The organism is Aeromonas sp. 97A (assembly GCF_051919185.1).
Classification (GTDB): Bacteria; Pseudomonadota; Gammaproteobacteria; order Enterobacterales; family Aeromonadaceae; genus Aeromonas; species Aeromonas veronii.
In genome coordinates this window covers 1,095,760-1,152,882 of the sequence record NZ_JBQBFF010000001.1, presented here as the reverse complement: position 1 = coordinate 1,152,882, position 57,123 = coordinate 1,095,760, and the positions used below count along the sequence as shown (strand labels likewise).

At 60.9% G+C, this 57,123-nt stretch carries 50 protein-coding genes, 2 tRNA genes and 2 pseudogenes (2 of these 54 cut by a window edge); 31 read left to right on the top strand and 23 right to left on the bottom strand.

All coding sequences use genetic code 11. From position 1 onward, the window contains the following. Together nhaB and dsbB are read left to right on the top strand one after the other, a co-directional pair. A protein-coding gene (gene nhaB / locus ACTG27_RS05205; protein ID WP_120414355.1) for a Na(+)/H(+) antiporter NhaB crosses the window boundary here: on the top strand, positions 1-420 show its end. The gene continues 1,161 nt to the left of window position 1, outside the view; only the last 420 of its 1,581 coding nucleotides appear in the window; its start codon lies beyond the left edge, outside the window; it ends in the stop codon at positions 418-420. A gap of 98 nt (positions 421-518) precedes the next feature. After that, positions 519-1,040 carry a disulfide bond formation protein DsbB gene (dsbB, locus tag ACTG27_RS05200; RefSeq protein WP_005336895.1) on the top strand — a complete coding sequence of 174 codons (522 nt, stop codon included), beginning with the start codon at positions 519-521 and terminating at the stop codon, positions 1,038-1,040. Between the two features lie 78 nt (positions 1,041-1,118). Here the strand turns inward: dsbB and ACTG27_RS05195 are convergent, their stop codons facing one another. From ACTG27_RS05195 to uvrB, 3 genes are all read right to left on the bottom strand, one after another. Continuing rightward, positions 1,119-1,766 (bottom strand): DedA family protein, encoded by a 648-nt coding sequence (locus tag ACTG27_RS05195; protein WP_019445832.1) that lies wholly within the window; start codon positions 1,764-1,766, stop codon positions 1,119-1,121. Positions 1,767-1,945: 179 nt separating this feature from the next. Then, positions 1,946-2,203: a YkvA family protein gene (locus ACTG27_RS05190; RefSeq protein WP_439979228.1), complete on the bottom strand. Its 258-nt coding sequence runs from the start codon at positions 2,201-2,203 to the stop codon at positions 1,946-1,948. Next, positions 2,200-4,212, bottom strand: a complete 2,013-nt coding sequence (gene uvrB / locus ACTG27_RS05185) for an excinuclease ABC subunit UvrB (RefSeq protein WP_019445830.1) — start codon at positions 4,210-4,212, stop codon at positions 2,200-2,202. Before uvrB ends, ACTG27_RS05190 begins: the two co-directional genes overlap by 4 nt. Positions 4,213-4,345: 133 nt before the next feature. Between uvrB and ACTG27_RS05180 the strand changes: the two genes are divergently transcribed. Next, a tRNA-Asn gene (locus ACTG27_RS05180) sits at positions 4,346-4,421 on the top strand. Positions 4,422-4,892: 471 nt separating this feature from the next. Here the strand turns inward: ACTG27_RS05180 and ACTG27_RS05175 are convergent. Continuing rightward, the gene (locus tag ACTG27_RS05175) at positions 4,893-5,057 is read right to left on the bottom strand and encodes a hypothetical protein (protein WP_013723682.1); all 165 of its coding nucleotides are present in this window, start codon (positions 5,055-5,057) and stop codon (positions 4,893-4,895) included. Between the two features lie 137 nt (positions 5,058-5,194). Between ACTG27_RS05175 and ACTG27_RS05170 the strand changes: the two genes are divergently transcribed. After that, positions 5,195-6,880: an aspartate:alanine antiporter gene (locus ACTG27_RS05170; RefSeq protein WP_005336899.1), complete on the top strand. Its 1,686-nt coding sequence runs from the start codon at positions 5,195-5,197 to the stop codon at positions 6,878-6,880. A gap of 299 nt (positions 6,881-7,179) precedes the next feature. Here the strand turns inward: ACTG27_RS05170 and fabB are convergent, their stop codons facing one another. After that, a complete protein-coding gene (gene fabB, locus ACTG27_RS05165) occupies positions 7,180-8,391 on the bottom strand; it encodes a beta-ketoacyl-ACP synthase I (RefSeq protein WP_100645761.1) in 1,212 nt (403 codons plus the stop codon). Between the two features lie 90 nt (positions 8,392-8,481). Here fabB and mnmC point away from each other — a divergent pair, with 90 nt between their 5' ends. After that, positions 8,482-10,500: a bifunctional tRNA (5-methylaminomethyl-2-thiouridine)(34)-methyltransferase MnmD/FAD-dependent 5-carboxymethylaminomethyl-2-thiouridine(34) oxidoreductase MnmC gene (mnmC, locus tag ACTG27_RS05160; protein ID WP_439979227.1), complete on the top strand. Its 2,019-nt coding sequence runs from the start codon at positions 8,482-8,484 to the stop codon at positions 10,498-10,500. 95 nt (positions 10,501-10,595) lie between these two features. Here the strand turns inward: mnmC and ACTG27_RS05155 are convergent, their stop codons facing one another. Together ACTG27_RS05155 and ACTG27_RS05150 are read right to left on the bottom strand one after the other, a co-directional pair. Further along, positions 10,596-11,192: a DUF922 domain-containing protein gene (locus ACTG27_RS05155; RefSeq protein WP_075115073.1), complete on the bottom strand. Its 597-nt coding sequence runs from the start codon at positions 11,190-11,192 to the stop codon at positions 10,596-10,598. 183 nt (positions 11,193-11,375) lie between these two features. After that, a complete protein-coding gene (locus ACTG27_RS05150) occupies positions 11,376-11,840 on the bottom strand; it encodes a hypothetical protein (RefSeq protein ID WP_139743263.1) in 465 nt (154 codons plus the stop codon). Between the two features lie 195 nt (positions 11,841-12,035). Between ACTG27_RS05150 and dcuC the strand changes: the two genes are divergently transcribed. The 5 genes and pseudogenes from dcuC (at position 12,036) to ACTG27_RS05125 (ending at position 18,494) form a co-directional block, all read left to right on the top strand. Continuing rightward, positions 12,036-13,388, top strand: coding sequence for an anaerobic C4-dicarboxylate transporter DcuC (gene dcuC, locus ACTG27_RS05145; protein WP_439979225.1), 1,353 nt, complete (start codon positions 12,036-12,038; stop codon positions 13,386-13,388). Positions 13,389-13,478: 90 nt separating this feature from the next. Continuing rightward, complete coding sequence (locus ACTG27_RS05140; protein ID WP_439979224.1) at positions 13,479-15,125, top strand: bifunctional metallophosphatase/5'-nucleotidase; 1,647 nt, start codon at positions 13,479-13,481, stop codon at positions 15,123-15,125. Between the two features lie 187 nt (positions 15,126-15,312). Then, positions 15,313-16,955: pseudogene (locus ACTG27_RS05135) on the top strand (hypothetical protein). A 145-nt stretch (positions 16,956-17,100) separates the two neighbouring features. Next, positions 17,101-17,604: a M48 family metallopeptidase gene (locus ACTG27_RS05130; RefSeq protein ID WP_101531695.1), complete on the top strand. Its 504-nt coding sequence runs from the start codon at positions 17,101-17,103 to the stop codon at positions 17,602-17,604. 26 nt (positions 17,605-17,630) lie between these two features. Next, positions 17,631-18,494, top strand: a complete 864-nt coding sequence (locus tag ACTG27_RS05125; protein WP_439979223.1) for a DUF2927 domain-containing protein — start codon at positions 17,631-17,633, stop codon at positions 18,492-18,494. A gap of 175 nt (positions 18,495-18,669) precedes the next feature. On the opposite strand, the gene ACTG27_RS05120 is transcribed toward ACTG27_RS05125, so the two are convergent. Both ACTG27_RS05120 and ACTG27_RS05115 read right to left on the bottom strand, forming a co-directional pair. Next, entirely contained in the window at positions 18,670-18,921 is a 252-nt protein-coding gene (locus ACTG27_RS05120; RefSeq protein ID WP_005352362.1) for a DinI family protein, read from the bottom strand. A 74-nt stretch (positions 18,922-18,995) separates the two neighbouring features. Next, positions 18,996-21,422 carry a DNA polymerase II gene (locus ACTG27_RS05115; protein WP_439979222.1) on the bottom strand — a complete coding sequence of 809 codons (2,427 nt, stop codon included), beginning with the start codon at positions 21,420-21,422 and terminating at the stop codon, positions 18,996-18,998. 166 nt (positions 21,423-21,588) lie between these two features. Here ACTG27_RS05115 and ACTG27_RS05110 point away from each other — a divergent pair, with 166 nt between their 5' ends. The 3 genes from ACTG27_RS05110 (at position 21,589) to ACTG27_RS05100 (ending at position 24,106) form a co-directional block, all read left to right on the top strand. Beyond that, entirely contained in the window at positions 21,589-22,083 is a 495-nt protein-coding gene (locus ACTG27_RS05110; RefSeq protein ID WP_439979221.1) for a prolyl-tRNA synthetase associated domain-containing protein, read from the top strand. A gap of 263 nt (positions 22,084-22,346) precedes the next feature. Further along, a complete protein-coding gene (locus ACTG27_RS05105; protein WP_439979220.1) occupies positions 22,347-23,585 on the top strand; it encodes a GGDEF domain-containing protein in 1,239 nt (412 codons plus the stop codon). Continuing rightward, positions 23,582-24,106 carry a GNAT family N-acetyltransferase gene (locus ACTG27_RS05100; RefSeq protein ID WP_421292088.1) on the top strand — a complete coding sequence of 175 codons (525 nt, stop codon included), beginning with the start codon at positions 23,582-23,584 and terminating at the stop codon, positions 24,104-24,106. The genes ACTG27_RS05105 and ACTG27_RS05100 overlap by 4 nt, the downstream gene beginning before the upstream one ends. A 60-nt stretch (positions 24,107-24,166) precedes the next feature. Here the strand turns inward: ACTG27_RS05100 and ACTG27_RS05095 are convergent, their stop codons facing one another. The 4 genes from ACTG27_RS05095 to ACTG27_RS05080 all read right to left on the bottom strand — a co-directional run bounded on the left by ACTG27_RS05095 (position 24,167) and on the right by ACTG27_RS05080 (position 28,606). Continuing rightward, positions 24,167-25,027 carry a PA4780 family RIO1-like protein kinase gene (locus ACTG27_RS05095; RefSeq protein ID WP_005352386.1) on the bottom strand — a complete coding sequence of 287 codons (861 nt, stop codon included), beginning with the start codon at positions 25,025-25,027 and terminating at the stop codon, positions 24,167-24,169. A gap of 195 nt (positions 25,028-25,222) precedes the next feature. After that, a complete protein-coding gene (locus tag ACTG27_RS05090; RefSeq protein WP_005360998.1) occupies positions 25,223-26,218 on the bottom strand; it encodes an LpxL/LpxP family acyltransferase in 996 nt (331 codons plus the stop codon). A 150-nt stretch (positions 26,219-26,368) separates the two neighbouring features. Further along, entirely contained in the window at positions 26,369-27,358 is a 990-nt protein-coding gene (gene lpxM, locus ACTG27_RS05085) for a lauroyl-Kdo(2)-lipid IV(A) myristoyltransferase (RefSeq protein WP_103251205.1), read from the bottom strand. Positions 27,359-27,613: 255 nt separating this feature from the next. After that, positions 27,614-28,606 carry a TDT family transporter gene (locus tag ACTG27_RS05080; protein WP_199415472.1) on the bottom strand — a complete coding sequence of 331 codons (993 nt, stop codon included), beginning with the start codon at positions 28,604-28,606 and terminating at the stop codon, positions 27,614-27,616. Between the two features lie 102 nt (positions 28,607-28,708). Here ACTG27_RS05080 and ACTG27_RS05075 point away from each other — a divergent pair, with 102 nt between their 5' ends. The 17 genes and pseudogenes from ACTG27_RS05075 to hypA all read left to right on the top strand — a co-directional run bounded on the left by ACTG27_RS05075 (position 28,709) and on the right by hypA (position 46,810). Beyond that, on the top strand, positions 28,709-29,614 hold the full coding sequence (locus tag ACTG27_RS05075; protein WP_127007745.1) for a LysR substrate-binding domain-containing protein: 906 nt from the start codon (positions 28,709-28,711) through the stop codon (positions 29,612-29,614). Between the two features lie 388 nt (positions 29,615-30,002). After that, complete coding sequence (locus tag ACTG27_RS05070; protein WP_439979219.1) at positions 30,003-30,668, top strand: 4Fe-4S dicluster domain-containing protein; 666 nt, start codon at positions 30,003-30,005, stop codon at positions 30,666-30,668. Next, positions 30,668-32,539 (top strand): hydrogenase 4 subunit B, encoded by a 1,872-nt coding sequence (gene hyfB, locus ACTG27_RS05065; RefSeq protein WP_439979218.1) that lies wholly within the window; start codon positions 30,668-30,670, stop codon positions 32,537-32,539. The genes ACTG27_RS05070 and hyfB overlap by 1 nt, the downstream gene beginning before the upstream one ends. Before the next feature lies 1 nt (position 32,540). Next, positions 32,541-33,494 (top strand): respiratory chain complex I subunit 1 family protein, encoded by a 954-nt coding sequence (locus tag ACTG27_RS05060; RefSeq protein ID WP_017408180.1) that lies wholly within the window; start codon positions 32,541-32,543, stop codon positions 33,492-33,494. A gap of 80 nt (positions 33,495-33,574) precedes the next feature. Then, entirely contained in the window at positions 33,575-35,293 is a 1,719-nt protein-coding gene (locus ACTG27_RS05055; RefSeq protein WP_439979217.1) for a hydrogenase large subunit, read from the top strand. A 9-nt stretch (positions 35,294-35,302) separates the two neighbouring features. After that, complete coding sequence (locus ACTG27_RS05050) at positions 35,303-35,860, top strand: formate hydrogenlyase complex iron-sulfur subunit (protein WP_439979216.1); 558 nt, start codon at positions 35,303-35,305, stop codon at positions 35,858-35,860. Continuing rightward, a complete protein-coding gene (locus ACTG27_RS05045; protein WP_005333324.1) occupies positions 35,860-36,675 on the top strand; it encodes an NADH-quinone oxidoreductase subunit B family protein in 816 nt (271 codons plus the stop codon). The genes ACTG27_RS05050 and ACTG27_RS05045 overlap by 1 nt, the downstream gene beginning before the upstream one ends. Further along, positions 36,668-37,081 carry a formate hydrogenlyase maturation HycH family protein gene (locus ACTG27_RS05040; RefSeq protein ID WP_206817793.1) on the top strand — a complete coding sequence of 138 codons (414 nt, stop codon included), beginning with the start codon at positions 36,668-36,670 and terminating at the stop codon, positions 37,079-37,081. Before ACTG27_RS05045 ends, ACTG27_RS05040 begins: the two co-directional genes overlap by 8 nt. Then, complete coding sequence (gene hycI / locus ACTG27_RS05035) at positions 37,081-37,572, top strand: hydrogenase maturation peptidase HycI (RefSeq protein WP_149152780.1); 492 nt, start codon at positions 37,081-37,083, stop codon at positions 37,570-37,572. Before ACTG27_RS05040 ends, hycI begins: the two co-directional genes overlap by 1 nt. A gap of 213 nt (positions 37,573-37,785) precedes the next feature. Beyond that, positions 37,786-37,877 (top strand) — tRNA-Sec (locus ACTG27_RS05030). A 315-nt stretch (positions 37,878-38,192) separates the two neighbouring features. Then, positions 38,193-39,671, top strand: a complete 1,479-nt coding sequence (gene selA / locus ACTG27_RS05025; RefSeq protein WP_439979215.1) for an L-seryl-tRNA(Sec) selenium transferase — start codon at positions 38,193-38,195, stop codon at positions 39,669-39,671. A gap of 4 nt (positions 39,672-39,675) precedes the next feature. Continuing rightward, positions 39,676-41,601: a selenocysteine-specific translation elongation factor gene (gene selB / locus ACTG27_RS05020; RefSeq protein ID WP_439979214.1), complete on the top strand. Its 1,926-nt coding sequence runs from the start codon at positions 39,676-39,678 to the stop codon at positions 41,599-41,601. After that, on the top strand, positions 41,598-44,036 hold the full coding sequence (gene hypF, locus ACTG27_RS05015; RefSeq protein ID WP_439979213.1) for a carbamoyltransferase HypF: 2,439 nt from the start codon (positions 41,598-41,600) through the stop codon (positions 44,034-44,036). The genes selB and hypF overlap by 4 nt, the downstream gene beginning before the upstream one ends. 5 nt (positions 44,037-44,041) lie before the next feature. Beyond that, a complete protein-coding gene (locus ACTG27_RS05010; protein ID WP_040065728.1) occupies positions 44,042-44,293 on the top strand; it encodes a HypC/HybG/HupF family hydrogenase formation chaperone in 252 nt (83 codons plus the stop codon). Then, positions 44,287-45,399, top strand: a complete 1,113-nt coding sequence (hypD, locus tag ACTG27_RS05005) for a hydrogenase formation protein HypD (protein WP_439979212.1) — start codon at positions 44,287-44,289, stop codon at positions 45,397-45,399. Before ACTG27_RS05010 ends, hypD begins: the two co-directional genes overlap by 7 nt. Next, a pseudogene (gene hypE, locus ACTG27_RS05000) lies at positions 45,396-46,399 on the top strand (hydrogenase expression/formation protein HypE). The gene hypD and the pseudogene hypE overlap by 4 nt, the downstream one beginning before the upstream one ends. A gap of 69 nt (positions 46,400-46,468) precedes the next feature. After that, positions 46,469-46,810 carry a hydrogenase maturation nickel metallochaperone HypA gene (gene hypA, locus ACTG27_RS04995; RefSeq protein ID WP_163137046.1) on the top strand — a complete coding sequence of 114 codons (342 nt, stop codon included), beginning with the start codon at positions 46,469-46,471 and terminating at the stop codon, positions 46,808-46,810. On the opposite strand, the gene ACTG27_RS04990 is transcribed toward hypA, so the two are convergent. After that, entirely contained in the window at positions 46,788-47,165 is a 378-nt protein-coding gene (locus ACTG27_RS04990) for a hypothetical protein (protein ID WP_439980496.1), read from the bottom strand. The genes hypA and ACTG27_RS04990 overlap by 23 nt on opposite strands. On the opposite strand from ACTG27_RS04990, the gene hypB reads away from it, so the two are divergent. Continuing rightward, positions 47,046-47,912, top strand: coding sequence for a hydrogenase nickel incorporation protein HypB (hypB, locus tag ACTG27_RS04985; protein ID WP_439980495.1), 867 nt, complete (start codon positions 47,046-47,048; stop codon positions 47,910-47,912). The genes ACTG27_RS04990 and hypB overlap by 120 nt on opposite strands. Before the next feature lie 345 nt (positions 47,913-48,257). Here the strand turns inward: hypB and ACTG27_RS04980 are convergent, their stop codons facing one another. The 9 genes from ACTG27_RS04980 to hybB form a co-directional block, all read right to left on the bottom strand. Beyond that, positions 48,258-48,899, bottom strand: coding sequence for an ATP-binding cassette domain-containing protein (locus ACTG27_RS04980; RefSeq protein WP_439979211.1), 642 nt, complete (start codon positions 48,897-48,899; stop codon positions 48,258-48,260). Then, on the bottom strand, positions 48,899-49,687 hold the full coding sequence (locus ACTG27_RS04975; RefSeq protein ID WP_439979210.1) for an ATP-binding cassette domain-containing protein: 789 nt from the start codon (positions 49,685-49,687) through the stop codon (positions 48,899-48,901). The genes ACTG27_RS04980 and ACTG27_RS04975 overlap by 1 nt, the downstream gene beginning before the upstream one ends. Continuing rightward, positions 49,681-50,496: an ABC transporter permease gene (locus ACTG27_RS04970; protein ID WP_439979209.1), complete on the bottom strand. Its 816-nt coding sequence runs from the start codon at positions 50,494-50,496 to the stop codon at positions 49,681-49,683. Before ACTG27_RS04970 ends, ACTG27_RS04975 begins: the two co-directional genes overlap by 7 nt. Further along, positions 50,486-51,496 (bottom strand): ABC transporter permease, encoded by a 1,011-nt coding sequence (locus tag ACTG27_RS04965; protein WP_439979208.1) that lies wholly within the window; start codon positions 51,494-51,496, stop codon positions 50,486-50,488. Before ACTG27_RS04965 ends, ACTG27_RS04970 begins: the two co-directional genes overlap by 11 nt. Continuing rightward, positions 51,481-53,091, bottom strand: a complete 1,611-nt coding sequence (locus ACTG27_RS04960) for an ABC transporter substrate-binding protein (protein WP_439979206.1) — start codon at positions 53,089-53,091, stop codon at positions 51,481-51,483. The genes ACTG27_RS04965 and ACTG27_RS04960 overlap by 16 nt, the downstream gene beginning before the upstream one ends. Positions 53,092-53,222: 131 nt before the next feature. After that, positions 53,223-53,738 (bottom strand): hydrogenase-2 assembly chaperone, encoded by a 516-nt coding sequence (gene hybE / locus ACTG27_RS04955; protein ID WP_439979205.1) that lies wholly within the window; start codon positions 53,736-53,738, stop codon positions 53,223-53,225. Continuing rightward, the gene (locus ACTG27_RS04950) at positions 53,720-54,250 is read right to left on the bottom strand and encodes a HyaD/HybD family hydrogenase maturation endopeptidase (protein WP_439979204.1); all 531 of its coding nucleotides are present in this window, start codon (positions 54,248-54,250) and stop codon (positions 53,720-53,722) included. The genes hybE and ACTG27_RS04950 overlap by 19 nt, the downstream gene beginning before the upstream one ends. Then, a complete protein-coding gene (gene hybC, locus ACTG27_RS04945; protein WP_201959501.1) occupies positions 54,250-55,953 on the bottom strand; it encodes a hydrogenase 2 large subunit in 1,704 nt (567 codons plus the stop codon). Before hybC ends, ACTG27_RS04950 begins: the two co-directional genes overlap by 1 nt. Continuing rightward, a protein-coding gene (gene hybB / locus ACTG27_RS04940; RefSeq protein WP_439979203.1) for a Ni/Fe-hydrogenase cytochrome b subunit crosses the window boundary here: on the bottom strand, positions 55,950-57,123 show its 3' portion. The gene runs 14 nt beyond the window's last position; only the last 1,174 of its 1,188 coding nucleotides appear in the window; its start codon lies beyond the right edge, outside the window; it ends in the stop codon at positions 55,950-55,952. The genes hybC and hybB overlap by 4 nt, the downstream gene beginning before the upstream one ends.

Genomic DNA, 57,123 nt, shown 5'->3' with positions numbered 1-57,123 from the left:
GAGAACCAGCTGGCCCTCTTCTATCTGGCCAACGGGGTGCTTTCCATGGTCAGTGACAACGTCTTTGTCGGCACCGTCTACATCAATGAGGTGAAGACGGCCATGCTCAATGGTGCCATCGACCGCGCCCAGTTCGATCTGCTGGCGGTAGCCATCAACACAGGTACCAACCTGCCGTCGGTCGCCACCCCCAATGGTCAGGCCGCCTTTCTGTTTATGCTCACTTCGGCATTGGCGCCGCTGCTGCGTCTCTCCTATGGCCGCATGGTCTGGATGGCGCTGCCCTACACATTGGTGCTGGGGCTGATCGGCTTTTTCTCTGTCGAATTGCTGCTTGGCCCTGCCACCGAGTGGTTCTATCAGCACGGATGGCTGGTGATGGAGAGTACGCTGCCAGCGGTACAGCCAGCGCTGCATTAATCCATTGATATGGTTTCCGAGGGCCCTTTCAGGGCCCTTTTCTTTTCTGCCCCGCTCTGCTCTAATTCAGCCACTGTTTTTTCTGAGAGATCAATGAGATGATCGAGTTTCTCCGCCGTATCGCCGCCCATCGGCTGGCCTGGGGCTTGTTGGCAGCATCAGCCCTGTTCCTCGAGTTGTGTGCCCTCTTCTTCCAGCATGTGCTGGGCCTCTCCCCGTGCGTAATGTGTGTTTACGAACGGTTGGCGACCCTGGGTGTGCTGGCCGCCGGTCTGCTCGGCATGGTGGCGCCGGATAAGTGGTATGTTCGCTGGAGTGCCATGTTGCTGTGGGGCTACAGTGCCTTCCGCGGCTTCCAGCTGGCCCTCAAGCATGTGGACTATCAGGTTAACCCCTCCCCGTTCAACGTCTGCAGCCCGTTTGCCGACTTCCCGAGCTGGGCTCCGCTCGATCAGTGGCTCCCCTGGCTCTTTATGCCGGAAGGGGATTGTGCCCAGATCACCTGGCAGTTCTTCGGTTACTCCATGCCCCAGTGGCTGGTCGTCATCTTCGCCGCTTACCTGTTGGTCTTCACCGTAGTGGCCATCGGCAATCTGGTGAAAGGGCGCTGCTGCAACTGAGTGTCATGCCCGCGTGGAGATAAAAAGGGGGAGCCATGATGGCTCCCCCTTTCTCGTTCTGGCTGACCCTATTTCTGGTTACGCCTTGGCAGTGCTCATCTTGGCCTTGACCGCACCAATCACCATGGGCAACAGGGAGATGCCGATGATGCCGAAGATCAGCAGGGTAAAGTTATGACGCACCACCGGCAGATTGCCAAAGAAGTGGCCGGCATAGACGAAGGAGAGTACCCACAGCAGACCGCCAACCAGGTTGAACGCCAGGAAGCGCGGATAGGTCATGGCCCCCATCCCTGCCACGAACGGCGCAAAGGTACGCACGATAGGCAGGAAGCGGGTGATGATGATGGTCTTGCCACCATGCTTGGCATAGAAGGCGTGGGTCTTCTCCAGATAATCCCGGCGGAAGATTTTGGAGTCCGGGTTGCGGAACAGCTGCTCGCCGAAGAAGTGACCAATGGTGTAGTTGACCACGTTGCCCAGCACAGCTGCGATGATCAGCACGACCGCCAGGGTGTGGACGTCCAGCACACTGCCCACGGTAAGCGCACCGGCGGCAAACAGCAGGGAGTCACCCGGCAGGAACGGCGTCACTACCAACCCGGTTTCACAGAAGATGATCAGAAACAGGATGGCGTAAACCCAGACGCCATAGTTCTCGAACAGCTCTTTCAAATGCACGTCAACGTGCAGAATAAAGTCGATTGCAAAGAGGATCAGATCCATTTTTTCCATACCCATAAAGTGAACGGCGTGGAGTCTACGCCAATGCCATCCGGGCGACAATCACCGGGCATGCCTCTTTTTCATCCCGCAGCGCCCACCTTCAAATGAAACCGTTTTTCCGCTTCCGTCGAGGGTGGGAACACAAAGAGTGATGTCGAGCGTGGTGTTGAAAAGGTGAACTAGGAGGCCTGTTCCAGCTCGCTGCGCACTGCTGGGGGAAGACAACGCTCCCAGCCCCATAGCAACACCAGCAGCAGGGTCACATCATCGAACCAACCCAGCAAGGGCACCACGTCAGGGATAAGATCCACCGGACTGATGCCATAGAGCAGGATAAGGATCACCAGTCCCCTCGTCCACCAGGGGGTACCGGGATGGCGAAAGCCCTGATAGAGACGACGAAGTCGTTGCCAAATCAGCCAGCGTTTACGGCTCATGATTCGATCAACTCGCTGCGCAGCCGCTGGATCTGATCCCGCAGTGCCGCCGCCTGTTCGAACTCCAGATCCCGGGCATGCTGGAACATCTGCTCCTCCATCCGCTTGATCTCTTTGGCAATCTCGCTGGCTGAGCGGACATGGTATTCCCCTTGCGGCTCGGCTGCCTTGCGCATCCCCTTGCCTGGTTTGCCTGCCGTGCGGCTGCCCCCCATGTCCATCACATCGCCAATGGATTTGTTGAGCCCTTTGGGGGTGATCCCATGCTTGAGGTTATGGGCATGCTGCAAGGCGCGGCGCCGCTCGGTCTCCTCAATGGCTACCTTCATCGAGTTGGTGATGGTATCGCCGTAGAGAATGACCTTGCCGTTGAGGTTACGCGCCGCCCGGCCGATGGTCTGGATCAGCGAGCGGGTCGAGCGCAGGAAGCCCTCTTTATCCGCATCCAGAATCGCCACCAGCGACACCTCCGGCATGTCGAGGCCTTCCCGCAGCAGATTGATACCCACCAGCACATCGAACTTGCCAAGGCGCAGATCGCGGATGATCTCCACCCGTTCGACCGTATCAATATCGGAGTGGAGGTAGCGCACCTTGACGTCGTGCTCAGCCAGATACTCGGTCAAGTCTTCCGCCATACGCTTGGTCAGGGTCGTGACCAGCACCCGCTCTTCGACGGCGACCCGCTTGCGGATCTCGGAGAGCAGATCGTCCACCTGCGTGGTCACCGGACGCACCTCGATCTCCGGATCGAGCAGGCCGGTTGGGCGCACAACCTGCTGCACCACATCGCCGCCGGACTTCTCCAGCTCGTAGGGGCCGGGAGTCGCCGAAACAAACACCGTCTGCGGCATCAGCGCTTCAAATTCGTCGAACTTGAGCGGCCGGTTGTCCAGCGCCGAGGGGAGCCGGAAGCCGTACTCCACCAGGGTCTCCTTGCGGGAGCGGTCCCCTTTGAACATGGCGCCAATCTGCGGCACCGTGACGTGGGACTCATCGATGATGAGCAGACCGTCCCCCGGCAGGTAGTCAAACAGGGTGGGCGGCGGCTCCCCCGGCGCACGGCCGGAGAGGTAGCGGCTGTAGTTCTCGATGCCGGAGCAGTAACCCAGCTCCTGCATCATCTCCATGTCGAACTGGGTACGCTGGCTGATGCGCTGCTCTTCAACCAGCTTGTTGAGGGACAACAGCTGCTCGCGGCGGCTGCGCAGCTCCTCCTTGATATGCTCGATAGCCCCCAGAATGGTCTCGCGCGGGGTGGCGTAGTGAGTCTTGGGGTAGATGGTGTAGCGCACTACCGTCTGCTCGATGGCGCCGGTCAGAGGATCGAACTGGGAGAGGCGCTCCACCTCTTCATCAAACAGCTCTACCCGCAGGGCCAGCTTGTCCGATTCGGCAGGGTAGATGTCGATCACTTCACCGCGCACCCGGAAAGTACCGCGTTGAAACGCCATGTCGTTACGGGTGTACTGCAGCTCGGCGAGACGGCGCAGGATATCCCGCTGGTTGATCACATCCCCCACTTTGAGATGCAGCATCATACTCAGATAAGCTTGGGGATCCCCCAGACCATAGATGGCCGACACCGAGGCGACGATCACCACATCGCGCCGCTCCAGTAGTGCCTTGGTGGCCGACAATCGCATCTGCTCGATGTGATCGTTGATCGAGGCATCCTTCTCTATAAAGGTGTCGGTGGTCGGCACATAGGCTTCGGGCTGGTAGTAGTCGTAGTAGGAGACGAAATACTCCACCGCATTGTCGGGGAAGAACTCCTTCATCTCGCCATAGAGCTGGGCGGCCAGGGTCTTGTTGGGAGCTAGGATCATGGTTGGGCGGTTCAGGGTGGCGATGACGTTGGCCATGGTGAAGGTCTTGCCCGAACCGGTCACCCCGAGCAGGGTCTGATGGGCCAGCCCCGACTCGATGCCATCCAGCAGTTGGGCAATCGCCGTGGGTTGATCCCCGGCGGGTTGAAACTGGCTGGCTAACTTGAACAATTTGCTCATGAACACTCCCGACACAAAACAGCAGAGGAGCAGTGTAACCGAGGGTTTGGCAGCGGTACACCCGCGCCATCATCCCGCGAATGGCTTGACCACCTCGGACACCTTCTGTATGATGCTCCTCCTTGCCTGATGTTCCCCCGTAGTTCAGTCGGTAGAACGGCGGACTGTTAATCCGTATGTCACTGGTTCAAGTCCAGTCGGGGGAGCCAATTCCTCACCATCTCGGTGCAAGTTATCCACTTTAGTGCCCTCTCCTGCCAATTTTAATGCACAAGATCCTTCTTGCTGCTGACGCTCCCTTTTGTTACCCGTTCCGGCTCGACAGAGTTTTCTCCTGTTGCACCTAACTATTTGATTTTTATACAAACATTTTTCTTCCGGTATTTTTTGAACAGCCCTTGCACCCCAGTACTGGCGCGGCTTTCAGGGCGATGAACAAGTTTCATAAACAGGGTTATCCACAGATTCTGTGGGTAAGTGCAGCAAGCCCTGTCAGGACGCGGGATTGCCCTTGATGGCCCCCGGCGAAGAGTCATTTTGCTGGCCAACCTGATTTTATGCTGTTTTTTTGCCCCCTCAGGAACAGCGGGGTGACAGGCTCTATTGGCACTTTTCAGAGGTATCTTTTTGCCAACCCTTTTCCCGTGGGCGAACGGGCAAATATCAAGCTGATTTGACCCTCAGCCAACCATGGCGGCCATCGGTTGAATCTGCTGAAACTGATCCCCGCCAAGCGGCCGGACAGCAGAATCTAAAATATCGGCCTGCGCCAGAGCACTTCGGTCGCGGGCAGCAGATTTCACTAATTGACAACGACAGTTACAGCAAAAATTGCCAGATTTCATCCGCTTGTCTCCCTATCACGCCGCAGGTTCCACAAATAGCGTCCGATAACGTCCGATTAATCGCTCCCTTGCGCTTCTTTATTGGGGATAGATCCGGCACAATATCGACCCCACTTTTTTCCTCGGTTTTTCCGGGCATGACCATAGATTTCGTGACACTGCTACATCAAAGCGACTCCCTGCTGCTGTTCGTGGTATTGGCCTTCGGCCTGCTGCTGGGCAAGGTGCGAATTGGCAACTTTCAGATTGGCAACACCATAGGTGTGCTGTTTACCGCCCTGCTGTTCGGCCAGATGGGCTTCGAATTTGCAGCCACCACTGAAAACGTAGGCTTTATGCTGTTCATCTTCTGTGTGGGGATCGAGGCGGGCCCTCACTTCTTCAGCGTCTTCCTGCGCGACGGCATCCACTACATCACCCTGACCCTGGTGATCTTGCTAACCGCCCTGCTGCTGACGGTGGGGCTGGCCAAGTTCTTTAATCTGGGGCCGGGCATGGCGGCGGGGATCCTGGCGGGTTCCCTCACCTCGACCCCGGCGCTGGTGGGTGCCCAGGATGCCCTGCGCAGCGGTCTGCTCAACCTGCCCCATCAGACCGATATGCAGGCGGTGCTAGACAACATGGGCATCGGCTACGCCCTGACCTATCTTGTGGGTCTGGTGGGTCTGATGCTGGTGGTGCGCTACCTCCCCTCGCTGGCACGGCTCGACCTCAATACCGAGGCGCAAAAAATCGCCCGTGAGCGGGGGCTCTCCGACAGCGAGAGTCGCAAGACCTATCTGCCCATCATCCGCGCCTATCGGGTGGGCCCCGAGCTGGCAGCCTGGATCGGTGGCCGTACCCTGCGGGAGACCGGCATCTATCCCCATACCGGCTGCTATGTAGAGCGGATCCGCCGTAACGGCATTCTGGCCAGCCCCGATGGCGATGCCGTTATTCAGGAAGGGGACGAAATCGCCCTGGTGGGCTATCCCGAGAGCCACGAGAAGCTGGACGTCAACTACCGCAACGGTAAAGAGGTGTTTGATCGCAACCTGCTTGACCTGCAGATCGTCACCGAAGAGATTGTGGTGAAAAACGACTCAGTGGTCGGCCGCCATCTGGTGGAGCTCAACCTCACCGAGAAAGGGTGCTTCCTCAACCGGGTAGTGCGCTCCCAGATCGAGATGCCGTTCGATCGCAACATCATGCTGCAAAAGGGCGACGTGTTGCAGATCAGCGGCGAGAAGCAGCGGGTCAAACTGCTGGCCAACAAGATCGGCTTTATCAGCATCCACAGCCAGACCACGGATCTGGTGGCCTTCACCACCTTCTTCGTACTCGGCCTGCTGATCGGCTCCGTTTCGCTGGTGTTCGGTCAGATCGAATTCGGTCTCGGCAACGCCGTCGGCCTGCTGCTGGCAGGCATTCTGATGGGTTACCTGCGGGCCAACCACCCGACGGTCGGCTATGTGCCGCCCGGCGCGCTCAGATTGGCCAAGGATCTCGGTCTGGCGGTCTTTATGGTGAGCACGGGCCTGAAAGCCGGTGGCGGCATCCTCGACCACCTCAGCGAGGTAGGTACGGTAGTGCTCTTCTCCGGCATGCTGGTGACCACCTTGCCGGTGCTGGTAGGCTATCTGTTCGGGGTCTGGGTGCTCAAGATGAACCCGGCGCTGCTGCTCGGTGCCATCACAGGTGCCCGTACTTGTGCCCCGGCGATGGATGTGGTCAACGAGGCAGCCAACAGCTCCATTCCGGCGCTCGGATATGCCGGTACCTATGCGGTGGCCAACGTGATGCTGACCCTGGCGGGCTCCTTTATCATCGGCTTCTGGTTCTAGCCAGTACCATCACATTACCGCTAACAAAGAAGGGAGCCTCAGGCTCCCTTCTTGCTATCTGCCCCGCTAGAGAGATGTAGATCAGGTTCATTGGTGTGGCGTTACCTCCCCCCACCATCTGCGCTGAAATCTGCCACTAACCCACTCTTCCTATTCCACAATGGCCGATGCTCTGCTCTGCTCTGCTCTGCTCTGCTCTGCTCTGCTCTGCTCTGCTCTGCTCTGCTCTGCAATGAGTGATGGCAGATCCCGAAGACAAAAAAAGCGCCCTGAGGCGCTTTTTTCACATCAATTGGATATCAGCCTTTGAACTTGCTGAACACCAGGGAGGCGTTGGTACCGCCAAAGCCGAAGCTGTTGGACATGACGGTGTTGAGTTCGGCCGCTTCGTACTCACGCACGATGGGCAGACCTTCAGCCTTCTCGTCCAGAGTCTCGATGTTGATGCTGGGGGCGATAAAGCCGTGTTCCATCATCAGCAGGGAGTAGACAGCCTCGTGCACGCCCGCAGCGCCCAGCGCATGACCGGTCATCGCCTTGGTGGCAGAAATCTTGGGACCGTTGGCGCCAAACAGCGTCTGGATAGCTTCCAGCTCTTTGGTATCACCGACCGGAGTGGAGGTGCCGTGGGTGTTGATGTAGTCAACCTTGCCCACACCCTGCATCGCCATCTTCATGCAACGCACCGCGCCTTCACCGCTCGGTGCAACCATGTCGTAACCATCGGAGGTGGCACCATAACCGGTCAACTCGGCATAGATGTGAGCACCACGGGCCAGCGCATGTTCCAGCTCTTCGATCACCAGAATGCCGCCGCCACCGGAGATAACGAAACCATCGCGGTTCGCATCATAGGTACGGGACGCTTTTTCCGGCGTGTCGTTGTACTTGGTGGAGAGGGCGCCCATGGCGTCAAACTGGATGGTAGAGGACCAGTCCAGCTCTTCACCGCCACCGGCGAAGACCACATCCTGTTTGCCAAGCTGGATCAGCTCAAGTGCGTGACCGATGCAGTGCGCAGAGGTGGCACAGGCGGAGCTGATGGAGTAGTTGACACCCTTGATCTGGAACGGGGTCGCGAGGCAAGCAGAGGTGGTGGAAGACATGGTGCGCGGCACCATGTAAGGGCCCACACGCTTGACCCCTTTCTCACGGGCGATGTCCACAGATTCCGAGGTGTTCTTGCCGGAGGCACCACCTGAACCGACCACCAGGCCGGTACGCTCGTTGGAGACCTGATCTTCCGCCAGACCGGCATCTTCAATGGCCTGCTGCATGGAGAGGTAGGCGTAGGCCGCAGCGTCGCCCATGAAACGCATGACTTTACGGTCGATCAGTTCAGACGGATCGAGTTTGATGTTACCCCAGACACGGCTGCGCAGGTTGTGCTGCTCGAACTGCTCGGAATAGGTGATGCCGGATTTACCTGCTTTCAGGGAGGCCAGCACTTCTTCCTTGTTGTTGCCGATACTGGAGATGACGCCGATACCGGTGATCACTGCTCTTCTCATTAATTCATCTCGTCTGGAAAAACTGGCGCCAATTCTACCCGCTTTCGGCTGCCAAACTGGTCTGCTTTCACGTAGAATGCCCGCGATTTTGTGACGCGAGCCGAGGAAAACGTGAGTCAAACATCCTTACATCATGCCCGATTGGACTGGAATGAAGCGGGAACTCCTGTCTCCAGTGACTTCGGGGATGTGTACTTTTCCAATGATAACGGTCTAGGTGAAACCCGCTACGTCTTTTTGCAGCAAAACCGGCTACCTGCGCGATTTTCGCACCACGATAGTGACAGTTTCGTGATAGGTGAAACAGGTTTCGGCACAGGCCTTAACTTTCTGGCGACAATGCAAGCCTTCCTGGAACAGGCGCCTCAATCCGGCAACGGCTCCCGTCTGCACTTCATCAGTTTCGAGAAATACCCCCTGACCCAAGACGATCTGCGCAAGGCATTGTCCGCCTGGCCTGAACTTGGCCACTTGAGTCAGGATCTTATCGCCCAATGGCCGCTGCCGGTTTCCGGTTGCCACCGCCTGCATTTTGCGGGTGGCCGCATTCGCCTCGATCTCTGGTTTGGCGATATCAAGGATATGCTGCCGCAGGTGCCTCACCAAGCAGAAGGTCTGGTGGATGCCTGGTATCTGGATGGTTTCTCCCCGGCCAAAAACCCGGAGATGTGGACACAGGAGCTGTTTGATGCTCTCGCTCGCCTCGCCCGTCCCGATTGCTCCATCGCCACCTTTACCTGTGCCGGTTTTGTCCGTCGTGGCCTGATTGCCGCCGGTTTTGCCATGAAGAAGGTGAAGGGCCACGGTAGCAAGCGGGAGATGCTGGTGGGGGATCGCACCGACAAGCAGCCGCAGCAGACCATAGTCCCCTGGTATGCCCGTCCTGCCGGACGCGCTGGCGAGGTGGTGATCATCGGCGGCGGCATCGCCTCGGCCATGACGGCGCTCTCTCTGGTGGAGCGGGGTCGCAAGGTGACGTTGCTGTGCGCAGATGGCGAACCGGCTACCGGCGCCTCAGGCAATCGCCAGGGGGCGCTTTATCCGCTGCTTAACGGCGAGCACGATGCACTGTCACGCTTCTATTCGCTCGCTTTTGGCTATGCCCACCAACGGCTGCTGGCGTTGGCCGAGCGTCATCCCATCGCTTTTGCACTGTGCGGGGTAACCCAGCTCGGTTATGACGACAAATCGGCAGCCAAGCTGGCCAAGATGAGTCAGGGCCCCTTCCCGTCCGAACTAATGCATCCCCTCTCTACAGCAGAGGTAGAGCAGGTGGTTGGCCTGCCCTGCGGCCACAGCGGCGTCAGTTACCCGCTGGGGGGCTGGCTCTGCCCTGTGGATCTCACCCGCGCTGCAATCAAAGAAGCACAAGCCAGTGGTCTGCTGCAGGTGGAGTACCACACCCAAGTAAGCGCCATTGCCGAGCAGGCCGATGGCTGGCAAGTAGAAAGCCAGGATGGCCGCCACTGGCAGGCCCCCAATCTGGTGGTCGCTGCCGGTCACCAGTTGCCAGCATTGCTCCCCTTTGCCGAACTGCCGCTCTATCCGGTGCGCGGTCAGGTGAGCCATGTGCCGACCACGGCCAGCTTGCGTCAGCTCAGCACAGTGCTCTGCTACGATGGCTACCTCACGCCGATGCACAACGATCAACACTGCATCGGCGCCAGTTATGGCCGCAACCAGAGCAGCCTTGAGTTTCGTGCCGAGGAGCAAATCCAGAATCAGGTGCGGTTGCAAGCCTGCCTGCCGGAGCAAACCTGGCCTGCCGAAGTGGATGTGAGCGGCAACGAGGCGCGCGTAGGGGTGCGTTGTGCCAGCAGGGATCACCTTCCGGTGGTGGGGCCAGTGGCCAGATTGCAAGGTCTGGCGGATCACTATGCGCAGCTGCAGCATGATCAGCACAACGCCCAGCCACTCCCCCTTCACCCCGGCCTCTATGTGCTGGGGGCGCTCGGCTCGCGGGGCCTCTGCTCGGCGCCGCTCTGTGGTGAGCTGCTCGCCAGCGAGATCTGCGGCGATCCCCTGCCGCTGGCCGCCGATCTGCTGGAAACGCTCCACCCAGCCCGTTACTGGGTACGCAAGCTGCTCAAAGGCAAGGCGCTGGTCTAAACCAGACTCTGCAAGCAAATAGAATGGCCGCCCATCGGGCGGCCATTCTATTTATCAAATCGTGCGATGCTGGATATTGGGTCTTGAGATAGCGCTCACTTGGGCCAGTGCACCCCGAGCTGTTCGCCGTAACCTGTCTGACGCTGGAATCCGTCGAGCCGTCCCTTAATCTTGTTCAGCTCGCCACTGCCCGCAGCCCACGCGGCATAGCGCAGCGCCTGACAATCTGCATGACCGGGTAATCCCGCAATGGCGCCACCCACCTGATTGGCCCCCTGCAACACCATCTCCTTGAAGCGGGATTCGTAGTCAAACATGCTGGAGAGCAGCCGCCCCCAGCGCTGGCGGGCAGGATCGTTACTGTTCGCGCTCTGACGCCAGCGGGGCAGCAACACGGTGGCGTTGGTGGTCACCGTCACCCGGTTGAGCTGGCAGCGCCCCGGCAACTGCTCGGTATCCAGCTGCCAGTCCACCTGATAACTCGCCTTGCCGAGTACGGGCTTGCCATTCACCTTGGGAGCACTCTGGGCAATCGCCCGGGCAAGCTGCTCCGGACCGGTTGCATTGACCTCATAAAAACGGACATTGATGCGGGACTCTGGCACCACTTGCGGCCGGCTCGGCTGAGCCTGACTCATCAGGGGCAACAGCAACAACCCGACCCCCACTACTCCATAAACCTTGCTGACCATGCCAGACTACCTTCCTTGATTGCACGGGCGGAGTACCAACCTTGGTGAACCCCACCGCCACACAGATGACGGGTATAGCCTATGTGTGACGACGAGGCGGCGCAATACAATGATGCGCCCAGAAATCAGAGCACGCTCACAGGTTGCGTGAGCAGAGTATGGCACAAGGCCAAAACTGTATTTTTATTGAGCATGACGGCTGATGCGCTGCCAGTCGAGGTGATAGTTTTTCACATTGATGTCATGACCATCTATCTGAATAAAATGATCATTTTTAAGGCGGTTGGCAAAAAAGTCCTGATCTGCCCCCTCATTGAGCCACAGCTCGCAAAGTCCCCGTTTTCCCTCTTTAGCATAGAATCTCGAAGTGACCAGCAGAGCGACTCCATCTACCCGGATGGCATGACGGGCCAGGCAGTTTGCTTCGGTGGTTTTGGATGCCAGCGCGGCAAAACGGGGTCTGTTCCCCTCGGCAACCACCAGTACGCCGTAAGAGTGAGGAGCCATGAGACGCCGCATGGCGACCGCCTGATGAGGACCGGTTTGATGAAAACCGTCATTGGTTACCGCAAACACGCAAGTAGGTGAAAATAGCATCGCAAGCAGGAAAAGAGAGCGTTTAATGCCTACAGAATCACCAATCGCCATATAAAAGCCTCAAAAGACAACCAAGGCTGGCAAGGGTAGGTAGCCAAACCCGCTGGGTAAAGTACCTTTACCTTTCTTTAATTCTGTTCACGGGGTTAAACGTTGATTTAGCTCACACAACATCCTGTTTCCAGTCGCCACTCTACCCCTATCGGAATAGACTCCCTCCACTCTCATCCAATCAGAAGGCAACATATGCTGGAACTCATCGTTGGCACCCTGGTCACCCTGGTGGTGGGCCGTGCCATTTTCAAAGGATACTCCGCGACCGGGGTGCTGCTGAGCGGCGGCTTGCTGCTGCTGTTCATCACCGCCATGATGGGCAAGCCGGTACTGCCGAGCAAGGTGGTCAGCACCGGTTACATTGCAACCGATATCTTCGAATACGTCCGCTTCCTGCTCAATGACCGTGGCGGTGGACTGGGGATGCTGATCATGGTGCTGTGCGGCTTCGCCGGCTACATGAGCCATATAGGCGCCAACACCATTCTGGTCAAGTTGGCCAGCAAACCGCTCGGCATCATCAAGTCCCCCTATATCCTGCTGGTGGCTGCCTATCTGGTGGCCTGCGCCATGTCGCTGGCGGTGAGCTCCGCTACCGGCCTCGGCGTGCTGCTGATGGCCACCCTGTTCCCGCTGATGGTCAACATGGGGATCTCCCGTGGCGCGGCTGCGGCCGTGTGCGCCTCGCCAGCCGCCATCATTCTGGCACCTACCTCGGGTGACGTGGTGATGGCCGCTCAGGCCGCCAACATGCCGCTGCTGGACTTTGCCTTCAAGCTGACCCTGCCCATCTCGCTGGTGGCGATCGCCTGTATGGCGGTGACCCACTTCTTCTGGCAGCGCTACCTTGACCAGAAATCCGGTGAACACAACGAGCCGGTCGCACCGGGTGATCTGGTGACTACCGCCCCCGCTTTCTACGCCATCCTGCCCTTTACCCCCATCATTGGGGTGCTGGTGTTTGACGGTAAATGGGGCCCACAACTGGATATCGTCACCATCATCGTCATGTGCATGGTGTTGGCCAGCCTGCTGGAGCTGGTGCGGATCCGCAATGGCAAGGAGCTGCTGGACGGTCTGCAGGTCTGCTGGCGCAACATGGCTGACGCCTTTGCCGGTGTGGTCATGCTGCTGGTCGGTGCTGGCGTCTTCGCCCAGGGTCTGATGACTATCGGCTTTATCGACACCCTGCTGGCTCACGCGCAGGATCTCGGCTCCGGCGGCCTGATCATGATGCTGTCGCTGGTGGTGATCACCACCCTGGCCGCCTTCACCACGGGCTCAGGCAATGCCCCCTTCTACGCCTTCGTGGAGCTGATCCCCAACCTGGCCAGCAGCCTTGGCATCAACCCGGCCTATCTGGTAATCCCGATGCTGCAAGCCTCTAACCTGGGTCGCACCATTTCTCCGGTCTCTGGGGTGGTGGTCGCCTGTGCGGGGATGGGCAAGCTCTCGCCGTTCGAAGTGGTCAAGCGCACCAGTATGCCGGTAGCCGTCGGCCTGCTGGTGGTGATCGTCGCCACCCAGATCATGGTCCCCGCCTGATCGCTGACCAGCCCGGCACCCTGCCGGGCTGGTATCCTCCCCCCCCTTTACAGTAGACTCGGTGCTCATTTTCCCCTAAGGAGGACCGAGATGAGTATTACGGTTCAACTTGCCCATTTCAGTGATTGCCACTCCCACTTCGATGGCGCGCCCATGAGCTTCTCCCCTGTCGGTGAAGGCCAATGGCGCACCCAGTGCGGCGGTTATGCCCGGATCCTGACCCGACTGACCCAACTGCGTGCCAAAGCCGCAGCAGCCGGCCAGCGTTTTCTGTTTCTGCACGGTGGCGACTCCTTTCAGGGCTCTCTCTATTTCAACCGCTTCAAAGGGCGCGCCAACGCCGACCTGCTCGCCATGCTGGCCCCCGATGCCATGGTACTTGGCAACCATGAGTTCGATCTGGGCAATGGCCCGTTGGTGGAGTTCTTGCGCCAGCTCGATTTTCCGGTGCTGGCCGCCAATCTGGATAACAGTCAGGAGCCTGCCGACACAACCCTCGGGCTGTGGGATATTCCCCATCTCTACGACGCCCATCAGCCCTGGCATCGTCAGGTGATCGACGGGGTTCCCTTTGCGCTGCTCGGCATCACCCTCGCCCAGATGGCTGCCATCGCCAACCCGGATCCCCACACCCGTTTCCACGCGGTCGCCGACACCCTCACCCGGGTGCTGCGGGAGATCAAGCGCGAAGGGATCCAGCATATCGTGCTGCTGAGCCACCTCGGGCTGGATCAGGACAAGCTGCTGGCCGAGCGCTTCCCCGAGCTCAGCCTCATCATCGGTGGCCATACCCACAGCCTGCTCGGCGATCTCGCGCCGCTGGGTCTGCCAAGCGAAGGCAGCTATCCGCTGGTGAACAACGGGGTGGCTATCCTGCACGCTGGCCACAGCGCCCTCTGCCTCGGTGTCTGCGAGCTCACCTTCGATGAGTCGGGCCGCGTCGTGCAAAGTCAGGGACAGCTGGAGTGGCTCCCTTGGCAGCCCTGGCCATTTGCCTCCACCCCACCCGCTGGGCTCACCTTCTGCGAGCCGGATCAACAGCTTGAACAACATCTGGCCAAACGCTACCGGCCGGAGATTGAAACCATGAGCCAGCGCATCGTCACCCGACTGGCGGCGTCACTGCCCCATCAGCGGCTGCCGGATGCCACCCTGCCCCACGGCAGCCAGCTCGCCCCGCTGGTGGCCCGCGCCATGCTAACCGCCGCCCGTGAACAGGTAGGCGAGGTGGACTTTGCCCTGCACAATGCTGGCGGCGTGCGCTGCTCGCTGGAGCCGGGTCCCCTGAGCGAAGCGGATATCGCCGGTCGCCTGCTGCCGTTTGCCATTCCCCTCACCCTCTATCGGGTGCACGGTCACGAGTTGGCGGAAGCGCTGGAGAATGCCATCGACAACGCCACCAACAACGGCGTGGTCGGCAATGGCAACGGCAGCTTCCCCTACACCGCGGGGGTGCGATTCACCTATCAGGCCGATCGGCCCAAGGGCCAGCGCATCACCCGACTGGAGTGGGAAGCCGCCCCCGGCCAGTGGCAAGCGGTCAATGCCGAACAGGTCTATCGCGGGGTGTCGAGCGCCTATACCGCCTCCGGCAAGGAGGGTTACACCGCACTGGCGCGCACCCTGACCCAGCACAATCAGGAGCTCGGTATCACCCTGGCCGACGCCTTTATCCGCTGGGCCCGTCACCTGCCGACACTGGAAGCGCAGCCCCCCCTGCTTGAGTACTTCAGTTGATATCGGGGGGATGCCTTTGCCATATCCCCCCGACGGCCAAAATTGCCGCAGCCAGCGCCCGGTTCCCTGCAAGAACCGGGCTTTTTCGAGAATATTTGCCCCACACGGGCCCGCCCCATTGCATCGCACTCACTAGCTCGGCAAGATAGGCCCGCTTTCAAGACCAGCTGCAGGAACAGGCGACTTCATGAATCACTCCATCCGTTTCACTCCCCCTCGCGTCAACCCGGGTATCAAGCCAGCCATTGTGCTGCTGACCGCCCTGCTGGCGCTGCTCTTCTGTCTGCGCAACCCGCTCTTCCACGCCATGGCGCCGGGGTTTGATGCCTCGCTGTTCGCGGTGATGGGCAAGATGTGGAGCGAAGGGGGCGTGCTCTATCGCGACATGATCGACATCAAGGGGCCGATGATCTTCGCTCTCGACGCGCTGGGCTATGGAATGGGGGGATTTGTCGGGATCTGGACACTGGAGTGGGTGCTCTGCTGGCTCGGGCTGCTGGCCAGCTGGCAGGCCTTTGCCCAGCTCGGACTCTCGTTCAAGGCGCGGCTCGGCGCCATGCTGGCGGTGCTGGCTCTCTACGGTACCCGTTACTATTACGGCAACATGACCGAGGACTGGACCTTCCACCTCGCCCTCATCGCCCAGTGGGCCTTCATTACCCTGCTGCTGGACAAGGGATTTCGCTGGTGGCCGGCACTGGTGGCGGCACTCACCTTCGCCATCGTCGCCTGGATGCGCACCAACAACGGCGCCTTCTGGGGGGCCTGGTATCTGGTGCTGTTCTGCCACTGGTGCCTGCACGAAAAGTGGCGTGACGCCATCTTGCTGCTCATCTCCAGCCTGCTGGGACTGGCGCTGATTGGCGGCCCGCTTTACGCCTACTTCCAGCAGCATGATCTGCTGGCGGCCTTCAAATACTACGCCTTCGACATCTTCTTCGAGGGGAGCTACGGCAATGGCTTCTCTCCCATGGTGGGCGCCGTCGGCCTGCTGCGCACCGGCCTTATCATGCTGCTACCCGCCTTCATCATTCTGATGCTGAGCCGCCGTCAGGAGTGGTATCTGCCCGCCCTGCTGGCGACCCTGTTTGGGGTGCTGTTTACCCTGATCGCCAACTCGGTCTCCGGCCATGTGTTCGATCACTATGACGTGCTCTATCTGCAACTGGCGGTGCTGCCGCTGGCGGTATTGCTGGATCGCAGCGAACAGCAGGCAGATGCCATCGGGCTGCTCTGCATCTCGCTGGTGGTGCTCACCGCCAGCTGGCTGCTGGCCCAGCAACTCGCCTTTGGCTGGAGCACCAAGGAGTGGTCCCTCGAGCGGGTCAACGAGGTGCTCGGCACCAGCCTGCTGTGGGCGCTGCCGGTACTTATCCTCATCCCTCTCTGGCGCGCCTGGGATGTGCGCAGTGCCACCCCCTGGCTGGCGACGCTGGCCATGCTGCTGCTGATGATCAACAACGCCTGGGAAGGCACCCTCAAGGGTCGCCCTTTCAATCCGGCCGCGCAGGTACGGGTTGATCGCATCAAGGCCGAAACCAGCCCGAGCGACAAGATCTGGGTCGATGGCATCCAGCCGCAATATTATCTCTGGACCGATCGCCAGCCGGCATCCGCCTACCTCTTCTTTGCCAACGTCAATCCGCCCTATGACGTGCGCGAGCGGGTGCTGGCCGATATCCAGCGCCAGACTCCGAAGTTCATCATCGCCAAGCCGGATCGGGTGAGCGAGGAGCTGGTAAAACCCAGCTCCTTTCCCATCTCGCCTTCTATCAATACCTGACCAACCACTATGAAGAGGTGGATCCGGGTCTCTATCGCCGACGCTGATCGTCAATACGCCCCGCAGGGCGGCCATTGTTGCAAATGGCCGCCCTTTTTCTTGCGCCAAAGCCCCTTGCAGCGACGGCCCGCAGTAGGCAAGCCCGCCCGAGATAACTACAATGACGCTCTTTTTGATGTAACGAGTGACACCATGGCGGAACTGACTTATCTGGGCGGCTATCCCGACCCTCTCAAGGCACAGGTACAGCAGCTGATTACGGCAGGCAAGCTGGGGGAGATGCTGGCCAAACGCTATCCGGAAAGCCACCAGATCCAGAGCGACAAGGCGCTGCTTGCCTACACCATGGAGCTGAAGAACCGCTACCTCAAGAGCTCGGCGCCCCTGTCAAAGGTGGTGTTCGATGGCAAGATCAACGTGATCAAGGATGCCCTCGGCCTGCACACCTACGTCAGCCGGGTACAGGGCAGCAAGCTCAAGGCCAAGAACGAGATCCGCATCGCCGCCCTGTTCAAGGAGGCGCCCCCCCCGTTTCTGAAAATGATCGTGGTGCACGAGCTGGCCCATATCAAAGAGAAGGATCACAACAAGAGCTTCTACCAGCTCTGCCAGCATATGGAGCCGGACTATCATCAACTGGAGTTTGATCTCAGGCTCTGGCTCACCTGGCGTGATATCGACAAGGCCAACCGCTAGGTAGACAACCGTTTCAGGGAGGAAACATGTCATTTGCCGCAACCCCCTTTGGTGCCACGCGCTTTATTGCCACTTTGGTAATGGCCAGCTTGGGCCGCGCTGCCCATCCCCGCCGCGCGTCACGTGGGCTGCTGGCGCTGCTGCTTCTGCTCGCTGGCCACAGCGCCCGTGCCGATGAGCGCTGGCAGAGCGACAGCTATCTGGTCGAGAGCTTTATGGCCATCGCCATGGAGCGGGAGTATGGCGAAGCCAGGCAGACCCGTTTTGCCCGCTGGCAGCAGCCGATCCGGCTGCAACTTATCAACGAGTCGGGTGACAAGCCGCTGCAGGCCGACGTGGTGAAGGTACAGGCATCCCATCTGGCCCGCATCACCGGCCACTCCATCAGCATGGTGGCCGCAAAGCCCAACCTCACCCTGATCATGACCGACTACAGCAAGATGAAGAGCTGGGCCAACCGCACCATGGGGGGCGATCCATCGGTCAAGATGGCGCTCAAGGAGGGGCTCTGCCTTGCCAACTTCGCAACCAATGCGAAACACGAGATCAGCCGTGCCACCATAATCATTCCGATAGACTACAGCCGGGCCAAGGGACGCTTTCTCGACTGCGTGGTGGAGGAGTTCACCCAAGTGATGGGGCTGCCCAACGACTCGGACAAGGTGTTTCCCTCCATCTTCAATGACAACAGCATCGACAGCTTTTTGACCGGGCTGGACTATGTGCTGCTCAAGATGGCCTATCACCCGGCCCTCAAAGCCGGAATGAGCAGTGACGAGATCCGCGCCGCACTGCCTATCGCACTGGCCGACCTGCGCGCCAAAGGGGAGATCCGCGAAGCCAATCGCCGGGTGCAGCAGCAGAGCCTGAAAAGCTGGGCGGGGCTGTAACGGCCTGGCTCAACCCAGAGCCAGACAAGCCACCGCGAACTCATCACCAACAAAAAAACGCAGCCACTTGGCTGCGTTTTTTTGTTGTCCGAGGATCAACGGATCAGTAGCGGGCATGCACGTTTATCCGCAACCCATTTATCCAACGCCCGAGTTATCCACTGACAGTGCGGGATCAGGAGGCGACGTTCTCTTCCGGCATCCAGCTGTCGGCGTTCTCCCACACCTCCTGCACCATGGCTTCGGCCAGCTCTTTGTCTTCCTTGCTGGCACGGCTAACAGTCAGGGCCATAGCACTGCCCGGTGCGACCCGCACATGGATATCGGGGAATTTTTCGCCAAGCTGCTTGAGCAGCTCCTGACGCAGCGCCTCCATGGTCGAGGTCGGGATCTGATGTTTTCTGTCGATGATGATTTCAAGACGCATAGGAAACTTCTCCATGATTTATAACTGTATTTTTATCCAGTATTCATGGGAAGTAAAGTGCCAACTTGCACCAATCAGAAAAGATCCAGCTGCTGACCGCAGATCCGGTCGAACGACTCGCCGATAAAGGGGAGGATGGCGTCGGCAATGGGTCGCAACTGCTTGTCGATATAGTGTTCGTAATCGATGGCACTGCGCCGGTACTCCAGCGGCTCGGGGCCATTGAGGGTCATCAGATAGGCGATGGCGCCCCGATGCTGATAGCGCTGGGGCAGACCGCGGCGCAGGTTCTCCTCATCGGCCAGCCGCGCCGCCCGCACATGGGGCGGTACATTCTTCTGATACTCTTCGAGCTTCTGGCGCAGCCGTTTGCGGTAGATAAGCAGATCGTCGTGACGACCGGCACGAGTCTCATCCACCATGGTGCGCACATAGCCGCTGGGATCTTCATCGTGAAACACCAGTTCATAGAGGCGGGTCTGAAACTGCTTGGCCAGCATGGTCCAGTCGGTGCGCACCGATTCGAGCCCCTTGAACACCAGCTGTTCACTCCCCTCACTGGCCTTGCCAACCAGACCGGCATAGCGCTTCTTGCTGCCCTTCTCCAGCCCGCGGATGGTGGGCATCAGAAAGCGGCGATAGTGGGTCTCGTACTGGATCTCGAGATAACTCGGCAGGTCGAATTCGCGCTTGATCAGTGCAGCCCAGTTATCGTTGATCATTTGCGCCAGTCGCTGGCCGATCACGTCCGCCTGTTCGGGACTGGTCTCCTTGCCAAGGTGCACGAAGGTGGAGTCGGTGTCGCCATAGATCACCTCGAAACCCTCCCCTTCGATCCACTCGCGGGTCTGCTGCATGATGCTGTGGCCACGCAAGGTAATGGACGAGGCAAGGCGCGGATCATAGAAACGGCAGCCCCCCGAACCCAGCACGCCGTAGAAGGAGTTCATGATGATCTTGATGGCCTGGGAGAGTGCCTTGTTGCTGGCCGCCTTGGCTCTGTCCCTCGCCGCCCAGAGGGTGGCGATGAGATCCGGCAAGAAGTGGCGGGTTCGGGAGAACATAGCGCCGCGAAAGCCGGGAATGGCGTGGTCGGGGTGTTGCAACCCCTCGATAAGTCCCATGGGGTCGATGCAGAAGGTGCGGATGATGCTGGGATAGAGGCTCTTGAAATCGAGCACCAGCACGTGACGATAGAGACCGGGTTTGGAGTCCATCACATAGCCGCCGGGGCTCGCCAGCCCACCGTCGGCCGGCAGATTGGGGGCCACGTAGCCGCCACGATGGAGCCGCGGCAGATAGAGGTTGGTAAAGGCCGCCACCGAGCCCCCTACCCTGTCCAGCTCAAGACCGGTGAGGGAGGCGCGCTCGATGGCAAACGGGATAAGGTGGCAATAATCGAAGATCTCCCACACCAGCTTGCAATCTTCCAGGTTGTAGCGGGCGAGAGCCTCCTTGTCGGAATGGAACAGCTCGGTGATCTTCTCCCCCCGATTGGCCACATCCTCGATATCCTTGCCACGGCCGAGCAGTTCGCTCGCCACCGCATCCAGGCTGTAGCTGGCAAACTGCCAGGTGGCGCTTTTCAGGGTATCGATGCCATCGAGCACCATGCGCCCGGGAATGATGACGTTGCCAGTCTGGGGATCGCCCCGTGACGAGCGCCAGAAGCAGAGCTCACGACCCCGCCCGAGCCGCAGCCGCCGCTTGTTAAGCTCGGCGCGGCGTAGCAGCAGGCGAAAATCAAAATTAACCACGTTCCAGCCGATGACCAGATCGGGGTCATGCAGGCTGAACCAGCTCTCCAGCGCACTCAGCAGGGAGCTCTCGTCCTCTACCCACTGGACCTGGGTGCCCCAGCTCTCGGCATCCGCTTCCGAGGTACCGATCATGATGACCCGCGCATCCTGCTCACTATAAAGACCGACCGAGAAGAGGGCCCCGTCCATGGCGCACTCCACGTCGAGGGACACCCAGGAGAGGGTTGGCGTCACCGCCTGCGGCGCGCAGCGTGCCTCGTTGACCTCCCAGTATCCCTGCTTGCCCCCCTTTTTTACCGCCCGGCCATCGAAGCGCACACCAGCGGTGATGAATCGCTCCATCAGAAACCGCTCCGGCAGCCGGATATCCGCCTCGAAGTGCTCCAGTCCGCGAATAAGCAACAGCTCGATGGCGCGGTGAAAGGCGCTCAGGGTAGCGAAATAGCAGCTCACCACAGGGCGACCGTCGAAGGTGTGCATCGGCAGGCGGCGAAACCGCCCGCTCACCCCGGCCCCTTTGAACAACTCGGCGGCTTCTGCCATGTGGCTCTGTGGCAAAAAGAATACCGGCTCCTGCCCCGGCACCACCACCCGCACCGGCCCCTGCGCGCTCCAGAGCCACATCACGATTTCGGTGGTAGCAGGCTGCCCGTTGCGACCGCGCACGTCCCGACCGTGGCGGGTCAGGATAAAACCGTCGAGCGGCGGAGTGGCGGGTACGGTGGGCTGGGTTGCAGTCATGAAGCGTAAAGGGGCTGTCCGAGAATGGGACTATTGTACGTTCATACAGTGTCTGCTCGCAATCGTCACGCTGGCTGCGAGGCGGGAGTCAAACTGGTAAGCTCGATCCGGTCGTGATTCCCGCCCATCCCGTTCTGACCACTCTTCGCCGACGAAAGGAGTCTTTGTGGCAATCTATTCCCTGCTGGATCAGCTGGCTATCCCCTACCAGCGCTTTGACCATCCCCCGGTGTTTACCTGTGAGGAGGCGAGCAGGCTGCTGCCCGACCTGCCCGCCGCCAAGACCAAGAACCTCTTTTTGCGCGACCCGAAAAGCGAGCGGCTGTTTCTGGTGGTGAGTCCGGAGGAGCACCGGGTCGACCTCAAGGCGCTGCCGGTAATGCTCGGGGTCAAACGGCTGAGCTTTGGCTCCCCCGAGCGACTCAATGCGGTGCTCGGCCTTACCCCGGGCTCGGTAACCCTGCTCGCCATGGTGCGCGACAGGGAAAAAGCGGTAGAGCTGGTGGTAGACGAGGCCATCTGGCAGGCCGAACAGGTGCAGTGCCATCCGCTGGTCAACACCGCTACTCTGATCATCCGCCTCGACGACGTGCGCCGTCTGCTGACCCATCTGGACAGGGAGGCCATCGTAATGCGCTTGCCTGCTGCAACCTGCGATTAGCACAACGTCTGGCGGTTGGGTTCACCCTGCCGCCAACACAACCACCTTTCACGCAGCGAAATTGACTGACAAGACAATAAAATGGCTCCTTATGCGCTGATAAATCGAGTCAGCAATTGCCATTGTGCAAGAAGTCGGAGGTGAGCACATTCGGCCATTTAACCCATTGATAATAGGTTGGATTCATGTTGTGATCGGCCACTGCCAGCGGGCGATACCCCATCGCCTGTTCGTTCACAGGTGACTTCCCAGAGAGCCCCTTGATGCCAAGTCTGTTTTCCTCGGCCCAGTTGTTGAGTCTGGTGCTGTTCGTCACGCTGTCACATGTGGGGGTCGCCACCATTTTCGCCGCCATGTGGCACACCCATCGCCAGATCAGGGCATTGATCTACTGGTCAGCGGGGGAACTGGTTATCGCGGGGGCTTTTTGCTGCCTGCTGCTGCGCCCCCTTGAGGGAAATGCATCCCTTGCCAATATTCTCTGCACCAACCTGCTGTTGATGTCGACCACCCTGCTCTATGAACGGGGGATGCGCCACTTCTTTCGCCGTGAAGCCGACCAACTGGGCTGGCTGCTGCCCACCGTTACCCTCGGCGGTTTCGTCCTGTTTGCCCTGACTGCCCTGCAGCAACCCCTCTTTGATGCGCACAGCCGGATCATCGTGCTCTCCGGCGTGCTCTCGCTGCAGATTGCGCTGCTTATCTGGCAGCTCTGGCGCTACCAGCGGCTGGCCCCCGTCTATCGGGTGCTGCGCTTTGCCATTCTGCTGCTCGGCCTGCAACTGCTGTTGCAACTACTGCGGATCGCCAAACATCTCTGGCAGCCGGAGCTGGCGGCCAACTCCTTCACCGATCCGCTGCTCGGGCCTGTGATCCTGCTCAGCCTGCTCTTTACCATCGCCCGCAGTTATCTGCTGCTGAGCCTGGTCCACACTCGCCAGCAGCAAGCCTTGCTGGCCACCCAGCGCAAGCTGGAGCGGCGCGCCAATCAGGATGAGCTGACCGGCCTGTTCAGCCGCCACTATTTCGAGCGCCAGGTGGCCCTGCGTGCCCGCGAGGTGAGGAGCCCCAGCCAGCTACTGCTGATCGATCTGGATAACTTCAAACAGATCAACGACCACCACGGCCACCCCGCCGGTGATGCCATGCTGCGGGCCGTGGGCCGGGAGATCGCCAATACCCTGCCTTCTGAGGGCATGGCCGGTCGGCTTGGCGGCGATGAGCTGGCCCTGCTGCTGATGGCGGCCCCGCAGACCCTACCCGACTACTGTCATAGCCTGCAACAGCAGATCGCCGAGGCGACCTGGGAGCTGGCCGGTGGCCCCATCAGCCTCAGTATCGGCCTCACCTCGCTGCACCCTGACGAGGGGTTTGAAGCGGCCTACCTGCGCGCGGATCGGGCCCTTTACGCCGCCAAACAGGCTGGAAGGCAACGGGCCTGCGTACAGGAGCTCCACCACAACGAGCCGCAACCGCTGCCGCCCTGCGCGCTCCTGTCATGAGCGCAGTTCTCGCTCTGCAGTGCCGACCGGCCAGGCTGACAGATGCCCCGGCTTACCGGCGCTATGTCACCGAATGCGCCGAGGACGGACAGCCGCTCTATCAGGTGGCGCAATTTGACCCGAACGGCTGGTTACAGAGCCTGCTGGATCACGCCAAAGGGCGCAACTTGCCCAGTGGATACCTGCCGACCACCACCTATTTTGCCCTCGATGGCGAGGAGATCATCGCCACCCTGCGTCTTCGTCACGGTGACAATGAGGCAACCCGCCAGTGGCTCGGTCATATCGGTTACGAAACTCGCCCCTCTCGCCGTGGCGAAGGGGCCGCGACCGTGCTGCTGCGCTGGGTGCAACAACAGGTGCTGGCAGCGCCGGTGCTGATCAGCTGCGGCGAAGATAATCTGGCCTCCCGCAAGGTCATTACAGCAGCCGGTGGCGTGTTGCTGGGACGGCACTTCCATCCGGGGGATCGCAACTGGCTGGAGATGTATCAGCTATCCCCCTGCCCCAGCCGACCATAGCCGCAGCAGTAATAAAAAGAGCGCCCCGAAGGCGCTCTTTTTGCGAACGTGGCAAGACCGTTAGTAGCTGTCTTCCTGTTCCGCCTTCATCCGGGCCTGACGGGCATAGGCCTCCTCCTCGGCGCTCTCTATCTCCTGCAGCACCGAATCGAGATCAATGGCGGCGCGGCTCTCTTCAAAGTGACCGGTCAGCTCGCTCTCGGGGGTGAGTTTGCCATCTTCAAACAGCGCCCACATCTCCTGGGCATAACGGGTCTTGAGCAGCTCGGGGGCATACATGCCGTAGTAGTTGCGCATATTGTTGACGTCCCGCTCCAGCATCGCCTTGGCCTGGTTGTTGGCGGCGGCATCCACCACCTGGGGCAGGTCGATAATGACCGGGCCCTGTTCATCCACCAGCACATTGAACTCGGAGAGATCGCCGTGGATAAGACCGGCGCAAAGCATCCGCACCACATAGCGGATCACCTTGTGGTGATCGATGACCGCCTGCTCGGGGGTAAGCGCCACATCGTTGAGGCGCGGCGCGACATTGCCATCCTCATCGGTGATAAGTTCCATCAAGAGGACGCCATCGAGGCAGACATAGGGCTGCGGCACCCGCACACCGGCCGCCGCCAGCTTGAACAGGGCGTCGACCTCGGTGTTCTGCCACACCTCTTCATGCTGCTTGCGGCCGTACTTGGAGCCCTTCTCCATGGCGCGAGCGCTGCGGCTGTTCCGCACCTTGCGCCCCTCCTGATAGACCACGGCCTGTTTGAAGCTGCGCTTGGACGCCTCTTTATAGACTTTGGCGCAGCGGATCTCGTCGCCGCAGCGCACCACATAGACGTCGGCCTCTTTGCCGCTCATCAACCGGCTGACGACCTCATCGACCAGGCCGTCATCAACCAGAGGTTGGATTCGATTTGGAATTTTCATGGCCGCCCTTTTACCCTATTTCCGCTCTCGAAGATAGCTCCGCGCACGCTCACCTGCCTCTCCCTTTCATAAGACACCCTGTTATCCCCTGTTTGCGCTGTTTTTGTCCACCCGTTCGCCTTAAAAACCACCAGCAGCAGGCCTAATACGAAAGGCGCCTGTGCCAACAAAAATGGCCCGCAAACGGGCCAATTTTCAAGGTTCGGGCGGCAAGCCCTGACGAATACGCTGGATCCCCGCTTCATAGAGGCCGTCATCCCCCTCCTGATGCTCCAGGGTTTCGAAGATCTTGAGAAACCACATGTACTGCTCGGGATGGCGCGCCACCTGCATCTCTACCACCCGGTTCATGGCATTGACGTCTGCCAGCAGATCGGCGGTGGGATAAGGGTCAAACGGCGGCTCGATCTCCAGCAGATAGCGTCCCTCATCCTCGTCATAGCTGGCGAAGATGGGCACGGCCCTGGCGCCAGTCAGCTTCACCAGCTTGGGCAGCGCGGGCAGGGTTGCCTTGGGGCGACCAAAGAAGGGAACAAACACGCTCGCCTCGCGGCCGTGATCCTGATCCGGCAGGTAGAAAAAACTGGCACCAGCGCGGATCGACTTGATCGCCGGCTTGATCCCGGCGCTGCGCTCGTACACCTTGCCCCCTTTGGCCCGCTCGCGGTTGATGTACCAGTCGAACACCTGATCTTTCGGGCTCTTCATCATGGTGCACATCTCGATCCCCATCATGGAGAAGTAGCGGCCAATCATGTCGACCGCCCAGGTATGAGGCACCACCAGGATCACCGGGCGGCCTGCAGCCTGCTCCGCTTGCACATGCTCCCAGCCGGTGACCTTGATGCGGCGGGTCAGCCGCGCCTTGCTGCGCCAGCTGAGCTCGCCAAAGCCCATAAAGGTCTTGAGCCCGACCCGGATCGATTTGAGTAGCAGCGCCTGCCGTGCAGCGGCATCCAGCTCGGGAAAGCAGATCTTGAGGTTGGTATCTGCGATATAGGCCTGCTTTTTCGAAAAACGCAGCAGGGTCGGTGAGACCAGATCGGCAAAGCGATCCCTCAGTCTCGCGGGGGTAAATGCCAGCAGGGAGAGCAGGCCCAGCGCACACCAGCTGCCCCACCATTTGGGATGCAGCAGGCGACTATGAAATGAGGTATCAAATACCGGATCTAACGCAGACATGGCGACCATCAAGTCATCAAAAACAAACGGTTATTGTAGTTATCCTGACATTTTTTTCTACCCTGGGGAGGCTGGCCATCGACCTGCAAGGCACTGATCAGACTAGTTATCATAAAAAATGGCCCACCTGGGGCCATTTCAATCAATCAAAATTCAGGGTCAGCCGTGGGGCGACAATCCCTTGCGGATCCGGCGTATCCCCTCTTCGTAGAGGCCATCCAGCCCCTCCTGATCTTCACGGGTATCGAAGATCTTGAGGAACCACATGTACTGGCCCGGATGGCGCATCAGCTGCTGTTGTACCATGTCGTTCATGCGACAGGTATCGGCCATCACATCCTCGGTAGGATAGTTGTCGAACGGTGCCTCAATCTCCAGCCGGTAGCAGTGGTTCGCTTCGTCATAGCAAGCGAGCAGCGGCACCGCCTTGGCGCCACTGACCTGTACGAGACGGGGCAAGGCAGGCAGGGTCGCTTTGGGATAGCCAAAGAAGGGGGCGAAGATGCTCTTCTCGCGGCCATGATCCTGATCCGGCAGATAGAAGAAGCTGCGACCGCTCTTGATGGTCCTGATCACCGCCTTGATCCCGGCGCTGCGCTCATAGACGCGGCAACCGTTCTTGGCTCGTGCACGGTTGAGGTGCCAGTCAAACACCGGATTGCGCGCCCGTTTCATCATGGTGCACATGGGCACCCCGCGCTGGGTGAAGCAGTAACCGGCGGCATCCACCGGCCAGGTATGGGGCACCACCAGGATCACCGGACGGCCGGCCGCCCGCTCCGCCTCGATATGCTCCCAACCGATCACCTGCATCCGGCTCATCAGATAACGCTGACTGCGCATGGTGAACTCGCCAAATCCCAACAGACTCTTGAGGCCGACCCGGATCGAGGTCAGTGCAATCGCATCCCGCTCTTCCGGGCTCTTGTCCGGGAAGCAGATCTCCAGATTGGTTCTGGCGATATAGATCTGTTTTTTCGAGATACGAAACACCAGCGGTGCCAAGGCTTCGGCCAAACGGTCGCGCAATCGCACCGGCACAAAGGCGAGCAACATCAGCACGCCGAGCGCCAGCCAGCTGAACCAGTAGCGGGGATGCAGAAAACGGGCTTCAAAAGAGGAGTCAAATACGGGATCTTGGGACGACATGTATTGGGGTCGAGCGAAAAAGTGGTGCTGCATTGTAGTCGTCCTGACAGGTAATACCAGTTAAATCCATGGCAAATAGCCCGCCACGGGTGCCACATCAAAAAACCATAAAAAAATGCCCCGCACTGCGGGGCATTTTGCTCGTTACACAACCAGGGTGGAGGCTCTTTGTCCATCCATCGTATGACTGGTCGTTTATCCCGTCGCTCTCGGAGCGCACTGCTTATCCATTTCCCGATGTCACATCATCAAGATTTATCGGTGAGCACCCTGGCGGGCCATGCCGTTATTCATTTCGGTATTACGCTGCGGCAGAAAAAACATCAGGTAACGCAGTGCCACATACCCGACGATCACGGTAGCCACCCCCAGCTCGAAGTGGGCCAGCAGTCTGATCTGCTCGACGTAGTGACTCCCTTGCGCAAACCCTTCAACCAGATGAGCCACTTTGAACAGGGCGGTGGCACCGATCACTAGCGGGAAGGTGAAGGCGGCATAACCCGGCGAAAAGGGCAGACGCAGCAGTTTGATGAAGGCCAGATAGATGATACCGGTCATCAGGATGGCAATCCCCAACAGCACGGCCACCAGCAGCAGTGACGGCTCCTGGCTGACGGTCAGGTAACCGGCCAGAGAGAGGCTGGCAGGAGCCGCCAGAATGGCGATGGTCGGTTTGGCGGCATCCGGCACTTCATGGCTGAAGATCAGGCGATAGAGCATCAGCGGCAGCATCAGGCCATAGCAGATGATCCCGAACCAGAGCAGACCGTTGGCCAGCGGGGCAAACTGACCACCCGGGAAGGCGACGTCAGCCACGATGATCCCCACAGGCGGCACGAACCAGCTCGGCACCATGTGGTGGATTTCAAACTCTTTGGCGCGATGCCAGATAAAGGTGGCCAGGAACAGCAGATGAACCGCCACGGCAAACAGCCAGAGGGCCTCGCCCGCTTGCGGCGCAAGCATACCGAGCGCTTTGGAGACCACCATGGTGCCCATGGCATAGGTCGGTACCACACTACCCACCACAGGGTGAGCGAGATCCTGCAACAGCAGACGGGGGTGAAGCAGAAACTTGAAGGTCAGGATCACCAGCAGCACGGCCGCAATGGCAGCGCCCAGCAGTTGCATCCGGCCATCGAAGTGACCGGCATTTTCCCAACACCAACCAAGGCTGGCGATGCCCAGCGCCAGACCCGCCATGGGGGTTGGGGCGGCAGCCAGTGATTTACGGGTTCTTGCGATCATGATGACACCTTTCTATTGATGACTATGGCGATAGGATAATGGTCCCTTATCGTTTACGATATCTAAATGAATTAAATCAATCATTCAGGAAAACCAAACACGATGAAACTGACCCTGCAGCAGCTGAAAGTGTTCGCCACCATTGCCCGCTATGGAAACCTTGGCCTTGCCGCCAACGAGCTCTGCCTGAGCAAGGGGGCTGTCTCCCAGTCGCTGCAGGAGCTGGAGCGCCAGCTCTCTACCCCGCTGTTTGACCGCATTCACCCCAGATTGCAGCTCAACAACGAGGGGCGCCTGCTGCAACCGGCCGCCGAAGAGCTGCTGACCCGGATGCAGGATATCGAGAACCTGTTCAGCCCCGATGCCGAGCCGAGCGGCCAGCTTCGCCTTGGTGCCAGCCAGACCATCGGCAACTACCTGCTCCCCACCCTGCTCGCCAGCAGCAAACAGGAGCTGGGGCTCCCCCCCAAGGTGACCATCAACAACACTCACCTGCTCTGTCATGCGCTGGCCAACTTCGAACTGGATATGGCACTGATCGAGGGGGAGAACCACCACCCCGACCTGCTCGCCGAACCCTGGCTGCAGGACGAGATGCTGGTGGTGGCCCCACCCGGTCACCCGCTTGCCAACAAGAAGGAACTCTCCCTCTCCCGTCTGGGGGGCGAGACCTGGGTATTGCGTGAAGCGCAATCGGGCAGCCGCGAGCAATTTATCCAGCAGATCCAGCCCGAGCTGCCCCGCTGGCAACCAGGGCTTGAACTCAACACCCTGGAGGCGGTGATGCTGGCAGTGGAGAAGGGGCTTGGCATCTCCTTTATCTCCCGGCTGGCAGCCTCGGATCGCCTGGCAGATGGGCGGCTGATCGCCCTGCCACTCTCCCGCCGCTTCCCGCGCCAGCTCTCCCTTATCTGGCACAAGCAGAAGTACCACTCCACCTCCCTGCGCCACTTTATCCACTTCTGCCGGGCTCAGGTGAATGATGCCGAGGTGATCAGCCCGGACTAGCCCCCGGTCATATCATCGCTAGCAAACCAGAGCGCCTATGGCGGAAAAGCAAAATGCAGGGATGGAACCGTTGCTCCATCCCTTTGATCACTACACTGTGCAACCTACTACCTACCGCAAACGAGTCACCCTTTCTCCCCGTATCACGACCCCGCATTCAGCCGTGTCGACGCCGTTGTTCGGGGGTGACGAACCCTCCCGATGGCTTCGTCACAAGTGACGAACGTCACAGTTCGACAGCCACATCAGTGCGTTCACTCAACCACGCGAAGATTTTTATTCATTTAAAAACAGCCACTTAAAACCAATTTATCTGTTAGAACCATTCTGGCCCGTATCTTGCCAACCAGCCCCTACTTTCTCCGTTCGCGACACGACAAGGTAGGCTATGAACCGCTTCGTTATCGCTGACCCCAAGCTTTGTATCGGCTGTGGCACCTGTATGGCGGCCTGCAGCGAGGTACACAAGGCGCAAGGTTTGCAGCAAGCCCCCCGTTTAACCGTTATGCGACACGAGCAGGCGACCATGCCGGTTCAGTGCCGTCACTGTGACGATGCCCCCTGCATCAAGGTGTGCCCGGTCGAGGCCATTCGCCAGACCGGCGATTGCGTGCAACTCAACGAGTCGCTCTGCATCGGCTGCAATCTCTGCGCCGTGGCCTGCCCCTTTGGCGCCATCCAGAGTGACGGCAGCCGTCCGGTGGCCGTGGCCACCAGTTACGACACCTATATCCCCTGCTCCATCCGCTCCAGCAACCCCTCCACCTCTGCCGGCCTGCGCTGCTTTGGCGAGGATCTGCTGAGCTGGGAGCCGGGGGTGCGCAGCATCGCGGTCAAGTGCGACCTGTGCGAGTTTCGCGCCGATGGCCCGGCCTGTGTTGGTGCCTGCCCCTCCCAGGCACTGAAGCTGGTCAATGACGGCGACACCGAACGCGCCGCCCGTATCCGTCGCCAGCAAGCGGCCGACACCAACCCGCAAGGGGCCTCTGCCTTCTCGGCGCCTGCCACGGCGCTCCCTGCATCCGATTTATCCACCACAGAGGGAGCTCGCTGATGTTGTCCCCCCTTGTTATGGTCACGCTCCTGCTCTTTTTGCTGGGCGCTGCCGCCGGTTTGCTGCTGCAAAAGCTGCCCGCACTGGCCAACCGTCTCAACAGCGGCCTTGCCCTGCTGGGCTCGCTCGCGGGTCTGGTCGCCGCCATCCAGATCTTTGCCCAAGGCGCCCCCGTCGACGGCCAGCTCTGGCTGCTGGGCTCGGTGCACCTCGACATGCTGGCCGCGCTGATGCTGCTGGTGATTAGCACCGTCGGCGTCGCCGTCGCCCTCTACTCCTTTGCCTATATCCGCGAATATCAGGGCAAGGGGGATGTGGCCATCGGCGCGCTGATGAACCTCTTCCTCTTTGCCATGGTGGGCATGGTGCTGGCCGACAACGTACTCGGTTTCTTGCTCTGCTACGAGCTGGTGACCCTCACCACCTACTGGCTGGTCAAGACCAACCCGGATGCTGTCCAACAGAGCCGCCTCTACCTGGTGATGAACCATATCGGCATGGCGCTGGTGCTGATCGCCTTCTGGCTGCTCTGCCGCGAAAGCGGTTCGCTGGAGTTCGCTGCGCTGCGCGAGCACCATCTGGCGGGCGGATTGGCCTCCCTGGTGTTCCTGCTCAGCTTCTGCGGCTTTGGCCTGCGCGCCGGTTTCGTGCCGCTGCACGGCTGGCTGCCGGTGGCCGAGCCCGTTGCGCCGTCCCATATCTCGGCGCTGATGTCCGGCGTCATGGTGAAGCTGGGTCTCTTTGGCATTTTGCGGGTCTGCATCGATTTTCTCGGCGCCAGCCAGCTCTGGTGGGGTTATGTGGTGCTGATCTTCGGCGCCTGCTCGGCGGTGCTCGGGGTGCTGTTTGCGCTGGCCGAGCACGACCTCAAGCGGCTGCTCGCCTACCACACGGTGGAGAACATCGGCATCATCCTGATGGGGATGGGGATCGGCATGATCGGTATCGCCAACCAGCAACCGGCGCTGGTAGTGCTGGGGCTACTCGGCGCGCTTTATCACCTGCTCAATCACGCCATCTTCAAGAGCCTGCTCTTTATGGGCACCGGCTCTGTGATGTTCCGCCTGCACACCCGCGACATGGACAAGATGGGGGGGCTGGCCAAGCTGATGCCCTGGACTGCGCTGGCGTTCCTCATCGGTGCCATGGCCATCTCGGCGCTGCCGCCGCTCAACGGCTTTGTCAGCGAGTGGTTTATCTACCAATCCCTGCTCTCCATGACCAAACTCGGCACCTCGGTCGTCGCGCCGCTCGCGGTAGTAATGCTGGCGGTAACCGGCGCCATGGCGGTGATGTGTTTCGTCAAGGTGTACGGCATCTGCTTCTGCGGCGCACCGCGCAGCGAACACGCGAGCCACGCCCGCGAAGTGCCAGGAGCCATGGTGGCAGGCACCCTGCTGCTGGCCGCCGTCTGTCTGGTGCTGGGTCTGGGCGCCCCCTGGATTGCCCCCCATATCGCCAGCTATGGCCAAGCCTTGGTAAGCGGCCAAATGAACGTGGCCACTGGCGCCACCCTGCTGCCACTCGATAGCTCACAAGCGATCCTCTCCCCGCCCGTTATCGCCATCACCCTGCTGGGGCTGTTCCTCATTCCGCTGCTGGTACTGGCCATCTTCAAGGGGCCCAAGCTGGGTCGTCGTCACGCTGGTACGCCGTGGGCCTGTGGTTACGCCTATGAGGAGCGCATGAGCCTCACCTCTGGCGGTGTCACCCACACCTTGCGCCAACTCTGCGCGCCGCTCTATCGCAAGCAGCCGCAGCTCGATCTGGCCACCGCCCTGCACGGGGTGAGCGATACCAGCGGGACAACCGGCTGGCTGCTGCACGGCGTTGTGCTGGCGCTCTTTATCCTGATGGCAGTAGGAGTCTGATATGCCTGTTCTTGAAATGCCGAGCTGGGGCATGGTTGCCCTCGCCCTGACCCAGGCCATCGCCATGCTGGCGCTGGCGCCGCTCGCCACCGGTTTCAACCGGGTGCTGCGGGCCAAGATGCACTCCCGTCAGGGGCCGGGCCTGCTGCAGGATTACCGGGATATCGCCAAGCTCCTGCGCCGCCAGGAGGTGACCCCCGAGCCTGCCGGCATCATTTTCAACCTGATGCCTGCGCTGCTCATCGCCGCCCTCTTGCTGGTAGGGATGGCGCTGCCGACCCTGACTCACGAGTCCCCCTTCCCCATCGCCGGGGATCTCATCACCGATATCTATCTGTTCGCCATCTTCCGCTTCTTCTTTTCGCTGGCGGGGCTAGACAGCGGCAGCATGTTTGCAGGGATCGGTGCCCGCCGCGAACTGACCCTCGGCATTCTGGTGGAACCCATTCTGGTGCTTGCCTGCTTCATCATGGCGATGATGGTGGGCAGCTCGGATCTGGGCAACATCAGCAGCTATGTGGCGACCCAGCCGCTGGCCGCGCCCATCGCCACCCTGCTGGCCGGTGCCGCCTGCGCCTTCGCGGTGTTTGTCGAGATGGGCAAGCTGCCCTTTGACTGCGCCGAAGCCGAGCAGGAGCTGCAGGAGGGGCCGCTCACCGAGTACTCCGGTGCGGGCCTGGCCCTGCTCAAGCTCTCCATCGGCCTCAAGCAGCTGGTGGTGGTGCAGCTCTTTCTGGTGATTTTCCTCCCCTTCGGCAAGGCGGCCAACTGGAGTCTGCCTGCGCTCATCGGCGCGGCGCTGATCCTCGCCTGCAAGCTGCTGGTGGCCTTTTTGCTGGCTGGCATCATCGAAAACGCCATGGCCCGTACCCAGTTCGTGCGCACCCACAAGCTCACCCGCTACGGCTTGGGGCTGGCCCTGCTGGCGCTGCTCGCCTATCTGGTCGGGATCTGAATCATGCCCGCCAGCACAGCAACTTTTTCCGATTTCATCATTTGTGAATGCTCATTCCCGAACATTAAAGTGAGAACTGCATGACCATCGCCATTTCGGATCGCATCGGCTGCGACTACATCCAGCAGGTGCGAGCACAACTGCCCCACGCCATCGTCGACGAGGAGTGGCAAACCGTCGATCAGGCCACCATCACCGTCAAACCCACCAGTCTGGTCGAGACGGCCAGCCTGATCTTCCACCAGCTGGGGGGCTGGCTTCCGCTCTCCTTTGCCAATGACGAGCGCAGCCTCAACGGCCACTTCGCCGTCTACCACGTCTTCTCCATGGAGGGCGACACCAAGTGCTGGATCACCGTCAAGGTGCTGGTGGATGCCGATACCCAGGAGTACCCCTCCATCACCCCGACCATTCCGGCGGCGGTGTGGGGCGAGCGGGAGATCCGCGACATGTACGGCCTGCGCGCCATCGGTCTGCCGGACGAACGCCGTCTGGTACTGCCGGACGACTGGCCGGAGGACATCCACCCCCTACGCAAGGACGCCATGGATTATCGCCAGCGCCCGATGCCCACCACCGACACCGAGACCTACCCCTTCGTCAACGAGCTGGGCAGTGATACCAACCGCATCGTGCCGGTCGGCCCGCTGCACATCACCTCGGATGAACCGGGCCACTTTCGTCTGTTTGTCGATGGGGAAGACATCATCGATGCCGACTACCGCCTCTTCTATGTCCATCGCGGCATGGAGAAGCTGGCCGAAACCCGGATGGGCTACAACGAAGTGGCCTTTCTGACCGACCGGGTCTGCGGCATCTGCGGCTTTACCCACAGCGTCGCCTACACCACCTCGGTAGAGAACGCCATGGGTATTGTGGTACCCGAGCGGGCCAAGATGATCCGCGCCGTGCTGCTGGAGGTGGAGCGCCTGCACAGCCATATCCTCAACATCGGCCTGTCGAGCCACTTCACCGGTTTCGACACCGGCTTCATGCAGTTCTTCCGGGTGCGGGAGAAATCCATGACCCTGGCCGAGCTGCTGACCGGCGCGCGCAAGACCTACGGCCTCAACCTGATTGGCGGGGTACGCCGCGACATCTTCAAGGAAGATCGCATCAAGGGTGCCCAACTGGTGCGCGAGCTCCGTGATGAGCTCAAACCCCTGGTGGCCATGCTGCTGGATACCGCCAACATCTCCTCCCGCCTCATCGGTATCGGCAAGCTCGAGCCGCAGATTGCCCGCGATTTCAGCTGCGTCGGCCCCATGGTGCGGGCGAGCGGCTTCAAGCGCGACGTGCGCCGGGTCCACGACTTTGCCGGCTACCGCGAGCTGCCGATGGAGATCCAGACCAAGGCGGGTTGCGATGTGCAATCCCGGGTGCTGGTGCGGATCCACGAGCTCTACGACTCCCTCGACATGATTGAGTTCGGCCTGGAGCACCTGCCGGAAGGGCCACTGCTCACCGAAGGGTTCACCTACCAGCCGGGCAAATTTGCGCTGGGCTTTACCGAGGCGCCCCGCGGCGAGAACGTCCACTGGAGCATGACGGGAGATAACCAGAAGCTGTTCCGCTGGCGCTGCCGCGCCGCCACCTACGCCAACTGGCCCGCCCTGCGCTACATGCTGCGCGGCAATACCGTGGCAGATGCACCGCTCATCATCGGCAGTCTGGATCCCTGCTACTCCTGTACCGACCGGGTCACCCTGGTCGACCCCAAGAAGGGCAAATCCACCGTGGTCTCCTACAAGGAGATCGAGCGCTACGGCATCGATCGCAAAAACTCTCCGCTGAAATAAGGGGTCATCATGATCAAGCTGTTCAAGACCATCCTCAAGGCTGGCACCCCGACCGCCAAGTACCCCTTCGCACCCATTGATGTGAACCGGGATTTTCGCGGCAAACCGAAATATCAGGCGGATCAGTGCATCGCCTGCGCCGCCTGCACCAAGGCCTGCCCGGCCAATGCGCTGGTGATGGAAGTGGACATGGAGACCGGCGAACGGCGCTGGGAGATCTCCATGGCGCGCTGCATCTTCTGCGGCCGCTGCGAGGAAGTCTGCCCGACCCGCGCCATCGCCCTCTCCCCCGAGTTCGAACTGGCGGTGACCAACAAGGCCGACCTTTATGAGGAGGCCCGCTTCGCGCTGGCCCCCTGCACCCTGTGCGGCACCTACTTTGCCCCGAGCAAGCTGGTGGCGCTGGTGGAGGACACCCTCAAGCAGGCAGGCACACCACTCACGACACCGGAGCGGCTGCACCACTGCCCCGACTGCAAACGAAAACAGAGCATGCTGAGCCAGCCTGACTCGGCCCTGATCACACCGATAGCCACACCGATGGCCACACAACAGGAGTGGATGTGATGAGCAAGATCAAAGGCATAGAACCGGTTGTCGGCCATGCCCATACCCGCGCCGTGCCGCTGGCACAGGATCCCGAGATCACCAAACTCAAGAAGACCCTGCTCAAGGACATTCGCCGCTCGGCCTATGTCTACCGGGTCGATTGCGGCGGCTGCAACGCCTGCGAGATCGAGATCTTCGCCACCATCACCCCGCTGTTTGATGCCGAGCGTTTCGGCATCAAGGTGGTTGCCTCCCCCCGCCACGCCGACATCCTGCTCTTTACCGGCGCTGTGACCCGGGCAATGCGGGTACCGGCCCTGCGCGCCTACGAAGCGGCGCCCGATCCCAAGATCTGCATCGCCTACGGCGCCTGCGGCTGTGACGGCGGCATCTTCCACGACCTCTACTGCGTATGGGGCGGTACCGACAAGATCGTGCCGGTGGATGTCTATATCCCCGGCTGCCCCCCCACTCCGGCAGCCACCATCTACGGCTTTGCCGTGGCGCTTGGTCTGCTGGAACAGAAACTCAAAGCCACCAGCCACGAGGTGCAACCGGGTGAGCGGGTCGAGCTGCGCCACACCGGCATCCCCAATGAAATCCGGGTGATGATCGAGCGCGAAGCGCGCCGCATGGCCGGTTATCGGCAGGGGCGGATCATCGCCGACGAGTTTATGGCCCTGCTCGAAGGGGCGACCCAGCAGGATGTGGATCTGCGCATCCAGAGCTACCTCGATCAGCACGACGATCCGCGCCTCTCGGAGATCGTCAACAACCTCGCAAACGCCTGCCTCAACCGGGCGGCCGGCAAGGGAGAGGCGGTGCATGGCTGACGAGGTTTTCTTCTATCGACTCTCGCGCAAGTTCGTCGACGAGCAGTTCGACGTGCCGGAAGAGGCCAGGGAGGTGATGTACTACAGCCTCGCCATCGGCCACCACCTCGGCATCGTCGATTGCCTGCGAGCAGACCTGGTCTGCTCGCTGACCGGTTATCGCGACTGGGTAGCCAAGCTGCCAGAGGGAAGTGAAGCGCGCCGCAAGATGGAGGGATTTCTCACCTTTGGCGAGATCACCATCTATCGCGAGCACTGCCATATGCTGGCCTGCGCCTTCGACCGACTGCGCAAGGCTGGCAATGTGCTTGATGAGCAGGAGCTGGGCTGGACCAACACCTTTATGGATCAGCTGACCGCCCTCTTTAACGACCCCCATATGTACCTGATGGTAAGGAGCCGCTGATGGGCTGCAATCTCGTGTTGACCGTGGGCAATACCATGATGGGGGACGACGGTGCCGGCCCCTATCTCGCCGACAAGCTGCAAGCCGCCCCCCTGCCCGGCTGGATCCATATCGACGGCGGCATCGCGCCGGAAAATGTGGTCTACAAGGTGCGGGAGTTGCAACCGGAGCGAGTGGTGCTGGTGGATGCCGCCGAGATCGGCGAGAAGGCGGGAACCCTGCAGGTGATCCCCCCCGAGACCATCGCCGAGATGTTTATCTTCTCGACCCACAATATGCCGCTCAATTTCCTGATCGACGAGCTCAAGACCTTTGTCCCCGAGGTGATCTTTGTCGGGGTACAACCGGCCATAGTGGCGTTCTCTTTCCCGATGACCGAGATGGTGAGCGAGGCGATGGATTATCTTTATCAGCATCTTGATGCAGCCAAAGATACCGACTTGTTAATAGAGAAACTCGAGCAGTGGAATATTGCCAACGCCAAGCGGTGATTATTTAGCGAGTTGTTAACGACCGTTATTGACCGACGGTTCCGGCAATGTGATCGAGGCCCGATGTTAAATTAAAAACATCGGGCTAATTGTGCTGAACTTGATATAAAACAAGGTTCTTTGATTTTTTCAAAAAACCGATAACTCTCGCTTTTTTATGACAAAAAAAGCGTTGCCAGTCACAGAAATTTGCCACAAAATGGCGACCATTACGGAAGTTGATGGGGTCTGGTGGCCTCCTCGGTCTTCAAAACCGATGTGAGCCGAGAAGGCTTTGGCAGGTTCGATTCCTGCCTCTTCCGCCAAATTTATCTATTGAACAAATACTCTCCCGCTGAATTTTTCGGCCTGAATGTTATTTCCATTGTTTGTTCAATATGTTTGAAGTAATACCTTAAAAAAAGGTGCTTGCTGCTTGCCAATATAATCCGAACTCAGGTTATCTCGCTGGCCAAAAATTAATTTATCAGCATCGATGCAGCATTAATTTATACCCGCTCATTGATGCACCCAGTTTGCACTCATCCGCAAATCGCCAGCAGTGCCATAACCCGTCAGCTCGGCCACTCTATCGGCAAACCGGTGCGCATCCCGAACCCACGCACTGCACTGGTAATCCCATGCCGAACTCGTCTCACGCGTCAGCTATCCCCCACCGCCAGCCCGCATCAGGTCCGGCTGCCGACGATTCACTGCCAGATTCACAGCAACAGCCCAGCCAGCAACAAACCCGTCGTCTGCCCCAAGTGGAACAGCTGCTTCAGCAACCCTTTCTCGCCGGGTTTATCGAGACGCTGAGCCGCCCGCTGGTGACCCAGGCGGTGCGCGACACCCTGAGCGAGCTGCGCCAGAGCGACGATTTTCGCCAGCATGGCGTCGCACCCGAGCAGATCGAGGCGCTGCTTGCCAAACGCTGCCAACAGCAGTTGCGCCAGCGTCAAACCCGGGTGATCAACGCCACCGGCACCCTGGTGCATACCAATCTGGGGCGTTCGCCGTTAAGTCACGAACTGTGGGACGAGGTGCGTGACCTCAACACCGGCTACAACAATCTGGAGCTGGATCTCGCCACCGGCAAGCGCGGCGGGCGCAAGGGGCTGATCGCCCCCCTGCTCCGTTGCCTCACCCAGGCCGAGGATTCGCTGGTGGTCAACAACAACGCCGCCTCGCTCTTTTTGCTGCTGCAGGAGGTGGCCAAGGGGCGCGAGGTGATCGTCTCGCGCGGCGAGCAGATCCAGATTGGCGGCGGCTTTCGCATCCCCGACATTCTGGCGCTCTCCGGCGCCAAACTGGTTGAGGTGGGCACTACCAATATCACTACCGCCAAAGATTACCTCGATGCCATCACCGATCAGAGCGCGCTGGTACTGATGGTGCACAGATCCAATTTCGCCATTCGCGGCTTTACCGAATCCCCCGATATCGGCGAGGTGGCCCGCGCCCTGCCCGAACATGTAGTGCTGGCGGTGGATCAGGGCTCGGGCTTGACCAGCGAAGAGTTTGCGCCGGACGAAACCTCGGTACGCCAGTACATCAAGGCGGGAGCGGATCTGGTCTGCTACTCCGGCGACAAGCTCTTGGGCGGCCCGCAATCGGGCATCATCAGCGGCCGCAGCGACCTTATCAAGCGGCTGGAAAAACACCCCATGATGCGCACCTTCCGCCCGAGCCGCATCGTCTACTCCCTGCTCGAGCGCCTGCTCATCCACAAGCTCAAAAAGTCCCCCATCGGCGAAGGGATTGCCCAGCGCACCTTGAGCAACCCGGCCGCCATGCAGGCGAGAGCCGACCAGCTGATGACCGCCCTGCCCGGCTGCTTTGTGCCGGTCCCCGCCCAGCTGGTGGTGGGCGGCGGCACCTTGCCGGACGAGTTCTACCCGGCCCCTGCGCTGGAATGCAACGACTCGCGCCCGGCCCAGCAGCTGCTCGATGATTTGCGCGAACTGCCGGTGCCGGTCATCGCCACCGTGCGCCAGCAGAAGGTGCTGCTCAATATGGCCACCCTGCTGCCGACCGAAATGGAACTGCTGATTGCCCAACTCAAGGAATTGCTGCTGCCCGCCCCGTTCAATGCAACAAATGCGACCGAGGAGCCCTGATCCCATGACCCCCTATCGCGCCGTTATCGGTCTTGCCGGCCACGTGGATCACGGCAAGACCCTGCTGATCAAGGCCCTCACCGGCATCACCACGGCCCGCGCCCATGAGCAGGCCATCGGCATGACTCAGGATCTCGGCTTTGCCCACTTCGACGACGGTCAGGGCAACACCATAGGCGTCATCGACGTGCCCGGCCACGAGCGTTATATCCGCAACATGGTAGCGGGGCTCTGGAGTCTGGATCTGGTGCTGCTGGTGATTGCCGCCGACGAGGGGTGGATGCCGATGACCGGCGATCACCTGCGCCTGCTCAAGGCGATGGGGGTGCCGCGCCTGCTGGTCTGCATCAACAAGTGCGATCTGATCTCCCCTGACGAGCTGGCACTCCTTGAAGAGCGCCTGCTGGAGCGGGTGATGGACGAGAGCGGCATGGTGCCCGATATCGTCAGCGTCAGCGCCAAAACCGGCGAGAATATAGCTGCCCTGCACGCCGCTATCGTACGTCAGCTGGCCGATCTGCCAGCCTCACAAGCTGCCCGCGAGCAGGCCGCCCCGCGCCTCTATGTTGATCGTGTCTTTACCGCCAACGGCACCGGCACAGTGCTCACCGGCACCTTGCAGCAGGGCCGCCTCAAGGTGGGGGACAAGCTGCGCCTCTACCCCGCCGATCGGGAGGTGCAGGTGCGCTCCCTGCAGGCCTATCACCAGAGCGTTGATGAAATTGGCGCCGTCAGTCGGGTGGCGGTGGGCCTGAAAAAAGTGCCCCACAAGGAGGTGGCCCGCGGCCACTGCCTTACCAGCACTGTCGGCCAGTGCAAGGCGGCAACCCACCTTATTGTGCGACTCAACGCCGAGAGCCTGAGCGGCAAGGCGCTACGCCCCTCTCTGCACAACAAGGAGGTCGAAGTCGCCCTTGGCAGCTGGCATGGCCGAGCCCGTTGTGTGCCGATAAAAGAGGCACCTATAAAAGGGCTGCCCATCAAGGATACCCGGCTGGCGCGGCTGATCTTTACCAGCCCCATCCCCTGCTTCTTTGGCCAGCCGCTTGCCATCATTCGCCACGGCAGCAGCGAACTGCTGCACGGCGCCCGCATCGTCTGGTGCGGTGACATCCACCCCGCCAGACGCAAGGCGCTGCACGCCCTGCTGGGCGAGCTGCCAGATGAGCTCGAGCACTACAACCCCGCAGCCTTGCAGCTGGGGCTCAACGGCTATGTGCTGACCAGCCGCTTTGACCAGCAACCCGAGCAGGTCACCCCCCTAGGTGAGTGGCTGCTGGATAACTGCTGGCTGGCCCAGAGCCGCGACCAGCTGCTGGCTACGCTGGCCAGCGAACCGCTGAGTGCCGCCGAGCTGGCAACCCGCTTTGGCATCGCCCTGCCGGTCACTCAGGCCCTGCTCCAGCAGCTCAAGAGCGAGCAGCTTATTCGTCTGCACCATGACAAGTGGCAGCCGGGCAGCGGCGAGTCTGAAGATGATCTGGGGGAAGAGGCGCAGCTGGTGCTCAAGGTGGTGCGAGATCAAGGCAAGGAGGGTTACGAGCCCGGTAAACTGGGCCCCGGCGGCGTTGAGCTGGATCCCTTTATCACCCGCAAGCTGCCCGCGGTTCTGCAGCAGGGCTTACAGCAAAAAGGCGCGTTGCAAAAGCAGCTGCGCAACCTGGCACGACTCAAGTATCTGGTGCAGCTCGATGGCCCCATCTACTACGACGCCGAGCTTTACAACCAGATGGTCGCCGCCGTGCTGGCGGGCCAGCAGGTGGGAGATCTGATCGACATGGCATCCCTCAAGGAGATCACCGGTTTGTCACGCAAATACGCCATTCCGTTCTGCCTGCGCATGGAGATGGATGGCTGGGTGCGGCGCGAGGAGAACGAGCGCCGGGTGCTGCGTTTGCCGCAGACTCAAGATGAGATGGAGCCGGCATGAGCGCCACCATCACCCCCTCTGGCTCTGCCAATCCGGTCGCCAACCGGCTGCGCCGCGAATTTCATATCGACGGCATAGTTCAGGGGGTGGGCTTTCGCCCCTTCGTATATGGGCTGGCGCTGCGCCACAGCCTTGCCGGTTATGTATTGAACGATGCCAACGGCGTCACCATAGGTGCCGAAGGATCGCCTGAGCAGCTCGCCAGCTTTGCCCGCGAACTGCGGGAACTGGCGCCGCCCTTAAGCCGTATCGATCATTTCAGCGAGCGGGAACTGCCCCTCGCTCATGCTCCCGACTTCGATGGCCAATTTCATGGCCAGTTTCGAATTAAAGCGAGCCAGCAGCAGAGCGCGGCCACGGTCGCCATTTCGCCGGATCAGGGGATGTGCGAGGCATGCGCCACGGACGTGGCCAATCCCAACGATCGCCACCACCACTACCCCTTTACCAACTGCACCCACTGCGGCCCGCGCTACACCATTATCCGCCGCCTCCCCTACGACAGACCCCATACCGCCATGGCGGGCTTTGCCATGTGCCCGCGCTGTGCGGCGGCCTATGACAACCCGCTGGACAGACGCTACCACGCCCAGCCGGTGAGCTGCCCCGAGTGCGGGCCCCATCTCAGCTGGCGAAATGGCCGTGGCGATGCCTTGGCCGAGCGCGAGGATGCGCTGCAAGCAGCTGCAAGCGCCCTGCAAGCGGGGGCGCTGATTGCGGTCAAGGGGATGGGGGGCTATCACCTGATATGCGATGCCCGCAATGAACAGAGCGTTGCCAGATTGCGAATGCTCAAACGGCGCGCACGCAAGCCGCTGGCGGTGATGATAGGCTCCCTTGCCGAGGCCAAATTGCATGTCACCGGCTGCGAGGCAGAGTGGACGCTGCTCGCCTCTCAGGCCAGACCCATCGCCTTGCTGCGCAAGCGCAAAAACGATGATCGGCTCTCAGAATCCCTACTTGCAACCGCGCCGCTGGCCGAGGGGATCGCCCCCGGCATCCCCTACCTTGGCATCATGCTCCCCTACACCCCGCTCCATCAGCTGCTGCTGGACGCCTGCGCCATGCCGCTGGTGGCCACCAGCGCCAATGGTCGCGGCAGCCCGATCCTTATCGAGTGCGAGGCAGTGATCAGGGAACTCGGGGGCGAGATTGATGGCATCCTGGATCACAACCGCCCCATCCTGCACCCGTGCGACGACAGTCTGGTGCAGTGGGCAGGCGGGCGACGCCAGACGTTGCGCCTCGCCCGGGGCTATGCCCCCTGCACTCCCAGCCTGCAACAGGCGGTCAGGGTGCCGCTCTTGGCAGTCGGGGCGCAGCAGAAGAACCAGCTGGCGCTCGCCTTCGGCCGCCAGCGCATCTACAGCCCCTATATCGGCGATCTGCACAGCCTGCCGATGCAGGAGCACTTCGAGCAGACCCTGGCGACCTTTCGCGAACTCTACGATCTCAACCCCGAAGTTCTGGTCTCGGATCGCCATCCGGGCTATCTCAGCCACCAGTGGGCCAAAAACTATTGCCAGGATCAGGGTTCCACCCACCTCGAGGTGCAGCACCATCACGCCCACCTGCTGGCAGTGATGGCCGAACATGACATTACGGGTCCTGTGCTGGGCGTTGCCTTCGATGGCACCGGCCTTGGCGATGACGGCACCCTCTGGGGCGGCGAGCTGCTGCTCGCAGACGTTCAGGGATTTGAGCGCGTTGCCCACCTTGCCCCCTTCAAGCTGATCGGCGGCGAAGCGGCCATTCGCGAGCCGGCGCGCCAGCTGCTGGGGCTGCTGTTTGAATCGCACAGCCCTGAGCAGATCAGTGCCCTCGATATTCCGTTGATCAAGCAACTGCCCCTTAAGCGGATCAGCAACCTGCACCAGCTCTGGCAGCTGGGTCGCAACGCCCCTTACACCAGCTCCATCGGTCGTCTATTCGATGCGGTGGCGGCGCTCTTGGGGGTGATCGACACCCCCGATTACGAGGGCGAAGCGGGACTCTTGCTGGAGGCAGCCGCCTTGCAGCTGGCTCCCGATGAACAGCCCTTCCCCCTTGCCTTTGATCTCAGCCAATCAACAGAGGGGCTACTGCATATCCAGTGGGCCGAGCTCATCAATACCCTTGTCAACGAGTGGTGCAAAGGTACCCCAACCGCCAGACTGGCCGCCGGTTTTATCCGCGCCATCAGCAATCTGGTCATCGCCCTTGCCGGGCGCTTCCCCGGGTATCCGGTGGCGCTCGGGGGCGGCGTATTTCAAAACCGGGTGCTGATGGATCAGCTGGTGCCCGCTCTCGAAGCGGCCGGTCGGCAGGTATTGACCAGCGAAACCCTGCCGCTCAATGACGGTGGCATCGCCGCCGGTCAGCTCTGGTTTGCCATCCACCATCTTGCCACGCACCAGCCTGCCACAGCCGGTTGTGCCACCTTGTCGGAGTCCTGAAATTCATGTGTCTATCCATCCCCTCTCAGGTGGTGCAGCTGCACCCCGAAGATAACTGCGTCACCGTCGACACCCTGGGGGTGCAACGGCGCGTCAGCTGCATGCTGCTCGAGGAGCCTCTCCAGGTGGGGGACTATGTGCTGCTCCATATCGGCTTTGTGATGAGCAAGATTGACGAAGAGGAGGCGCAGGCCAGCCTCGAGAGCTTCCGCCAGATGGTGGCCCTGATGCCCAAACAGGATATCTTGCCATGCTGACCTTGAATGATCTGTTTCAGGGCTTTCGCCAGCCAGAGGTGATCCGCGCCCTCGCCGCCCAAATTAATGAACTGGCAAAAGATCTGCCCGAACCGCTGCGGGTGATGGAGGTGTGTGGCGGCCATACCCACACCATCATGAAGTACGGCCTGCACCAGCTGCTGCCCGCCAGCATCGAGTTTGTCCACGGCCCCGGCTGCCCGGTCTGCATCATGCCCAAAGAGCGCATCGATCAGGCCATCGAGCTGGCCCGCCAGCCCAACGTCATTCTGGTCACCCTGGGGGACATGATCCGGGTGCCGGGCTCCAAAGGCACGCTGGCCCAGCAACGGGCCAAGGGGAGCGATATCCGCCCGGTCTATGACCCCCTCGATGCCCTGCGTATCGCCAAAGAGAACCCGGACAAAACCGTGGTCTTCTTCGCCATCGGTTTCGAGACCTCCACCCCCATGACCGCCGCCTTGCTGGCTGCCGCTGAAGAGCAAGGGGCCCTGAACCTGCTGTTTCATATCAACCATGTGCTGGTGCCCCCCGCCATTCATGCGGTGATGGCCGACGGGGTGGCCAAGGTGAACGCCTTTATCGGCCCCTCCCACGTCAGCGTCATCACCGGCGCCGATATCTACCTGCCCATCGTCGATCGCTATCAGGTGCCCGTGGTGGTGAGCGGCTTCGAGCCGGTGGATGTGATGGAGGCGCTCTTGATGATGGTGCGCCAGAAGGTGGAGGGTCGCTACGCGCTGGAGGTGCAGTACAGCCGCGCCGTCACCGCCAGCGGCAATAAAGCCGCCCAGCGGCTGGTCGAGCGCTTTTTCGAAACCCGAGAGCACTTTCGCTGGCGAGGTCTGGGGGATATCAACGCCTCCGCCCTGCGCCTGCGCGATGCCTTAGCCAAGCGCGATGCGGAGCGCTACTTCCAGCTTGATCAGACCCCCATCGATGACCACAAGGCGTGCCAGTGCGCCGATATCCTGCGCGGCCTGGCCAAACCGAACCAGTGCAAAGTCTTTGGCCGGGGCTGCACCCCGACCCAGCCCATGGGCAGCTGCATGGTCAGCTCCGAAGGGGCCTGCAATGCCTACTACCGATATATGGGGATCCAATGAGAGAAATTCAGTTAAGCCACGGCGGCGGCGGTGTCGAGATGAATCAGCTGATCAATCAGCTCTTCTTTCGCCACTTTGGCAACGAGATCCTGCTGCGCGGTGAAGACGCCGCCCTGCTGCCGGTGAGCGGCCCCATCGCCTTTACCACCGACAGCTTTACCGTCTCGCCGCTCTTCTTCGAGGGGGGGATATCGGCAAGCTGGCTATCGCCGGCACGGTCAACGATCTCGCCATGATGGGGGCCAAGCCCGAGTATCTGAGCTGCAGCTTTATCATCGAGGAGGGCTTCCCCTACGCCGATCTCGCCCGCATCGTCGAGTCGATGGCGGCGGAGCTTGCCAAGAGCGGCGCCCGTATCGTCTGCGGCGACACCAAGGTGGTGCCCAAGGGAGCCGCCGACAAGATCTTTATCAACACCAGCGGGGTCGGCACCTTCCCGCTGCCTGAACAGAGCCGGGGCATTTCGGTGCGGAGCCTCAAGGCCGGTGACGCCATTCTGGTGTCGCGGGATATCGGCAGCCACGGCGCCTGTATTCTGATGGCCCGTGACGCCCTGCAACTGGGCTCCGATCTCAAGAGCGACTGCACCACCCTCTGGCCGCAGGTAGAAGCGCTGCTAAAAGCGGGTATTACCCCTCACGCCCTGCGCGATGCCACTCGCGGTGGCCTTGCCGCCGTGCTCAACGAGTGGAGCAGTGCCTCCGGCGTTGCCATCGAGCTGGAGGAGTCAGCCATTCCGGTGTGCGATCCGGTGCGCGGCCTGTGCGAGCTCTACGGTTTCGAGCCCCATGATCTCGCCAACGAGGGAACCATGGTGCTGGCCCTGCCAGCCGAACAGGCGCAGGACGCGCTGGGCATCTTGCGGCAATTCAACCCCGCTGCCAGCCAGATCGGCGTGGTGCAGGCAAGCGATCGCCACAAGGTGATCCTCAACAACCCCTGGGGCAGCCGCCGTTATCTGGAGCTGCCGCAAGGGGAGCTGCTCCCGCGGATCTGTTGAGCGGCCATGCCGTTACGTCAATTACAGGGAGGAGTCACTGCTCCTCCCCATATCGGTTAAGGAGCCACCATGCACGAAATGTCTCTGGCCATGGCTGCCATCGATCTGGCGGCCGAGCAGGCCACCCAGCGGGGCTTTACCAAAGTGACCGCCCTCTGGCTCGAGGTCGGCAGCTTCTCCTGCGTCGACCCGGACACCATTGCCTTCTGTTTCGAGGCCGCCGCCAAGGGCACAGTCGTCGAGGGGGCCCAACTTCACTTTCAGCACCAGGCGGCAGAGGCCTGGTGTTACGACTGCAACCAGACGGTCACCCTCACCGAGCGCGGGCAAGCCTGCCCCGAGTGTGGCGGATACAAATTACGCGTCGCGCAGGGGAACAGCCTGCGCATCACCGACATCGAGGTAAGTTGATATGTGTAGCGTATGCGGATGCGGCCAGGCGCGGATCGCCGGCCATAAAGATGATCATGACCATGCACACCCCCACGATCATGACCATGAGCACGCTCATGAGCACCACCATGAACATGGTCATAAGCACGATCATCATGCCCATGAGCAGAGCGCACCGCGCACCCTGATCATTCACCACCACTATCACCATCAGGGGGATGTCCATCACCACTACCACGGGGTGCGAGCTCCCATAAGCCACGAGGGTCATGATCACCCCCATGAGCACCACCATGATCACCCCCACGACCATCATCATGATCATGCCCAATCTCATGAGCACGGCCATTCCCACGCACATCCCCATGATCACTGCCATGACCATGACCATGACCATGACCATGACCATGACCATCAGCAGGGTGATCTGCACTATGGCAAAGGGGAAGCGGGATTGTCGGTGCCCGGTATGGGACAGCGCCAGCTGATCGCCATCGAGATGGATGTGCTGGCCAAGAACAACGCGCTGGCGGCCCAAAACCGCGAACACTTCACTGCCGCAGACCAGCTGGTGCTTAACCTGGTCTCTAGCCCGGGTTCAGGCAAAACCACTTTGCTGTGCGAAACTCTGCGCCAACTGGCCGACAAACGCCCCTGCGCGGTGATCGAAGGGGATCAGCAGACCAGCGCCGATGCGGATCGCATTCGTGCCACCGGCGTGCCTGCCGTGCAGATCAACACCGGCAAGGGCTGCCATCTGGACGCCAAAATGGTTCACGACGCCTGCCACCAGCTGCCCGCCAATGAAGGGGGCATCCTCTTTATCGAGAACGTGGGCAATCTGGTCTGCCCCGCCAGCTTCGATCTTGGCGAGAAGTACAAGGTGGCGATCCTCTCCGTCACCGAGGGGGAAGAGAAGCCCCTCAAATACCCGGACATGTTCGCCGCCGCCCAGCTAATGGTGATCAACAAGATCGATCTGCTGCCCTACGTCAGCTTTGATGTGGCCCGCTGCATCGAGAACGCCAAACGGGTCAACCCCTATATTCAGGTGATCCAGGTCAGCGCCACTACCGGTGAAGGGATGGATGCCTGGCTCAACTGGCTGGCCAGTGCCTGAACCAGTTAAACGCTGCTGATAACGGTAGAAAACAAGAGAGGGAGGCTGATGCCTCCCTCTCTTTTATCTGCGCGCTTTGCCAACGATTTTCTCTGTACAGAATGGCCAGCTTTTCATACTCCCCCCCTAACCCTAGCCCTCTCCCCAGGGAGAGGGAATCGGTTTGTGGATGCCGCCGCTATACGACGCCCTCAAACCCCTCAGGGGCGCTTCGAGCATAACAACCAGCCATATTTTCAAACCCCGAGATTTTCCAAACCCTAAACCCTGAGCGTGGTGAGATGGCAACTTCAACTCCCTTCTCCCCTTGCGAGAGAAGGGTTGGGGATGAGGGAAAACTAACCCTCAAGCCGCATTTTCAGCCAATACACCAGTCACGGGCTGCATCTCACCAAAGCGCAGCACCCGATGACAGATCTGACGCAGCAGTGCCTGCTGGTGGCTGAAGACAAGCATACCAAGCCCGCGCTGTTCGCACTCAATCATCAACTCCTGCCAGAGCTGGCGCTGGATTTGCGGATCCAGCTGGGCGGTCACCTCGTCGGCAATCAGCAGACGAGTGCGAGGATCGAGGGCGCGCAGCAGCGCAATGCGGGCCAGCTCGCCACCGGAGAGTTGACCGGGTTTACGACTGAGCCACGCAGGCTTGACCATAAAGCGGGCCAGCATGGCGTTATCGGGGCGCCATACATCCCAGAGCGCCTGCCCGGTGGTGCGATAGGGATTAAAGGTAAGTTCCGGGTGCTGGGGCACCAGCTGGATGGGGTTATAGCCTTTTACCTGTTCAGGCACCGGCTGCCCATCCAGCAGGATCTGCCCGCCGGCCCCAACCGGTTGCCAACCGGCCAATACCCGCCCCAGCGTGGTCTTGCCATAACCGCTCGGGGCGGAGATACCGAGCCGTTCGCCCGCTTTCACCGTCAGTGATAAACCCTGCCAGAGGGGTCGTTCCCCCTGGGCGATAGTGAGATTTCGTACTTCAAACATCAGGAAACCTCCGGCACAGAGAAGAGCGCATTGAACTCCGGCAGCGCCTGCCAGTGGGCGCGGAGCATCTCGCTCCCCTGCCCTTGCCGCAGATGGTGGCTGCTCAAGGTATCGCTCACCTGGCCCTGATGAAGGGCCACGATGCGATCGGCAAAGCGGGCCGCCAGCGCCAGATCGTGGGTCACCCAGAGGATACCGCTGCCCTGATTGGCCAATTCACGCAACTGGCCGAGCAGCAGACAGGCCAGCTCCTCGTCGAGCCAGGCGGTGATCTCGTCTGCCAGAATGTAGCGGGCGCCGCCGAGCGCCGCAGTGCAGGCCAGAATGCGCTTGGCCATGCCACCGGAGAGCTGGCGCGGATAGCTATCCAAGGTGGTCGCGGGCAACTGGTAGCGCAGCAGTTGCTCGCCGAGCCGCTCGCGAGAACCGCTCTGGCCACACAGGCGTGCTGCACGCCCCAGCTGGCGCTCCACCGTCAGCAACGGATTGAGGGCGCTCACCCCCTGCGGCACATAGCAGAGGGTGTGGCCGCGCAGACGGGCGCGGCTGGCATCGCACAGAGGCGTGCCATCGAGGGAGATGCTGCCGCGCATTCGCAGATTGTCCGGCAGCAATGTCAGGGCGCTTTGCAGCAGCAGGCTCTTGCCCTCGCCGCTCCCTCCCACCAGCGCCACTATCTCCCCCGGCGCCAGTTGCAGGCTGATATCGGTCAGCAAAGGCTGCCAACTGCGCCGCCCCAGCCAGGAGTAGTGGGCCGCCTCTATGGTCACCTGATCAAAACTCAGCATGGTTCACTCCTGTGCCACAGCAGCTGTTGCAGAGCGCGGGTAGCCTGATCAAACAGCAGAACCAGCAGCAGCAACATCAGCCCCGGGAAGAGGGCCAGCCACCAGCCGCCACCAGCCAGATAACGCAAGGCATCGGCCAGCAGCAGGCCTAGCGAGGCCTCGTGGGCCGCCAGACCAAAGCCGAGAAAGCTCAAGGCCGCGCTGTGCAGCACCGCATGGGGAAACATCAGCAAGGTGCCGATAAACCACTGGGGCAACAGCCCCGGCAGCAGGTGGGTACGCCAGCGACGCAGCGCCCCCATCCCCTGACAGCGGGCCAGCACCACATAGTCGCTGCAAGCGATCCGCCGCGCCTCGGCGCAGAGAATGAGCGCCAGCTTGGGCCAGTGGGTGAGCGCTACCGCCAGGATCACCCCGCGCATGCCGCCCCCCACGGTAAAGCAGATAAGGATCAGCAGCAGCATATGGGGCAGCGCCAGCATGGCGTCGATCACCATTCGTACCGCCGCATCACATCTGGGGTGAATGAGCGACACGCTTGCCGCCACCATGGCCAACAACCCGCTACAGAGCGCCGTGCTGATCCCCAGCTCCAGACTGGTGAGGGTGCCCTGAAAGGCTCGCAACCAGAGATCCCGCCCCATCTGATCGGTGCCGAACCAGTGGGCCAGCGAGGGGGGCTGCTGGCGCGCCAGCAGATCCATCGGCACATCCTGATGAGAGAAGCTCCAGCCGTAAGTGGCCAGCAGCGCCAATCCGAGCAGGGCAAAAACCAGCCGCACTATGGAGGGAAACGGATTAAACAGCATGCTCGCCCTCCCAGCCCCGATTGATGCGGGCCAGCAGCAAACTGGCCACCGTGTTGCCAATAAAGACCAGCAGGGTGCAGAAGAGCACGATTCCCATCAGCAAGGGAATATCGCCCCTGAGCCCCGCATCCACAGTGGCCTGGCCGAGCCCCGGGTATGAGAAGACCTTTTCGGCCAAGAGCGATCCGCCAATCAGCTCACCAAGGGAGGCAAACTGCAGGCAGAGCGCCGGGGTCAAGGCGTGGCGCAGCACGTGAAAACGCAGCATGGACCAGCCGCCATCCCCCTGAGCACGGGCGTAGCGGATAAAGTCGCTCTCCAGCACCTCGGCCACCCGCGCCCGGGTATGCAGGGCAATATTGCCCACCCCGAGCAGCGCCAGGGTAGTCACCGGCAGCAACAGATGGCGCGCTCGCATAACCCAATCTGCCTCATCGGCCGAGAGGCCCGGCGTCCAGGCGCAGCAGACTGGCAGTAGCGGCCAGTGCACCGCAAACAGGGCGAGCAGCAACAGGCCGACCCAGAAGGTGGGCAAGGAGGCGAGCAGGTAGGCAAAACGGCAAATCAGGCGATCGGGCCAGCGATTGAGATAGCGACCGGCGCAGAGGCCCAGCAAAATCCCGAAAAAACCGGAGAGCAGCCAGGCACCCGCCAGCAGCAGGAAGGAGGCGGCAAAGCGCTGGCCAATCACCTCGCTCACCGGCGCGTTGTAGAGCATGGAGTAACCGAGATCCCCCCGCAGCACCTGGCTAAACCAGTGCCAGTAGCGCAGCCAGAGCGGTTGATCCAGTCCCCAGCGGGCGGCGATGCGGGCGTATTGCTCCGGCGGCACATGGAGCAGGTCGTTGCCGATATAGGCCTTGATGGGGTCGATGGGGGAGTAACTCAGCAGCACAAAGGTGGCGACCGAGACCAGACATAACAGCCCTGCCAGACGCAGCAGGGCTTTTAGCAACAGATAACCTGAATGACTCAAGGGCGAACTTAGCGGCACGTCCACCGCCAATCCTGCAGGTTGTTGAGGAGTGACCAGCTACCGTGGATTTCCGGCGCCCCCTTGCCAAGATCGATGCAGTGGTTGGCGAGATAGGTATGCTGCACATTGAGCAGCCATGCCCAGGCGGCATCTCCCTGCACTCCGGCACCGGTCTTGCCATCCCACTCCACCTGCTGCCAGAACGGCACAGCTGCCTGCCAGTTCGGGGCATCCAGCGCCTGCTTGAGGTGGCCATCCACTACCGGGTTGCTGTAGTAGCCCGGATTGTAGAACTCCACGCCACCGGAGCCGCTCTGGTAGTGGTGATAGAGCTCCATGGGATCCAGACTCCCCCACCCCATCAGCACCGGGTTGGCGTGCATCTCCCGCTCCACCTGCTCCCAGCTGCCGGACTTGAGGCTCACCTCAAGGCCAATGGGTTTGAGCATGGCGCGCACCGCTTCCGCCAGATCCCGGCGGGTGCTGTCACCGCTGGTGTACCAGAGGGTAAAGGCGGCGCGCAGGGAGCCCTTGTGGCGAATGCCATCGCTGCCCATCTTCCAGCCGGCCTCGTCGAGCAGGGCGTTGGCGTGGGCCGCATCCCCATCCTTGAAGGCGGTGGCTTTGTTCAGCCAGGGCAAGCCTTCCACCGCGCTGTAGGCGGGGATGGCGTGCCCTTCCAGCAGTTGATCGGCCAGCAGCTTGCGGTCGATGGCGTAGTTGATGGCGCGGCGCACCGCCACGTCCGAGGTCACGTCGTTGCCGATGGGATAACCCTTGGCATCCTTGCCGCCTGCTGGCGGGATGGGGAAGACGATGCCGCGGTTCTCGACACTCGGCCGCACCCACAGCTTGAGGGAGGCAGGCACGGTGGGCGCCAGTGACGGGGCGATGCGCACCACATCGAGCTGGCTGCTCTGGGCCGCGGCATAGGCGCTCTCTTCATCGATAAAGACAAACACCAGCCGTTTGAAGTCATTGTTGCCGCCAGCGTAATAGGGGTTCGCCTCCACCACCAGTTGCTGGCCGGGCAGGAAGCTCACCAGCCGGTAAGGGCCGGCACCGACCGGCTTTTGGGCATATGCTTTTGCGTCGTAATCCTTCTTCGACACTATCCCCAAAGATCCCAGCACGTTGACGAAGGTGCTCTGGGGGGCACTCAAGGTAATGGCCACCTCGGTGGGCGAGAGCACCTTGGCCGAGACAAAGTTGCCCATGTCGATCTTGCCGCCACCCTTGGCTGCGTTGTTGTAGGTAAAGGCCACATCCTCGGCGGTGAGCGGTGCACCGTTGGAGAATTTCAGGTCAGGCTTGAGGGTAATGATCCATCCTTTGCCATCCGTGCTCGGGGTCACCGCTTGGGTGAGCACATTCTGCCAGCTGAGATCGGCGTTCTGCTTGAGCAGCGGGCTATGCAGCAGCAGGTAACTGCCGTGACTCCAGCCAAGCAGAGGGTCAAACCCTTCGGTGGGCTCACTGCCGATGGCGAGCTTGAGTTCGGCAGGCACAGGTTGGGCGGCGGCCAGCGCCGCGTGAGAGGCAGTGCCCAGCAGCAGGGTCAACAGGGCGGTAGCGCCGGATCTAGCGTAATGGCGAAGGGAATTGCGAGAAACAGTCATGGGGATCCTTCTTGTTTTGTACCACTCACGGATCATCACTCAAAAAAGAGGCGGAATGCGTGTCTGAACATGGGAGTGAGGGGCCAAAATGGCCCCCTATTCTAAACTTGATTTCGCGTGAAACCTAGCGACTATGCCTGTTGACCGCGCCGGGCACCGAATAGCCGTCTGCGGCCCAGATCCACGCCGCCAGCCCCTTGCTGCACCGGCAAGGAGAGCAGCATCTTGAGGGTGCTGCTCACCAGTGAGCGCCCCTCCCCGGCACCGAGATGGGGATCGAGCGGCGACATCAGGGAGCAGGCCAGCAACTGACCACTTTCGGGCAATTCACCCACCATAAAGGTCATGTTGCCGCAGGGGAGCTGCAGGGCGAGTCGATCGCTGCTGCTGCGCACCGGCCAAAGCTGATCCGGCCCCGGCAGCACCACCACGCTCAACATCCAGGGGGTGAGCACGCAGCCGAGCCACTGACCTTCAAACAACGTGCACTCCGCCACAATGGGCATGGTGGCGTGATAGAAGGGCAGCGCCTGCATCTCTTCACGAGCGATCCGCTCATACTGGGCTACCAGCAGAGGTGCGGGATCGCTGGCAAAACCGGCAAATTCCTGCACGTCATCAAGCCCGCTTAAATGGGACTGCACCATAGGCCCTCCCGTGCTTGTTCAGCTTTTTCTTGCTCAGAGAGCGGGATGGCGGGCGCGCCAACGGCGGCCAGCAGGGTCAAAATCCGATCCGTCGCCTCCCCCATGGCAGCCGCCACCACGGAGGTGAGGCCGATGCGGGGCTCGAGGGATTCGGGCTCGACCCCGATCAGGGTGAGCCGCTTGGGCGACTCCCCCGTCATGTGCAGCGCCGAGAGCACATCCGCCAGCCCCAGCTGATGGGGGGATATCTTGCGACCAAACAGGGTCGGGATCTCCTCATCCTTCAGGGTCACCACTATGCCCGGCGGATTACCGCTGCGCACCGCATCCGCCAGAATGATGTGATCGCGACTGGCCATCGCTTCGAGCAGCTCCATACCAGCGGTACCGCCGTCGAGCAGCTCGATGCCGGGGGCGAAACGGTAGTTGCGCCCCAGCGCCTCGACGATGCGCACGCCGACGGCCTCGTCACTCAAGAGCAGGTTGCCCACGCCCAGGATCAAGGTGTTCATCACAGCACCTTCACCTGAGTCGTTTCACCATTTTGGGTATCCACCACATGCACAGCGCAGGACATGCAGGGGTCGAACGAGTGGACGGTGCGCACCACTTCCAGCGGCTTGGCCGGATCGGCTACCGGGGTGCCCACCAGCGATTGCTCGTAGGGGCCGGGTTCATCGTTGAAGTTGCGCGGGCCCGAGTTCCAGGTCGATGGCACCACCGCCTGATAGTTCTCGATCTTGCCGCCCTTGATGACGATCCAGTGGGAGAGCATGCCACGCGGCGCCTCTTCAAAGCCCACCCCGCGAAACTCTTTATCCGCCGGGATCTCTGCCTTAATGTAGGCGGTGGTGTCCCCCTTGCCGATGTTGTCGACCAGCGCCTTCCACTGATGTGACAGGGTATCTTTGAGCACGCAGCAGCGCACCGCACGGCCGATGATGCGGCCCATAGTGGAGTGCAGTTGCTCGGTCTTGATGGCCGAGCCGGTGAGCGCTTTATAAATGCCGTTCAGCTGATCGAAATGCGCCACCGTCTCCGGGTGCTTGGCGGCCAGCTTGACCAGGAGGTCTGCAAGCGGCCCCACCTCCACCACCTTGCCGTAGAAGGTGGGGGATTTGACCCAGGAGTATTTGCCGTCATCCTGCCAGCCGGTGTAGTCGGGCTCGGTCTTGCCCTCCCAAGGCTTGAGGGGAGCGTCATCCTTGTACCAGGCGTGCTTGTTGCTCTCGGCGATGCCGTCCATCAGCCAGCCATCCTGATGGCTCTCGATGGGGCGATAACCTGCCAGATTGCCATTCTCGATGTAGCCGCCCGGCATCAGGAAGCTGCCGCCGTTCGCGTCGGTGGGGAGCTCCGGCACGCTCAGGTAGTGCTTGGCCCCCTGCCCCAGGTTAAGCCACTCGGGGTAGTGGGCGGCTATGATGGCGGCATCCACCTTGTAGACCTGCTCGATGAACTCGCCGAGCCGATCGATAAAGCTCTTCACATAGAGCAACCGCTCCAGGTTGAGCACACTTGGTGCATCCAGGTTAATAGGGTTGGCCACGCCGCCCACCGCCAGGTTCTGGATGTGGGGGGTCTTGCCGCCGAGAATGGCGACAATGCGGTTGGCATCGCGCTGGCACTCCAGTGCCTGCAGATAGTGGGCCACGGCGATGAGGTTCACCTCCGGGCTCAGCTTCATCGCCTTGTGACCCCAGTAGCCGTTGGCAAAGATGCCGAGCTGGCCGCTGGCTACCAACGCGCGGATTTTATCCTGCACCTTGGTCAGCTCGTCGGCACTGTTGAGGGACCAGGTCGATACCCCCTTGAGCATGTCCGCCGCTTTTTGCGGATTGGCCTCAAGGGCCGCGGTGATGTCCACCCAGTCCAGCGCGGAGAGCTGGTAGAAGTGGACGATGTGATCGTGGATGTTGTGGGCCGCGATGATGAGGTTGCGGATGTACTGGGCATTGACCGGCACCTTGGCGCCGATGGCGTTCTCCACCGCCCGCACCGAGGCGATGGCATGAATGGAGGTACATACCCCGCAAATACGCTGCACTATCATCCAGGCATCGCGCGGGTCGTTGCCCTTGACGATCTCCTCCATCCCGCGCCACATGGTGCCGGACGACCAGGCCTTGGTGACGACGCCGCCTTCGATTTCACAGTCGATACGCAGGTGACCCTCGATGCGGGTGATGGGGTCTATGGTGATACGTTGGCTCATACGTTGGCTTTCCCTCGGGCCTGATAATCTTGGTGAACACGTTCAAGTGATGGCAGTACCGGCAACAGCCGGATCAGCAGCAAATAGGCACACACTTCGATGGCAACAAAGCCAAGGGAGATCAGCACCTCCGTCGCGGAGGGGAAATAGTGGTAGCCATTGCCGGGGTTGAAGGCGAGCAGGGAGTAATCCAGTCGCCAGAGGGCGGCGCCCAGCAGCATGCTGAGGGCCCCCAGGAACAACATGCGCGAATCGCGGCGGCTCTTGTCCCAGTGGAACACCAGCAGCGGGAAGATCATCAGCGCAATCTCGCTCCAGAACATGATGGAGAAGCGATTGAACTCGGAGAGATACTCCGACTTGTCGTGGATGACGATCTCGGCAAAGCGCAGCGCCACAAACAGGATCAGGAAGATGTCGATCACCTGGGTCAGCTTGTAGAAGAGCGACTTCTCGTTGGGGCCCCGCCCCGCCAGTCCCGCCTGCACCAAGGAGCCCTCAAATACCACGATGGAGAAGCCCATGATAAATGCGGTCAGAAGCGAAAAGATCGGCAGCAGCTCGTAGCTTTGCCAGAGCGGATGGATCTTCTCCCCCGCCACTATCATCAAGGATCCCATGGAGGATTGGTGCATGGTGGGCAGCAGGGCCCCCAGCGCCAGCACGAAGAACATGATCTTGTTGAGGCGAATGAGTGACGCCTTCCAGCCGAACTTCTCCAGCAGCACGGGAGCGAACTCCAGCGCCATCACCCCGATATAGATGGTCATGCAGACCGCCGTCTCGAACAGCACCGAGGAAGTGTTGAAGTGACCGGGCAGGTAGAAGTACGGCAGGTTCCAGTAACGGCCCACGTCGATGGTGATGGAGAGGCCACCGAGCGAGTAGCCAAACAGGCTCGCCAACAGCGCCGGTCGCACCAGCGGGTGATACTCGCCCCGGTTGAACACATAGACAGCCCAGGCCAGCGCCCAGCCGCCACAGGCGAAGCCGGTACCGATCAAGAGATCGAACGAGATCCAGAGCCCCCAGGGGTAGCCGCCATTCAGATCGGTGACCGAACCCAGCCCGAAGACGAGGCGTTTCAAGATCAACATGCCGCACAGCACGGCAAAGGGGGCCAGCACCAGCACAGGCCAGCTGACCAGCTTGCCGCCGAGAGGATACGCC

Excerpts from the sequence above, each read along its gene's own strand:
- dsbB (WP_005336895.1), top strand. The coding sequence starts at position 519 with ATGATCGAGTTTCTCCGCCGTATCGCCGCCCATCGGCTGGCCTGGGGC.
- ACTG27_RS05195 (WP_019445832.1), bottom strand. The coding sequence starts at position 1,766 with ATGGATCTGATCCTCTTTGCAATCGACTTTATTCTGCACGTTGACGTG.
- ACTG27_RS05190 (WP_439979228.1), bottom strand. The coding sequence starts at position 2,203 with ATGAGCCGTAAACGCTGGCTGATTTGGCAACGACTTCGTCGTCTCTAT.
- uvrB (WP_019445830.1), bottom strand. The coding sequence starts at position 4,212 with ATGAGCAAATTGTTCAAGTTAGCCAGCCAGTTTCAACCCGCCGGGGAT.
- ACTG27_RS05175 (WP_013723682.1), bottom strand. The coding sequence starts at position 5,057 with ATGAAATCTGGCAATTTTTGCTGTAACTGTCGTTGTCAATTAGTGAAA.
- ACTG27_RS05170 (WP_005336899.1), top strand. The coding sequence starts at position 5,195 with ATGACCATAGATTTCGTGACACTGCTACATCAAAGCGACTCCCTGCTG.
- fabB (WP_100645761.1), bottom strand. The coding sequence starts at position 8,391 with ATGAGAAGAGCAGTGATCACCGGTATCGGCGTCATCTCCAGTATCGGC.
- ACTG27_RS05155 (WP_075115073.1), bottom strand. The coding sequence starts at position 11,192 with ATGGTCAGCAAGGTTTATGGAGTAGTGGGGGTCGGGTTGTTGCTGTTG.
- ACTG27_RS05150 (WP_139743263.1), bottom strand. The coding sequence starts at position 11,840 with ATGGCGATTGGTGATTCTGTAGGCATTAAACGCTCTCTTTTCCTGCTT.
- dcuC (WP_439979225.1), top strand. The coding sequence starts at position 12,036 with ATGCTGGAACTCATCGTTGGCACCCTGGTCACCCTGGTGGTGGGCCGT.
- ACTG27_RS05140 (WP_439979224.1), top strand. The coding sequence starts at position 13,479 with ATGAGTATTACGGTTCAACTTGCCCATTTCAGTGATTGCCACTCCCAC.
- ACTG27_RS05130 (WP_101531695.1), top strand. The coding sequence starts at position 17,101 with ATGGCGGAACTGACTTATCTGGGCGGCTATCCCGACCCTCTCAAGGCA.
- ACTG27_RS05125 (WP_439979223.1), top strand. The coding sequence starts at position 17,631 with ATGTCATTTGCCGCAACCCCCTTTGGTGCCACGCGCTTTATTGCCACT.
- ACTG27_RS05120 (WP_005352362.1), bottom strand. The coding sequence starts at position 18,921 with ATGCGTCTTGAAATCATCATCGACAGAAAACATCAGATCCCGACCTCG.
- ACTG27_RS05115 (WP_439979222.1), bottom strand. The coding sequence starts at position 21,422 with ATGACTGCAACCCAGCCCACCGTACCCGCCACTCCGCCGCTCGACGGT.
- ACTG27_RS05105 (WP_439979220.1), top strand. The coding sequence starts at position 22,347 with ATGCCAAGTCTGTTTTCCTCGGCCCAGTTGTTGAGTCTGGTGCTGTTC.
- ACTG27_RS05100 (WP_421292088.1), top strand. The coding sequence starts at position 23,582 with ATGAGCGCAGTTCTCGCTCTGCAGTGCCGACCGGCCAGGCTGACAGAT.
- ACTG27_RS05095 (WP_005352386.1), bottom strand. The coding sequence starts at position 25,027 with ATGAAAATTCCAAATCGAATCCAACCTCTGGTTGATGACGGCCTGGTC.
- ACTG27_RS05090 (WP_005360998.1), bottom strand. The coding sequence starts at position 26,218 with ATGGTCGCCATGTCTGCGTTAGATCCGGTATTTGATACCTCATTTCAT.
- lpxM (WP_103251205.1), bottom strand. The coding sequence starts at position 27,358 with ATGTCGTCCCAAGATCCCGTATTTGACTCCTCTTTTGAAGCCCGTTTT.
- ACTG27_RS05080 (WP_199415472.1), bottom strand. The coding sequence starts at position 28,606 with ATGATCGCAAGAACCCGTAAATCACTGGCTGCCGCCCCAACCCCCATG.
- ACTG27_RS05075 (WP_127007745.1), top strand. The coding sequence starts at position 28,709 with ATGAAACTGACCCTGCAGCAGCTGAAAGTGTTCGCCACCATTGCCCGC.
- ACTG27_RS05070 (WP_439979219.1), top strand. The coding sequence starts at position 30,003 with ATGAACCGCTTCGTTATCGCTGACCCCAAGCTTTGTATCGGCTGTGGC.
- hyfB (WP_439979218.1), top strand. The coding sequence starts at position 30,668 with ATGTTGTCCCCCCTTGTTATGGTCACGCTCCTGCTCTTTTTGCTGGGC.
- ACTG27_RS05060 (WP_017408180.1), top strand. The coding sequence starts at position 32,541 with ATGCCTGTTCTTGAAATGCCGAGCTGGGGCATGGTTGCCCTCGCCCTG.
- ACTG27_RS05055 (WP_439979217.1), top strand. The coding sequence starts at position 33,575 with ATGACCATCGCCATTTCGGATCGCATCGGCTGCGACTACATCCAGCAG.
- ACTG27_RS05050 (WP_439979216.1), top strand. The coding sequence starts at position 35,303 with ATGATCAAGCTGTTCAAGACCATCCTCAAGGCTGGCACCCCGACCGCC.
- ACTG27_RS05045 (WP_005333324.1), top strand. The coding sequence starts at position 35,860 with ATGAGCAAGATCAAAGGCATAGAACCGGTTGTCGGCCATGCCCATACC.
- ACTG27_RS05040 (WP_206817793.1), top strand. The coding sequence starts at position 36,668 with ATGGCTGACGAGGTTTTCTTCTATCGACTCTCGCGCAAGTTCGTCGAC.
- hycI (WP_149152780.1), top strand. The coding sequence starts at position 37,081 with ATGGGCTGCAATCTCGTGTTGACCGTGGGCAATACCATGATGGGGGAC.
- selA (WP_439979215.1), top strand. The coding sequence starts at position 38,193 with ATGCCGAACTCGTCTCACGCGTCAGCTATCCCCCACCGCCAGCCCGCA.
- selB (WP_439979214.1), top strand. The coding sequence starts at position 39,676 with ATGACCCCCTATCGCGCCGTTATCGGTCTTGCCGGCCACGTGGATCAC.
- hypF (WP_439979213.1), top strand. The coding sequence starts at position 41,598 with ATGAGCGCCACCATCACCCCCTCTGGCTCTGCCAATCCGGTCGCCAAC.
- ACTG27_RS05010 (WP_040065728.1), top strand. The coding sequence starts at position 44,042 with ATGTGTCTATCCATCCCCTCTCAGGTGGTGCAGCTGCACCCCGAAGAT.
- hypD (WP_439979212.1), top strand. The coding sequence starts at position 44,287 with ATGCTGACCTTGAATGATCTGTTTCAGGGCTTTCGCCAGCCAGAGGTG.
- hypA (WP_163137046.1), top strand. The coding sequence starts at position 46,469 with ATGCACGAAATGTCTCTGGCCATGGCTGCCATCGATCTGGCGGCCGAG.
- ACTG27_RS04980 (WP_439979211.1), bottom strand. The coding sequence starts at position 48,899 with ATGTTTGAAGTACGAAATCTCACTATCGCCCAGGGGGAACGACCCCTC.
- ACTG27_RS04975 (WP_439979210.1), bottom strand. The coding sequence starts at position 49,687 with ATGCTGAGTTTTGATCAGGTGACCATAGAGGCGGCCCACTACTCCTGG.
- ACTG27_RS04970 (WP_439979209.1), bottom strand. The coding sequence starts at position 50,496 with ATGCTGTTTAATCCGTTTCCCTCCATAGTGCGGCTGGTTTTTGCCCTG.
- ACTG27_RS04960 (WP_439979206.1), bottom strand. The coding sequence starts at position 53,091 with ATGACTGTTTCTCGCAATTCCCTTCGCCATTACGCTAGATCCGGCGCT.
- hybE (WP_439979205.1), bottom strand. The coding sequence starts at position 53,738 with ATGGTGCAGTCCCATTTAAGCGGGCTTGATGACGTGCAGGAATTTGCC.
- ACTG27_RS04950 (WP_439979204.1), bottom strand. The coding sequence starts at position 54,250 with ATGAACACCTTGATCCTGGGCGTGGGCAACCTGCTCTTGAGTGACGAG.
- hybC (WP_201959501.1), bottom strand. The coding sequence starts at position 55,953 with ATGAGCCAACGTATCACCATAGACCCCATCACCCGCATCGAGGGTCAC.